Here is a 56907-nt window from a genome sequence, read left to right as displayed (position 1 = left end):
TTGTCATTGACCGAGTAGCCCACCAGCGTGAGCAGGGCTGCGATCGCCGTCAGATTGAAGTCGAGACCCGTCAGCGCGAAGAAGCCGATCGTCTTCGTCACGTCGAGGATGAGCGTGGCGATCGCTCCCACGGCAAAGGGCCAGTCGAACCGGACCCAGATATAGACGAGCATGGCGAGCGACGCGAGGATGACCGAGGTCAGACCGGCAGTCGCCAGTTCGCCGCTCACCTTTGGGCCGACCACTTCGGTGCGTTCGATCTTGGCCGAGGGATCGATCGTCTGGATCGTCTCGCGCACCTTTGAGACCGCATCGGTCTGGGCCTGTTCGCCGCCCGGCTGGCGCTCGAGACGCAGCATGACGTGGTTGCTGTCGCCGAACTCCTGCAAGGCGACTTCGCCCAGGTTCAGGCTCTCGATGCCGGAGCGCAGACCGGAGAGGTCGGCCGGGCCCGATGTAGAGAGTTCAAGCTGGATGCCGCCCTTGAAATCGACGCCGTAGTTGAGGCCCGGCGTGATGAACAGGATGATCGAGGATATCGACAGGAAGGCGGAGACCCCGATGCCGAACAACCGTGCCTTCATGAAATCGATCTTCGTGCCGTCCTTGATCAGCTTGAACGGCAGGAGCGGCTTGATGGCAATCGTCTTCAGCTTGTAGCGGCGGGCGATCGCGACCATGGCGACCCGCACGACCGAGACGGCCGTGAACATCGAGATCGCGATGCCAAGGCCCATGGTGACGGCAAAGCCCCGGACGGGACCGGAGCCGAACCAGAAGAGCAGGACTGTGGCGATCAGCGCCGTGACATTGCTGTCGATGATGGTGGAATAGGCCTTGGCAAAGCCATGGTCGATGGCCGCGAAGGCCCCTCGCCCCTTGCCGACCTCCTCGCGGATACGCTCGTTGATCAGGACGTTTGCATCGACGGCGAGGCCGATGCCGAGCACGATGCCGGCAATGCCCGGCAGAGTGAGCGTGGCCCCGAGCATCGTCAGACCCGCAAAGGTCAGGACGACGTTGAGCGTCAGCGCCAGCACCGCGAGCAGGCCCCAGGTGCCGTAGAGCGCCAGGATGAAGGCAACGACGAGGCCGAAGCCCGCGAGGCCTGACATGATGCCCATTTCGATCGCATCGCTGCCGAGGTCCGCTCCGACCGTGCGTTCTTCGATGACAGTGAGCTTGGCCGGCAAGGCGCCGGCCCGCAGCAAGGCCGCGAGTGTGTTGGCCTCGTCGACCGAGAAGTCTCCGGAAATCTGTCCCGCGCCGCCGGTGATCGGTTCGCGGATGACAGGCGCGCTCAGCACCTTGTCATCAAGCACAATCGCGAAGGGACGGCCGACATTGTCACGGGTGATGCTGGCAAAGCGGTCTGCGCCGACGCCATCGAAGCGGAAGGACACGACGGGCTGGCCGCCCTGGGGGTCGAACTGGACCCGCGCATCGGTGAGCCTGTCGCCGGCAAGGAGGACCGTCGACTGGACGGGATAGGCGCGTCCGTCGTCATCCTGAAGCGTCTCGACACCGGCTGCTCCATGTTCTCCCAGGAGATGGAAGCTCATCTTTGCAGTGGTTCCGAGAAGCGCGCGCAGTCGCGACGGATCCTGTTCGCCGGGAAGCTGGACGAGAACGCGATCGGCGCCAACGCGCTGGATGGTCGGCTCGGCAACACCGACCTGGTCGACGCGCTGGCGAATGACTTCAAGGCTCTGCTCAACCGCCTGGCTCATGCGTGCGGTGATGCCCTGCTCGCTCGGCGCCAGTCTCAGGGTCTCGGCACCGCTGGTGGAGACATCGAGCTCGGGCGCCCCGCTGCCTGTCAGCGTAACCGTCGGGTTGTTCAGAACCGCGAGCGCTTCGGTCGCAACGCTCATCTGCGTGGGAGCGGCGAGGGCCACCACCACGGCGCCGCCTTCGCGACGAATGCTGCGGGTCTGTATGCGGGCTTCCAGAAGGGTCGAACGAACCTCCTGGGTGAGGCTCTGGAGCCATTCGTCTGTCAGCGCCGGGCGGTCGACCTCAAGAACGAGGTGGGAGCCGCCGCGCAGATCGAGGCCGAGCGATACTCGCTCATGCGGCAGCCAGGAGGGAAGTCGGGAAAGGGTCGTATCGGGCAGCACATTCGGCAATGCGACGAGCAAACCCAGCAGGATGACGAGCACGTAGCCCACCACCTTGGAGAGGGAGTTTTTCATTATAGATCCAGTAGGTTGCGACCGCGGCATCCGAGCCGTGGCACAAACGGGTCGAGCCATCGGATCGATGGCGGCGAAACAGTCAGGATGTGTGCTGGATTGGGGGCGCGCGCGACCAGTAAGACTGCGAGGCATTATAGGATAGCGTCGCGGCGACGTGGTTATGGATGAGCTCTCCATGGCGACACATCCACAAGGTCGGGACTTTTGAGCCGAGACAGCTATCGCCGGAGGCCCAGGGCCGCAATTTCGGACGCGCGGACTGTTCAGACGCGGCCAGGGAGCGGCTGTCACCATGGCCGGCCGCAAGCGTCTGCCCGTTGTCGGACCGAGACATGGCACCGGCAGTTGAGAGGCCGGGATGGAAACGGCCGAAGGCGTCGCCGCCGAACAACAACAGCAGCGACGCGAACAGACTTGCGATAACGGACAAGAGGTGGGCCCTATATCGAATTGGCGGGCGAGACCTCAGGTTTTGGTATTCCATGAGCTTCCTTCTTAGGAAGCACTCTCATACTTCGGATCGCTTTTCCACCCACTGTCGATGGGAGGAGCAGGACAAGTATCACTAACGTCGCTTTGGAGAACCTTGGTCCGAGTCAGATGGTGAGAATCGTAAGGTGCACAGCAATCCTAGCGAAGCTCTTGAACAGATACGAACCGTCGACCTGTCATAACTTCGGATGAAAGCCAGCAGATAAACAATGCAGATCAAGCATCTGGCTTATCTGGAATGTCTGAAATGGGGCCAGAAGCGGACTCTCAGATTCTTTCGCGCCATCAACAGAAGCGGACATCTTACATCTGCCCCCTTGATAACGGGCAGCGTGAAGGCGTCTCCGCGCGCGAGCTCGTCGTGCGGCTGTAGGCCTAAAGGAAATTTCGGGACCAAGGCGATCATCGCCTTCACGCGACGCCGGCCATGATCGGCAGAGTTCGCAGGCGGGCGACATCGCGCGCCGGCGGCTCGCCGAAGAGGCGACGATATTCACGGCTGAACTGCGACGGGCTCTCATACCCCACTCGCAAAGCGGCACTCGCCACATCGATGTCTTCGACAAGCATCAGGCTGCGCGCATCCTGCAACCGCAACTGCTTCTGGAACTGGAGTGGTGTCATCGCCGTCACGGCGCGAAAATGTTCGTGAAGGCTGGACGGGCTCATCCCGACTTCCGCAGCGAGCGTCTCTATGCTGAAGCGCTGCCGGAAGTTCTTGCCAATCCAGGCGATTGCACGACCGACCTGGGCAACCCGCCCTTGGCTGGAGGTGACGCTCCGCATCCTGCCACCGTCCGGCCCAGCGAGCAGTCGGTAGAGGATTTCCTGCTCGGCGAGCGGCGCGAGGACCGGAAGTGCTGCCGGATCGTCCAGCAACCGCATCAGACGCAGCACCGCGTCGAGCAGGACAGGATCGGCGTCGGTTACCGTCTTGCCGATCGGCGCAAAGACGCCAACTGGCGGCGGTATGCGATGCGCCAGATCGGCCAGCATCACCGGATCGAATTCGATGAATAGGCAAAGATAGGGGGTGGCCGGCGTGGCCTGGACCACATGGCCGACCACCGGCAGATCATAGGTCACGACCCCATATCGACCGGGGCCATATGTGAATAACTGATCTCCGAGCGAAACCTCCTTTTTCCCCTGCGCAACAAAACAAAGCTGTGGCCGATAGACGTTGGGCATCGGAATCGTCACGGTGGAGGATCGCGCAAGCGTTAGCCGTGCGATCGGCGTTGTGTGAAACCCGTCCGCCGGGACGTGTCGGGCAATGAGTCCAGCGATTTCGTCAATTCTGTCCATACCCAATCATCCCATCTGCAGGGCGCGCACGCAATGTGCACCTCGCCAGTCTCGGAGGATTATGCAGGAATTCCGGTGCATCAGACTCACAGGACGGCACGGCTTACACCATCCTGCCCGAGCAGTGTTTCGGATCACAACAGATCTGGCGGCAAACAGAGACGGAAGCAAGAATAATGAACGACACAATGAAAACGCCGAAGGCAGCGTTGGGAACCTGGGCCTGGGGCGACAGCGGCGAGGCGGGCGCTGGCTATTTCGGCAGCTCCCTGAGCAGCGATGGGCTGGACGACATCGCTAAGGCCGCCCAGACGGCCGGGTTCACCCTGTGGGATACGGCCGTGGTCTACGGCATGGGGCGGTCTGAAACGGTGCTCGGGGAGGTATTGAAACGCTATTCCCGCAGCGACTACCAACTCTCGACCAAGTTTACCCCACAAGCAGCCGGAACCGGCGATGATCCGGTCGCGGAGATGCTCGAACAGAGCCTCGCCCGCCTTGGCACGGACTACATCGACCTTTACTGGATACACAATCCGGCGGATGTAGCGCGGTGGACACCTCGCCTTATTCCGCTGCTCGAGAGCGGGAAGGTCCGGCATGTCGGCGTCTCGAACCATAACCTGGAGGAAATCAAACGCGCCAACCAGATCCTCGAAGAAGCCGGGCATCGGGTCGAGGCCATTCAAAATCACTACAGCCTACTTTATCGCGCCCCCGAGAACGCCGGCCTTCTGGAGTACTGCCGCGACAGAAATATTCCGTTCTTCGCCTATATGGTTCTCGAACAAGGCGCGCTGAGCGGAAAGTACAGTGCCCAAAACCCATTGCCCAGCGGCACCAACCGGGCGGAGGCTTACAACGCCATGCTGCCCCAGTTGCAGTCCCTGTTGGACGGGCTTTGTAATATCGGTCAACGCTATGGGGCGACGGCTTCGGACATCGCAACAGCCTGGGCTCTTGCCAAAGGGGCAACCCCTATCGTCGGCGTTACCAAGCCCCACCATGTCGAGGGCCTGATCCGCACCGCCGCACTGGCGCTTTCAGATGATGAGGTCGCCGAGTTGGAAGTCCTCGCTCAGTCTGCAGGCGTCAACACCCGCGGCTGGTGGGAGAAGGAAATGTGAGACTACGGTAGCCCCTCTGTTGTATCGCGAGGGACAGCATGGACATGCCGGCACGCCAGCGGACCGCACCATCGGCCGCTGGCGGAGACGGCTATTTGTAGCCGGGTCGGGTTCATCCGGCTGGAGACTCGTTCCGCTTGAAATGTTCGCCGGAGACAGCTTTCCACGCCTGTTCGCTGTTTCGCTAATCGGGAACGTCCGCCGTTTGCAAGAAACGATCGATACGACACGAAGCGCCTCATCCCTTGAAACGAGAAGGCTTCTCTCAACGCGGTGGCTGAAGGACCGTGGCGAACAGCACCCGCTTGAATTGCTCGATCGGCTTGGGAGAGCGGTCGACTTTCATCCGCATCATCGCGCCTTCCCAGGAGGCGAGGAGAAATGTCGCAACATCATCGGCGTCAAGGTCACGGCGTATCTCGCCCTGCTCCTGCCCGACCCGCACGACAGCAGCGAAAGCATCCGTAAGCGACCGGCACACCTCGACGAGATGGCTGCGCAGTACTTCGCTATGCTCGGGCATCTCAAGGCTTAAATTTCCGACGAGGCAACCATACCGCCAACCGGCATCTTCCAACCATCTGGTTACCTCGTCAAAATAGGCACGTATCCGGTCGACCGCCGGCAGGCCCTCATCACGCAGCGTCGAGTCCATGATGACCTGCGTCCGATGATGGTAACGGTCGAGGACCACGCTCGCGAAGGCCTCCTTGGATCGGAAATGGTTGGTGAAACAGCCTTGCGGAACACCGGCATCGGCCGTGATTTCGCGCACGCCTGCACCAGAATATCCACGCTCATGCAGCGTCTGCACGCCGGACTCGATGATTCTTTCGCGAAGAGAAGGTCTTGCCATTGCCAATAAATACATTTGTACGTATTGAATTGCAATAACAAATGCGGAGGCGCCCGATCCGCGTCAGGACCCCATGAAGCGAGGACGAAAGATGACCAGAACCGAATACGAGAATGCTGCGATCGAAACTGCCGCGAAAGCACTTGCAGACGCGGGCCCTGTCTATATGGTCAACATGGTGCGCTACCGCGAGGTAGCTCACTATGACGCCGCGAGCGATCTTCCTCCCTGTTCGGGTCGCGAGGCTTATTTTCAGAGGTATGCGCCCGCCTTCAACATGGCCGCACAAGGAGAAGATTTCTCCGTCTTCTGGGTCGGAAACGTTCGTGGCGTTCTGGTCGGGCAGGACGGCGAAGCTTGGGATGACATCGTCATCGTTCGTTATGCGAGCTTTGATGTGCTGCGGAAGATCCTTCAAAACCCGGCCTATGAAGAACAGGCCGCGCCGCACCGGCGTGCCGCGCTCGCGGACTGGAAATTCCTCGTCACGACACAACCCGATCTACCTCGGTGAGCCCCGCTTACTGTCCTCCGAGAGCGCCACCATGGCGCTGAGCAGGCATCATGCTCCGATGCCGGCCGGAGGGGGCAAGAGTCGATATGAATGCGCTTTGCAGACTACTCGAGCAGACCGGCAGGTTTTCGGCAAACGACAGAACATGCGGAAGGACCAATATGACGGCGCAAAGCGGTCATTGTCCTTTGCAGGTCGCATCGAGAGAATTGTCTGGCCGGCGTCTTCGCCTTGAAAGGAATCGAACCGGTGACAGATTGGTCAAATATGTTAAGTGTCTGAAAAACATAGATCGTGGCATAACACTAATCTATTAGAGCCTCCTTGGGAGGAACTATAGTTTGGGGGCTGCCGATAACGACTTGCTCTTCGCTAATCTGGCCTCCAGGCACAAACTGCAAACGGCAAGTCAAGGCTCGTCTACCACCAGATTCCGGGCGAAGTAGGAGGAAAGCGTAGCAATCGTCGCGTAATCCTGAATCTTCTCGGCGATCCGCTTCTGATTCGTTGGCGCAAGACCAACCCCGTGGCTAGCTAAGCGATCTTTCAACATCGCGCCAAACGTGCGCAACACGGCCTCGTAGATTTGCGCTTCATCAGCTTTCAAACGAGGTTTTGCGACGGCGGCATAGGCCATTGTGCTTCGCAGAGGCGAGGTTGTCACGTCGGCAAGGAACCCGCTCTCGGACAACAAGGACTTCATGTCACCCGGCCTGAACGGCACTGCGTCCTCTTCAAATTCCAAGAGAGGATACAATTCATTGACGATGAGGTGCCCTTTAGTGCCAAGCACAGTGTGAGCGGTGGTCAGCGCCGCAGCAATCGCGGTTGGAGAAAGTTCATGCAAGACGTTGGTGATCAGCATAAGATCGACCTGACCGAGCTGGCCCAGGTCGGTAGGAGCCTCTTCTAAGAAGATAAAATCATCTGACTTGGGCATTGTCTCCTGCGCCACCAGACGCGTGGCAACGTTCGGTTCCCAAAAGATCCAACGAAACTTCCTTTTTCCCGGCTGCTGATAAATCTTTCCAAATTCATGGGCCACACGGCATAGCCCACTCCCGTAATCGAGAACGGTGATGAACTCGCCGAAACCCGGATCTAGCCCTTTCATCGTCTCGACCATATGCATTGTCTGATTGTCGGCGAACGGTCCTGGTTTCTCCGCCACAACCTGAAATCCGATATTCTGGAAGATATCCGTATAGATCCGCGCTTCAAGCGCGCTACGAATCGAGCTGGCTTGTTCCAGCAATTCGACGTCGGAGGAATCAAACAGCTGATAGGTTGCCCGAAATTTCTCGGTAGCCTTTTCCAATGAAAAGACACGACGGTGGATTGAGGCTTTCTTTCCCTCATTCTCATATGAAACACCGCGCCGCGATCTCATCGGCTTTACTCGTTCAATGAACAGGGACCGGTCGGCGAATTTCGAAAATATGACGTGCGGATGGTGCGATGTAATAATGAACTGCGAGCCCCTGGATAGCTTCATTCGCCTCATCAGCTTCGAAATGGACGCCGGATGGAGGTTGTTTTCGATCTCGTCGAACAAAAATACACTCGCATCCGAGTAATGCATGATCTGGAGAGTGTTGAAGATGGTCTTTTGGCCTTGGCTCCAGTTCTGGAAGGGGAACAGACCAAAGTCATTATCCATCGTCAGTTCAAGCGTCTGAGACTTGACACGAAGGCCAAGCTGGCAATCGAACATTTCTTCGAAAGCTACGATCAAATCGCTTTCCAGGAAAGTCGCGAGTGGCAACACATGGCTCAGATGAATTGTTTCGAACACCGCTTTGCGATGGTCATAATTTGCCAACCATTCCGCCTCGTTGAAGGGGTCGCCCTCCACGTAGGATCGGTACGCTTTGATCAGATCGACCCAGAACCGCAGAGGAATTAGCCGCTTTTCGTCGCGGCTTTGCGTGTAGTCTGACCGTCGGTCAAAGAATATCTGACCTGCGAAGCTGAGGTTGTTCCAAGGCTCTATGCGGACAATTGCGGGCTGAACTTCTGCCAAGGTTGTCTCGAGCGTGTATCCCGAATACATCGCCTTGCGGCCTTCTTCGCTGACCAAGCCGTCCAGTGCGCGAATAAGAAATGACTTTCCCGCGCCGTTCTCACCGCAGATGACGTTGATCGCGCCCGTTGGCGTCATAAATTCATCAGGCGTAGCAAACCCGAATGACGAGCTTTTTCCGGACGTGGCGACCGTCAGGGACTTGACGTAGCTTTTTGCCATTAGACATACCCTAAAATCATGCAACCCACTCAATGTCCTGAAATTTCTAGAATATTCAATAGTGGGACTAGGTAATCTCTGCAGCCACCCTCAAGTGGTGGCGAAACCTTTGTCCGTGCTGCCAGGTATTGGCGGCGCTTCACGGTAAGCCCCGATAGCCAAAACTTGTGCCCACACGAAAATGCCACGGGACGGCACCCAAATCATGAAAATATCCGGCGACATTAGCCCATCTCCCGTATAATGATCGCTCTAGTAGTAGAGGGGGTGCTTCGCAATGGATTTCATTACTGCTCATTTCTCCGAAATCGTGTCGGTTATCGTTGGGTTGATCGGCGGTGGCACGATTGGTTCTCTGGTGACCTTCAAATTCGTAGGGGGCCAGAAAGCGTCCAGCGGCGGAAGCAATGTGAACCAATCGGGCTCGAAGGCAGGCGGTGATATCGTCGGCGGCAACAAGTCCAGCAGGTAACCGGTAAGGCCTAACGTGCTACCAGCAGTCGTAACGCAGTCAAACGCTTCTGCCGGCGGTGATATCGTCGCTGGAAATAAGACTATCCACTACAACTACCCAGTCGTGGCGTCGAGAATTGAGGCCCTGATGCTCGGGCTCGCCAAAGAGATTGAGACGAAGCAAGAGGTGAAGGGCATCATCGACAGTTTGCAATTCTATTTCAAGCAGATAGCTCCTGATGGGATTGCAGGCTTAGAAGCCAAGCTTAACCACGCCGGTCGTAGCGGGGAAATCTATATCGCGTACGAGAAGAAGGAGTTATTCGTGAAACTCCTCGACAAATATTCGCTCTATGAATCTGCCCAAAAGATCTTCGCTTACCTATTAGCCAAAGTCGAACACGAATTCAATTTTGCCGTTCACCCTCAGGTCACCTATTGCGACGCTCTCCAAATTAACCATCTAATAAGCGCTAAGATCGTGGAGCCCATTGTCGCCGAATGCGGCATTGGTCCTTTGGATGTCAACCATAACGTAGCTATGGGCATGGTCTATTGGCTCGCCGAGCAGTGCTTTGTAAGGTGGCACTGATGGTTCAGCTTTCTTTCGAACCAGCGCTCGACCCGTACCACACGATGTTTCGCGCGCTTCGTCTCATGCCCATTATTGAGACTGTCGGCAGGCTCGAACGCGACCACGTCCGAATACTAGATTTTTTCTTGGTTTTCCCGTTCAAGCTTCCCGATCTTCGCTTGAAGCCTGAGCACCGTCGCTTTCGGGCCCTTGGCAAGCGATATGCCGCACAGAAGCCTTACGCCGAGCAACCTGAGAGCGGCCAGTTGATCAAACGGATGGCTCCGATTTCGGACGCCGCATATCAAAGCCTGGCTGCGAAAGGTTTTATCGACGGCAGTGAGTATGACGCTGGATGGGTCAAGCCTACGGAGCGCTGGATGCCGGACATCCTGGCTGAGAAAATAGTCGCGGCCAACACTATTCAGCAGGATTTGATGGATTTATTGGCCACGCTCGCTCGAGAATACGACTTAGGCGGCGAGAACGGCCTAAAGCACCGTTCCGGTCTTATGGAGCATCGCTATGATGCAGTATAATCCTACCCTTAAAATCAAACGTCTTGTCGTTATGCGGAACGATATCACCGTCTACGACGGTCGTTTCCATTCTGGGGTCAACATTCTTCGCGGCGATAATTCGTCGGGAAAATCGACAATCCTGAACATGCTGTTTTATGGCCTCGGTGGGGAGCTGACCGACTGGAGCGACATAGCGCTCTTGTGCACTCATGTACTGGTCGAGGCTACTTTCAATGGCATGGTAGCCACTTTGCGGAGAGAGATATCCGAGAGCGCCGGCCGGCCTATGGAAATCTACTCGGGCGACTACGCGCAATCTTTACGAGCTCCGATCACAGATTGGAGCCGTTATTCCTATCGTCGATCCGAGACAATGGAGAGCTTCTCTGAAGCGCTATTTCGCCTCCTCGATATCCCCGAGGTGACAAGCGATCAGACCGGCAATCTCACAATTCACCAAATTCTGCGGCTGCTCTATGCTGATCAATTAAGCCCTGTTGAACAGCTATTTAAGTTTGAACCGTTCGATCCTCCGACGCTCCGTGATACGGTAGGACGTCTTCTCTGCGGCGCATACAACAGCGAAGTCTATAATAATGACGTTCGCTTAAAGACCCTGGTGCGAAACTTCGATCAAACAAGCGCTCAGCTGAAGAGCCTGTTTGCCGTTCTCGGCCGCACGGATCAGGCGCATACACTTGATTGGATTCAAGCGGAAAAAACCGTCCTGAAGCAAAAACTCGAAAGCGTTCAAGGCCAGATCGAGGATGCGGAACGTCAGCTTTATCAGTCAACGGCACAGGACGAGCTGACGCTCACCGCGCAGCAGCAAGCTTACGATACTGTGCAGAGGCTGCAGCAGCAGATTGCGGCAGCGAGAGAGACGCGGGATGCGACCTCGTTTTCAATCGCTGATTCCGACCTTTTCATTTCGAGTCTTCAAAGGAAACTCGACGCCCTTTCAGACTCTGAAACTGTTGCCAAGAGTCTCGGCGATATTCAGTTCAGAACCTGCCCGTCATGCTACTCGGCTGTAGAAGCCGCGGGCGAACCAAATCATTGCCACCTATGCAAGGCCGATTTGAACGAAGGGCCTGCCCACACGCGAATTGTTGCGCTCTTGAACGAAACCGGCCGCCAGTTGAAGCAGTCGCAGCTTCTTCAACAACGACGGATTAGTGAGCTTGAAAAACAAACTGCGCAGCTCAACGCTTTAGAAGCCGAGTGGCTGCATGCTTCCCGCCGCCTTTCGGAGCTTCAACGGCTTCCGTCGACAGCTCTGAGGGGAGTGTTGCGTCAACTCGGTCGCGATGCAGGGTACGTAGAGCGGCAACTTGAGGATCTCGATCATAAACTGGCAATCGCGACGGAAATTCAGCAGCTGACGGACGCGAAAGAAAAGCTCAATACCGAAATTACGAGACTTAGGAACCGCAACGATCTTTTGAGGGCAGGGCAATCCAAACGCCTGCAGAAGGCCTACGCGGCTATCGATCAAGAAGTAGTCAGGCTTCTCCATCGAGATTTGCCGAGGCAGGACGCCTTCATTTCAGCGAAGCACGTTGAGTTCGACTTTGGCGCCAACAGCATCACAGTCGATGGACAGGGATACTTCTCTGCAAGCTCGCGTGTCGTGCTCAAGACCGCCTTTTTCGTCGGTTTTCTCTGGGCAGCCACCAAGGACAAAGAATTCCGGCATCCGCGTTTCTGCATCTTGGACACCATCGAGGACAAAGGGATGGAGCAGATCCGTAGCCATAATTTTCAACGGATCATTGTCGAAGATTCAGACGGGTGTAACGTTGACCATCAGATCATCTTCGCGACTGCTATGATCGCACCCGAATTGGACGACCCGAAGTACACAGTCGGCGACTACTCAACGCTGTCGGAAGCAACGTTAGCGATCAGGAAGCCATCATTGGGATAAAGCGACATCGGCTTTGAAACTCGTTCAGTGAACCTTAGCCCACGTGAAAACGCGGTTCGCGGTTATGTGGCTGGCGTGCCGGCGCATTGTTAGCTGCCATCGCAGCGATGAAATCGGACGGCGTCTTCAGATACTCTTCGAGTTTCTCTTCGCGCATCAACGACACGAACAACGCGCAGGATTTTGCCTGGCAATTGATCGATTTGCTCGGATTGAATTCAATGTCCGAAAAACCGTCGTAGCGCTTCTCGCCATCCACACGGTTTTTAAGCCACTTGCGATGTGGAAAAATGGCATTGAGATAGAGCCAGTCATAGAACACGGTTGTCGGTTTCAAAGGGAATTCGAAACTGTCGAACTCAAACCCCCGCAAGGCGCCGGAATTACGAAGACGAGGGTCTCGTTTGGCCTCCCTCGGCTCGACTGTGAAGAGATCGGTATAAGGTCCGCCGCGCTCAAACACCTTACTGCCTTGAAAGGCGTTTTCGAGCGGCATGTCTCTGTTCCCCAGCGTCACTCTAAGGTGAAATGCACTTAGATGTCGCCCGGCGATCTCATCTGACTTGCTGGAGACTTCAAGAATTGGAGCGTAACCCACCTTACTCGCGGCTTCGTGGAGCGATCTTATGTTCTTCTTTTTCTGAACTTCAGCGAATCCGCCCGCCCAAGGGATCTCAAGATCGACCCGCCTAACGTAACCTTCTGTTTCGGGCACAGGAATAAAGATTGGTCTCTCCGCCATGTCAGATATTCCTTATGTAGGCTAACGGTATGATATGTGGCACAAGCACCTCATATTTTTCCGCATTAGAAAGGCGAGTTTTTATCGCCGGATCTCTCCAATCTGTCCTAGTGTACAAAACTTCGAAGTCAATTAGGGCATCAGCGTTGGCGATTGGAACTGACTCAACACCCGCCTTGTTTGCTACGTCGTTGGTGAAGCGCACACCGTCAAATTGCATAACTGACGGATGGATCTGCAGAAATATAGTGTCGGTTATCCGGCCGTCTTGACGCGCTACAAACTCCATCGGGTGATTGTTGCGGAAGCACAGGTGGACATAGTTGCCCATACCCTTCAAGGCGTCCGCATCCCTGCTCCACTCGTTGCCGCCCGGTGCCGGTACCTTGACCTGCTTTTGATCCAGCTGTGCAAGAGGAAAAAGGCCGCCCATCTCTTTTATGACCGGAAGATTGCGCCGATCAGTAAAGTGGTAAAGTAGCGGCACTTTTGCCAGTGAATCTATTGCCATCCTACCCCCGCGCGACTGATCGAGCCCCATAGAATATGAATTTACAGTAGCCTTTGATACTATCAGATACTCTAGATGCATCCACCTCGAATATTGCATTCGAGCGATCGGATTCAAAGAAGGGGCGATAAAGTGCAGCCCGCCGACCTTCGGCCTTGCGCACTGACTTTGTTCGCGTGTATCAGCTCTCGCCTATAACGAACTTGGCGGTGGCTGAAGATCTGGTGCAGGCGGCTGGCCGCTGGGCATTTCTAGTTTAAGAAGCAGAAACGTCCGTCTATTGAACTCACAACCGCTAGTGTCGCTTAAACTGTCAGGTAGCCCCCACGTTCCCGATCTAATGATCAAATTTAAGTCGGAGGAGAACATCGTTAAGTTCGTCCTCCGCAGCCAAAAAACCTTGGAAACCGTTGTCCCAAATTGCCGACGTTCCATCCGGTGAAAGCGTCCAGTGGTCGCCCAGCCGCTTGCCACCGTAAGGCCCCTTCGCATGAACACGTAGCTCGTGAAACAGAAGGATCTCCTTACGATGATAATCGAAGGCTGTCGCTTCCAGGAAGTGACCGTTCCAGTAATCGACGAACAGCAAGGGTGTAGCCGGATTGAGCGAACGGGCTTCACGAAGCCAACTGTTCAGGTGAAGGTCGGTGAGGCCTGAGCCGATTACGTATATAACATCTGCTCTCATGAGATCGCTCGCGAGCGAAGCATAAAAGTGTGACATCGGGCGCTGCTGCAGTCGGGAAAGCTTGTCGAGCCCGGTCACTACCGAGGTCCGCATGACTTGTGTCCCATCCATGCGGGAAACGTCACTGCCGTCGAAACGCGCATGCTTGCGAGCCTCGGCGCGTGAATGAAACCAGTAGAGGTCCCCGATCTCGCTCTCCTCGGGCATTGGATGCGGGAAGCCGAGGTGGACGGAACCATGCAGGAAGAACACGCTAGCGTCATCGAGCCTGTCCCAGAATTTCCGTAGCTCGAACTGCTGTGGGCCGGGCGCGGGAACATTGGGGAACCCGGTGTAAAGATCCGGCGCCGCCTGCAGAATGAAGTCATCGTAATTGGTGGTGTAAATCCGCGTCACATGCGTCCGGCGGATTTTCTCGACAAACTTCGACAGGGGGTCTAACGCGAGAGGATTACCGTCGCAAGCGGCGGAAAACCGACTATAGATGACGTCGGTAATCTTGCCGCAAAGCGCCCGAAGAGCCCGTTCATCGAGGGGTTCCTTTAGCGCCGTAAAAGCGGGAAGAAGCGGACGAAACTCGTTCATCGCGCCGGCGGAGTGGGGGAACATATAGCTAAGTTCGTGTGCGCAGTGGTAGATTTGTTCAAAATTTACATCATCCGGACTCTGCAGATAGGTTTGCAGACGGCCCTTGACAAGCTGGTATGCTTTGTCTCCTCCGGATGCCTTCATCCACTCGTCCGCCATAACCTGCGCTTCTATTTCGGCAGTGATCGCCGCGGTAGATGGCGCCTCGTATTCGACCGACGCTCCTGCTCCGAATAGTAGAACGGCCCTCTTCGTCATCATGTCCTCCCTGTAATCAACGTTCCATGTTCTGCCGAGAATGCGTACCGCTTATCCAGCCGTCTAACCACTCCAGATGCCTGCCTCTCACGCAATGCGAAGGGCCGGCGCGAAACCGCCCAACACGCGATTCTGGTCAAATATTTGCAGGGGCAAATCCGCCTTCGGCATCCAAAGCCTTCCGACCTCCACTGCTGCAGAAACCGGTAGAGCTGGAAACACGTTGATCGTGGCGCCCTCACCGTGCATCGCCTTTATCCGATCGAACAGTTTGCGAAGCTCCTGCCTGAAACGGGCGAGATCAGCCTGGTTGCGCATAATGTCATTGTGCGGCGACGAAGCTGTTATGGACCAAACGGCCGTCTCCTGGCCAAGAACGGAAGTGATCCTCTCCTCCGCGATTGACGCGCCGATGCCGAGAATGAGCGCCACCTTCGGATAGATCGTCGTCGGCATCGTTGTGCGATACTCGATTGGCGGCGAGTCGTTCCGCCATTTCCAGGTTGACGGTTCGCGATGCCGCTGATGGACGTTGGCTGGCAGAATGTCGCAAAGCTGGCGCCCGAGCTCGATCAGCAGCGGCTGAGGCGCGAGCGCGAACACGCTTGCGTGGGTTATCTGCTGGCGCTCAATCCGGCCCCTGATCCTGTCGGCGAACTGGCGCTGGAGATTAGTCTGCTGGATCTGCCAAAAATCCGAATGCCCGTCATCAAGCGAAAGACCCAACATTTCGAGGTCAATGGTTTCGAACGATGCGGGAGAGCGGTCTGGCAGCATCGATGCAAAGATATCTTCCCTGGCAACGAGGGCTTCGTTCTTACCGATATTGGCACCGAAGCGGATGACGTGCGACGCGCGGTCCTCCTGGATCCCGCTTGCCAACCGCACCCTTCGCTCATGGTTCTCCTTCATCTGCAGAAGAAGCTCTTCCGAATGATCGTCTGGGGCCTCGTCATCAATCAGTCGATGACACTTGGCGCAAAGCAGCATCAGATTGGAGATATCTTTAGCCAGCAGACCCGAGCGGGTCTCATGGCCTCGAGCACCTCCGGGAGAGTCGGCGACAATATGCGCCACAAACCCAAACATCTTATCTTCTTTGCCCAAAAGTAGGTCGCCGATGAGTTCGCAATTGCAACCGCCATACTGGCAGCGTCCGGCGGCACGAGCCCAGAGGGCGCGCTGGATCTTTTCAGGGATCTTCGACTTCGCCATCTATTCAATCCTCTGCCTGGGTGAATGCCGCCGCTGCAAGCGACTTCGACTTATGCGCTGCGCAACGTCACGGGGCTCGGGGTGCTCACCTCCTCCCCGCCATTCCCGTTCCGTCAGCCAATCCTCAAAATAAAACAACCAAAGCGACGTCCACGGAACGAGGGTCAGGTCGAGCCGCATCCATGGCAGCCACTCATAGGTGCGCGGCAGATAAAGACAAAGACGCGTTGGCTTCTGGTCGTATACGTGCGGGAGATCATCGCCCCCCGACAACAGCGTCAGATCGGGACTGTCGATAAAGACCCTCGGCGATCTATTGGGCGCGAACTCCAGGCGCGCGTCATAGATCCGCGACAGCGGAGTTGGCGACGCCTTATAGCACCACCTGAAGCACCCTGCCCCAAGCTCACCACTTCCTTTTGAAACCGGATTCCTTTGCAGAAGAAGAAACTGCTGCGCGGCGGTTAACGGCTTGGGATCGGAATAGCGCATGAACTATCGCCCGAAAAACGTATTGGCGCGCACCGGCGTTGTGCTGGCTGCAGCAAGCCCGGTAACGAGCCCGACACGAGGCGCTACACCGAGAGTTCCGGCCCGCCGGGAAGCCGAGATATCATCCGTGATGGCATCGACCACCGCCTTGGCCGGACCAGCGCCGAATGCATCGCCGAGATATCGCTTGAGACCGTCGATGCCCTCCGCTTCCTTCAGTCGGCTGATGTCGCTCAACGCCCGAGCGTGCCAGGTGAAGAAGACTTCGGCGCGCTTAGGGTCACTATTCCATTTCTCTGCGAAATTCTCGCCCTGGGTCGTCTCGTTCCAGACGAACCAATGCGTCTTGCCATTTGCCGCGCGCGCTTCGATGAAATCCGGCATGTGGCGGATCACGTCGAACAGCAGGTCAAGCTCCGTATCATAGACGAACGTCTTGACGCAGTATTCATAGCTTTGAGACGCCAACGTCGTCACCAGGACTGAAATCGGCGACATAGCCGGATCGATTTCGTGAACGGAAATGAAGACATCACGATGACGCTTCAAAATCTGCACCACCCGCTGTAGCAGACCCTTGAACCTGACCTGATCGGGATAGGGTTCGATGTCTGCGCGGGCACTGTCCTGGGTGTGGAGGCTCTTGATCACGCGAAAGCGGGGCGCGAGCTTCACACGCTCAAGAAACAACGCCTTATAGCCCTTCGGGTTGGACGGCTTCCACATCTTGAGGGCACGGTCAGGAACCAGTTCGCCACCCAGATTGCAGGACCTATTCGGAATGGATGGCGTGATGTCCATATGAAACTCGTTCGCGTATACGAGCCGCCAGCACCGTGCCATCTCCACGAGAAGCGGCTTATAGTGGCCGTTTGCCTTCAACCGATCGCCGATTGCCTTCTTCAATGCTGCCGGCTCGACCCACTCGCCGAGATCAGGCGCGTGCGCAACAAGGTCAACGTCGTGCTCATTGCTTCCGATCGGCTTGACCGTCGTCCCGATCGCGGTTGATCCTTGCAGAAAGATCCCCATCAGCTTGAGCAGGGGATCGTCTGAGTCAGCCAACCATTCGCCAACGCCCTCATAGCGCTCCTTGGCAAGCCCGGCCTGGCTCGGGGAAATCTCGAGCGTCGCACACATCCGCTCAAGCGCGCCGATGAGCATTCCGTCCCGCATGACGAGCCGCTGATCGTGATACATGCACGCCTCCTATGGTGCGTGGGTTCGTAAGAACGAAGACTATCTTTTTGTACAGATATATCGAACGCTTGCGCTCGTCAATCTCTGTGCTATTAATTCGTACAGATTAACCGAACGGCGCGACGCGGAAGCGTACGCGCCTTCAGTGATTCAACGGAGCATCATGACAATGTCTTTGGCTGCCAAGCTCAAAGAACTCAGAGGAAAAAACCGCCAGTCGCTGCAAGACGTTGCAGACGCGATCGGAGCCTCGAAGACACATATTTATGATCTGGAGACGGGCCGCAGCACGAATCCATCGATCGAACTTCTAACAAAGCTCGCCACGCATTTTCGTGTTGCCATCGCCGATCTCGTTGGAGAAAATCCGCAAGGAGAAGATGAAGAGCCCGGCCTCGTTGCCATGTACAGGGATCTGAAGTCCCTTAGCCCCGAAGATCGGGAGACGATCCAGGTACTCATGGACAGGCTTAAACCGAAGGGGAAATGAATGGACGTCCTGCGGATGGACCTGGCAGATACCGGATCGCCAGAGGGGCTGGTCAGCCTGATCCTGAAGCATGAGCCTAACCTACCCCTCCCGGTTCCAATTGAGGAGCTCGCCCTCCAGCTCGAAATTGAAGAAATCGCGGAATTAAGAACCGAAGGTTTTGAAGGCGGGCTGATCACGGACACGAATCGTAGCCGTGGTGTCATCCTGGTGAAGAAGGGCGTCAGCGAAGCCCGTCGCCGATTCACGATCGGACACGAGCTCGGACACTTCCTCATCGCCAATCATGTCCCTGATAAGAGCGGTCAGTTCCTTTGCTCGAAAGCTGACCTCCGAACCTTATACGCAAAGGAGGGTGACCGCCGCGCAAGGATGGAGGTTGAGGCCAATCGGTTCTCGTCACTGATCTTGATGCCCCCGCCAAGATTGCGCGATGCGTTCAAGAAGCGTCCGTTGCCCAGCCTGGAACAAGTGTTCGAACTTGCTCGCCATTTCGGCGTCAGCAAGGAGGCGATGGCGAGAGCCTACGCCACTTATCATCCGGAAGCTCTCGCCTTTATTGTTGTAAAAGACGGAAAGGTGGTCCGCGTTTATCACGATCGAAAACGCTTTCCCTTCGTCGCCGCTCGTCGAGACGGGGCGGTTCCCCAAGGTTCACTTTTCTACAGGCGAGGCCTGCAGATCGGCATTCCAAGCGAGGTCGATAACCAACTTCCCGATATCTGGATCGATATACCTCGAGCTACGCCGGCGCCGAACATCAGCGAACAGGTTTGCCTCCAGCAAAACGGTTTTGCACTCATCATGCTCTGGCATGAAAAGGCCGATGAAGACGAGGAAGAGAACGAGGATTTGACGACGCGTGACCGCTGGCGTGCGCAACAGGAACGCTTCCGCAGGGAGTAGGCGCAATGGAAGGCCATAACTTCGAGCGGCTGAAAGCCCACATTGTTCCTTTGTCACAGTCCAGGGTATTCGAGACTGCACGCCTTGAGTGGGATCTGGTCGGAGTCGAGATCAGCGAGGAGCTTGATCAGTGCCCTTGTGGCCAAAACATTCTCGAACACTGCTATATTCGCAACCGCCACAATGGTGCCACGACCTACGTTGGTAATGTCTGCATCAACCGTTTTGTCGGGATCGACACCGGTAATCTCTTCGAAGGGCTGAAACGCATTCAGGCCGATCCCTCTGCCAATGCCAACGACGATCTTATCGAGCACGCCTATCGAATGGGCTATCTCTACGGCGAAAAGGAATACCGTTTTCTAAAGCAGACGAAACTGCAACGGAAGCTCTCAGAAGCACAGCTTCGCTGGAAGCAGAGAATCAACAGACGGATACTGAGTAAGACAATAGTGCAGCGGCGAGGAGCTCACCAACCGTCCTGAGCGTAGTACCGTTTGTCGAAGAGCCGCCAATGATTGCTTGCGATACCCATTAATCTGCGCATTTTGATGTGACGCAAGACCTAATTCAGTAATCTGCTTATGACACCGGACGAATTGAACATTGTGTGCCGAGCTTGACATACTCAGGTGAGCCAGACATGCCAAAGAACGATTGAGCCAGGCCCCACCGGTGGTGGTCCAGCATGAGGGTAAAGGAAGTTTCGCCCATGCGTGCTAAGAGCAATGTCCGCGCCCGATGTCCCGTACGCGGCTCCCAATTCTTCGACAAGATAACCCGGCGGGGTTTGGCCAGCTACAGCGTTGAGGTAGGGCGTTAGGTTTCCCGTGATCGTTGATTTGTCGCGCACGTATGCGATCATAAGAGCCTCGCGGCTGCCCCAAGCATATTCGCCCTCGACAAAACGTCTTACGCCGTTGTCGCAATACAATTTCGCGTCTTTTCCCACATCGATAAGTTTTGCTTCTGCGATCAAAGGAAAGCCGCGCGCGCGGTTTGTAAGCTGAATTGAGATGTCTGGCCGCTTCTCAAGGTGGGAGCCGTCGAAACTCAGGCTTTCAGTTCCTCGTGTAGCACAAATCATTAGCTGCGACAGAAGACGGTCTTCATCGAGCATTGAATTTAGGCGGGATACGAGCATCGCAGTTACCTCGGCTTCGCTTCCCCCTTGAACCGTGCCCCTGTGCACTAGGCTAATTGCGTCGAAGGCTTCGACTAGCTTCTCTGAGATGATCTCCAGGTGGTCAGTATCCAACGCTGGCAATGGAAGGGTTATATTGCGAGTCAGTTCGGCGATTTGATCGGGCCGCGGATGAATAGAGCTCCCCTTCATGCGCGACTTTTACCTTTCAGAACATCTGAGTGCTCCCAGATGATGCGTTGTGCGAGAAGGCGTGCTTGCGTCGCGCTCCAATAACGCATTTGCGCCAGTCTGCAGATCAGCAAGCCGTAGCTCCCGACGTGCACGATCATCTCAGTCGCTGCCAATCGATCAGCAGCAGCGAGTAGGCCTCCCAATTCGCCATCGGGCGTCCGCCTCTGAGTATCAGCCGAAACACGGATTTCGAGCGCTAGCCAAGGTGACGCTTTTGGGAGTCGAATCGGCAGAACAACGATCTGTGATTTGTAGCGCTCGCACCAAGGAGAGAGTTCTTCAGACAACCAGTCACAAAACTCGGACTGCTCCTCGTGAACGGGTTTGCTTTGCGCCAATCGCTTGTTCTCGCTGAACGGCAGACCATAACGCAGCGTGTCGGAGATAACCTGCAGGTCTTGCCGGCCAAGACCGTATAGTCTCGCCACCCAGTTATCGGCCTCTTCCCAGCTAGCGTTACCGTGCGAAAGATCTTTGAACAGATCCATCACCTCACTCTTCTGGTGAGGACTGAGCGACCGGAAATCTGGAATGGGAATTCTGTCGAGCGTCGATTTTTCTATTACCTCGCGTTCGAACCCAAATTTTCCGCTTGTGACGAGCGCGATCCAAGTCGCAAGCTTGCTTCCAAAAACGATTGCAAGATAGCGAACAAATTGATCGGAGCCTTCAAGACTTCCGGGGCTGTAACCATAGAAGCTCTCGTTGAAAACGACCGGCTTGTCAGAGACAGCAACCCCTATGCGGCCGGAGATCGACGGAGGAGACTGATGGACGATCGCGATCGGGCCTTGGAAAATATCTGACGATCTTGGATCATGAATTCGCTCATCGTTGAAGCGGGCGAGTCCGTCGGTCTCAATTAAGACTGATGACAGCGCTCCGCTCGCAAGTTCCGGCAAGCCGTTCAAATATCGCGCATCGACACCCGGCCTCCGATCGCCATTTTTCCGTATGCGGCTGCTCTTCCTTAATTTTTGATAACCGTTACCGCTGCCTAGCAGGTGTCCTCGTTCCGAGCCAATAGCTTCCCGCCAGAACGCCTCCAAAGTCGGGAACCCCTTTGCGCGGATGCGCTCGACAAGACCCAAATCCGCTCTCGTGCCTCGGTACAATATCTTCAAGATTTCAGGTGTCCGAGAAAACGAATGCGCCGCTATTATCTCTGCATTCAGTGCATCAACCCGCATCGAGCCGGCATCGTTCAACGTCTCTTCTAACTTTGGGCTAATCAAACGGAAGCCCGCCGTCGCGCCAGGCTTCCTGTTCGTTGCCAGCAGAAGGCAAAATGGTGCGGAAATTTCTGGCCAGACCTTCGTCTGACGTAGATCGACGCCATTAATCACCGAGGTGACGTCTAGTGCCTCGAACAGTGCCTGGCGCGCATCGGGCATGCCGTCGCCCTGCTGAAACAGCAGCCGCGCATGCAGTGCAAATGCAATTTGTCCGCCGGGCTTGGCCCACTCCATAGCACGCCAAACGAACGGCAGGTCGAGACCCTCGTTTGGCAGGGGTGGGGCTGCGATCGAGATCTCCCTCTCCCTGGCTATCGCACCAATTTTGCTCTGCACCAGATCCCAGTCAGCCAGGCCGGTCCCGCTTGCCCAGGGTGGATTGCCGATAACCACGTCGTATTGACCATTATGTTCATCAGAGACTGCGGGGCCAAGACTACCGAGCACCGCCCCTTCTTTTTCGTCCCGTGAGCCGACCATGTGGAGCACGCGACCACGAAGATTCTTGAAGCGAAGCTTATTGACAGGGCGTGGCTCAGGATCGAGCTCAATCGAAAGGAGATAAAGACCGAGAGCCGCAAAGCGCAATGCCGCTTCGTTGATATCAAAGCCCGAGATCTGGTCATATAGAATCTCCCTGAGTTTCGTCGTCCGCGGACGAACACCCTCATATCGCCATGTCTCGGCGACGAGTTCACGGAACGCGGTCAGTAGAAAGACGCCCGCACCCGCGGCCGGGTCGAGAATGCGCGCATTGTGCGCAAATCCGTTGCGACCGTGCGCCTTCAACGACGCACGGACGAGAAGATCGGCGATAGGCCGCGGTGTGTAGTAACCGCCCTCGCGCCTCTGCTGAAGGGGTGCGTGTCGACGTAGATGAAGCTCGTAGGCTTGGCTCAAAACTCCAACCGGAATGTGAGCAAAATCCAGATGATCCCATTTTTCCTGCCATCCGAGATAGAGCTGCCCATCTGGAGCGCGCCGCAGTATATCGCCGAGCACTTGATACGCCTGGTCAGGCAGTATTTCCCATATGCCTTCGCTCAAAGGCAGAAGATCGCCGTTGAAGGTCTTGTCCAGCCATTCAGAGGTCTGTTTTGCCACTACGCGGTTATCGAAGAGGGTCGCACCCGAATGAATTTCGATCATCGCGGGAGGAAGTAAGCCGCGATCGGCAAGAAACCGCGTAAAAAGGGCCCGTCCGACAAGCGAAATCCCGTCGTCGTCACCGATTCCGGACAGGCTGACCAACTTTGTGATAGACCCGGTTAACAAACTCAGGACGACATTGGAGATCCAGTTGTGGCGACTGACAGCGGCCTTAGGTCTTGCGTTCGCAAGTCGCGCAAATGTGGTTGCGCGATCTGCAATGGCACCCTCGTTTTTGACGCGGGCTTCTGATAATCGTTTCCTGTCAAGGGCAACTCTAAAAACATCCAATCGTCCCGGACTGACAACACCAACATACGGCGCATCGCCCCGCATAGCGAGAAGTCGCCGGATCTTTTGAAGATCAGCATCCCCGTCCAGGTCATCGACATTGACAAGAAACATGAGCGGCGCGCCTTGCCACTCATATACCGCGGCGACCTTTGCGAGAGGGCCGTCCTGCCGCCGCCGAGAGGCAACCAGTGTCGCATAGGGCAGAAGGTCAGGTCCATCCTCATCAAGGAGACGAAAACTGTCCGGATCCGCTCCAAAGTCTCGGACGATCTCCGTAATGTCAACCATCAAGAGACCTCGCGGCCGGATGGATCAGGATATCGGTCATCTCTCAAGGTCCAGATCCGCTTGCCGGTCACCGCCGAAGTGCCCTGGCCTTCCACCCCCACGAGGCTTTTTGTGGGCAACCTCGACACGCGACATGATTTTCTTATAGTCGCCGCCCAGTGCCGAGATGCCGACAATGAGAACAGCGATAAGAGCAAGATGGGAGGGGATTTCGCCAGAACGTGCATAGTTTGAAATCGAGTTCGGGTTCATCCCTATGAGTTCGGCAAACGCTCGAACGCTTAACCCAGCCTTCCCGAGCTCTTCAAGGAATTCCGTGTAAGGCATCAGCGCAAGCCACCCACAATTTAATGTGGTGTAGCACATAGATTTATGTGGCGCAACTGAGGGCTGATCCCGCAATCCATCCAAGCGGCATGATTGGCACACAACTGAGGCTCTCAGCTCAGCGACATCAATATCCTATTCAGCCGTAAAGCCAAAACGTTGATCCGTGATCGCCATCTGAGCAACCCGAGTAGAATCCTCAACAACGTATATCAGCGAGCAATACATCTCCTACTAAGGTTTACTATCAACTCGCGAGCAAACGCCGGAAATGGAAGCGAATAATCCGGTCTCAGATTGTCCCCCAAGCTCGAAACCTCCCCCTTCCCGTCATCTCCCTCAACCCCAGCTCCAAAACAATCCGCCGCGCCGCCTGCGGCGTCACCTCGAGCGTTTTCGCGACCATCCCGGCCGACACCAATGGTTTTGCCATGACCAGCTCGACCAGCTCCGGCAATTTCGAAGACGTCCGCCGCCCCTCCAGCTTCCGCTCCATCAGCGTGCGCACCAGCGCCAGTCGGTCATGCTCTTTCATGCCGATCTCGGCGGTTGCCAAAAGCCCATGGGCGATGGCCAGCAGCCGGGTTTCACGATCGCGATGCCGGCGCAGATCGACAGGAATAGTTTTCAGGCCGAGATTGATCGGAGCGAGATGGGCCCCTGACGTGATGCCCGCCTGTCGCAGGATCGACGCGCAAAAAAGCCGGCCGAGCCAGGGCGCGTGCTGCAGCACGGAAATCTCGTTCCAGGCGTCGAGGGCGACAATCGCCTGCAGCACCGCGGGCAGTTGTTCGGCCTGGCGCAGCACGCCACGCCATTCGTCGAGCCGTGCCTCCTCGTCCCAGTCGAGATCGTAGACGAGAGGGTCTCGTTCGCGAGTATCGGCCAAAGCCCGACCGGGCTTTCTTGCTTGTTCAATCGCCGCTTCGGATCGGACCAGCAGCGCATCGATGGCGGCATAATCAAGACCGGGTAGATTGTCCACATCATCATCACCCCCCTCCCCTTCCGGATCACTTGCGACCGCACTCCGGATGGCACCGATCGTCTGCTTCTCTTCCGTGTCAGCCGCCGTGATTTCTGCTGTCTTTCGCAGCGTCCTAATGCCGTCGGCCGACAACGCCCAATCCGGTAACTGGCCACAAATGCGCCGACGGGTTCGCAAAACGTCGCGGGCGATGGTCAGTTCGTGGGTCGGGGTGCGGGTATCGCGAAATGCGTCGTGGAGGACGAGGTGTTCGAGATGGACGAGCTCGCCGTCGATCCACAGGGAGGCGCAGGCGTCGGCATAGTGCATGCGCTCGAGGAAGCCCTCGCCGACCGGTGAGCGGGCGATGCGCTCGTCGAGACGGGTGAGCGCGATGCCGGCGTCGAACGCCGGCCGCAGCAGGGCTGTCATGCTGATTTTCGCGAGATCGTAAGTCATTGAAATCATGGTAAACGATTTGCTAAAGGAAATCTATCTTGGCGTTTGGGTTCGCCACTGCATAGATTGCACCAGCGCATCGCTAACCATCGATAAGTAACCCTTATCGAATGTGATGCGTACAGACGTCTTGTACGCACCCAATTGGGGTGCTATCGTTCAGTTCCACAGGCAAAATCGGAGCGTATGATGCCCCAAACCAGCTACAAGATCAGCGAGGCGCGCAAGAACTTCGCCGAGGTGCTCGAACGCGCCAACCAGGGCGAAGAAATCATCATCATGCGCGGCAACGAAATCTATGCCCGCATCGGCCCGGCCGACGGCGGCAAGCGCCCATTTGGCCTCTTACGGCATCGTGGCCTGCCTGACGACCTGTTCGACGAGATCGACGCCGAACAGGCAGCGATCGACGCCGGTGACTTAAACGACGATGTCGGCGTCTGGCAGGGAACGTCCAACGGTCCCAATAACCACTCATGAAAGTGCTGCTCGACAGTCACGCCGTTTATTGGTGGACGATCGGCAGTCCACGTCTTTCCCCGCGTTCGCGCTCACTGATCGAGGACAAGGGCAACACCGTCCTCGTCAGCGCGGTCTCCTTCTACGAACTGGACAACAAGATGCGGCTGAAGAAGCTCGACCTGAAACCGCAGGAATTGCGCGCCGCGGTAAGCGCGAGTGGATTACAAACCCTTGCCATCAACGACCTGCATGCCGAACTGGCAGCAAGCTTCGACTGGGAGCATCGCGATCCTTGGGATCGAATCCTGGCAGCCCAGGCGCGGCTTGAGCGTTGCGCTTTCATCTCGACGGATCTGGTCTTCGATGCGGTGCTGCACGAACGTGTCTGGTAGAGGGCGTTGAACATGAAAGTTCTTGTTGACGTGACGGAAGCGGCGGAACGGCTCGAGGAGTTGATTGAACTCGCTCTCCGCGGCGATGAAATGGTGATCTGCCGCAACGAGAGACCGGCCGCGATACTCACACCGATCGCGCAGAAGATCGACCCATTTGAGGATTTCCTTGCGTTGGCGGAGGAGGATCGTAAGAACGTTCCGCCCGGTACAACTCCGACCATTCCGATTTTTACGATGAGCACGGTCTGCCCAAATGAGCGCTGTTGACCGCCGTGTTCAGGATCTCGACACCATTGCTGCAGTCCTCCCCATGGACCGGCGCGACGAACTGTCCGAGCTTCTGACCGATCAGGATGTCGAGACGCTCCGGCATCTCGTCAACGAGGGAATGGGCGCCAACACACTGCGTGCGCTCACCTCCGATCTCGCCTACCTGCAGGCCTGGTCATTGGCGGCCACAGGCCGATCACTCCCATGGCCCGCGCCGGAGGCTCTCCTCCTGAAGTTTGTCGCTCATCACCTGTCGGATCCGGAAAAGCGTCTAACGGATCCGGAGCATGGCATGCCAGCTGAGGTCGAGGACAAGCTTCGCCTCCAAGGGTTTCTCCGATCATCCGGTCCCCATGCACCCGACACCGTGCGCCGGCGGCTGGCCACCTGGTCGACGCTGACCAAATGGCGCGGACTGCAGGGTGCCTTCGCCTCCCCTGCCCTCAAGTCGGCCGTCCGGCTGGCGGTACGTGCAACGCCGCGACCGAAGAAGAGAAAAAGCGCGAAGGCCGTGACAGGCGATGTCCTATCGAAGCTGATTGGCACGTGCCGGACCGACAGCCTGCGCGATGTCAGGGACAAGGCGATCCTGATGCTGGCCTTTGCATCCGGCGGTAGGCGCCGCAGCGAAGTGGCAGGGCTGCGCAAGGAGCAACTAAACGTGGAAGCGGCAATCCCTGTTGAAGGATCAGTTCCCCTCCCCTCGATGTCCATCCATCTCGGCCGCACTAAGACCAGCGGCGCGGACAACGGAGAGGTCGTCTATCTCACGGGCAGACCCGTAGACGCATTGAACGCCTGGCTCAAGGCCGGCACGATCGACAGCGGCAGCGTGTTTCGAGCCATTGATCGCTGGGGCAATGTCTCAAAGCGGGCGCTGGATCCGAAAGCCATCAACGACATCGTCAAGCAGCGCGCCTCCATGGCAGGGCTGGACCCGGCAGAGTTTTCTGCTCACGGCCTGCGCTCCGGTTATCTCACCGAAGCCGCAAACCGCGGCATCCCGCTGCCTGAAGCCATGGAGCAGTCCCGGCATCGATCCGTCCAGCAGGCCTCGGAATACTATAACAACGCGACCAGGCGCAGCGGCAGGGCTGCAAGGCTCATGGACTGAGAGCACAGGAGCCTATGGTACGCGGTCACCTAAAATGCCGATCATCCATGTTAGCTCGTTGAAAGGATCTTACCGCTACTCTTTAGTCGCAGCGCATATGCGGACATGACGTCTTACTGCAGTCCAATGGACATCATTTCTCATTCATTTGGATGTCCTATGAGCACAAAAGTGCACGCTTCTCACCCTGCTCGTTCGCGACGCATAGCGCTACTGACCGCGCTCAGCACTCTGTTTCTTGCCATGTCGGGCGCAGGTCTCCTCGGTTTCGCCATTCTCATCATGCGGGATTCTGCCAATAACATGGATGATGAAAGGGCCGTTCGCGCCGCACAGGCTGCTGTTCGGTCTCTCCAACAAAAACTTGCGGCTACTGTTACGGACAACGCGATTTGGGACGACGCCTATGCAGCGATTAATTCAGATCAGGCGAGTTCCTGGGCCTATGAAAACTGGGGAAAGACAACAAAGCACTACGCTCTTTATGATGCTGCGATTGTCATCGGACAGGACGGCGAGATCGTCTCGGCCTACAACAAAGGCGCGGCCTTTAACCCTTATCACCGCTTCGGGCCAGGATTTTCCACACTCATGAAGGCCGCGAATTCTGCGCAACGCGATCCCGTGCTACGCTTTGTTGCAGCCGGATCCGACATATCGCTGATTGGAGCGGTCTCCATCCAACCCTACTCGTCATCGACGGATGATCGCGCCTTCAGCGTGCTCAGCTTCTCGAAGATACTGTCAGAAGAGGTGATAGAGCAGATCGCGTCGGAATACCAACTGACCGGCCTGCGCCTGAACCGGAGCTCACGTCCTCCCCAGGACCTTCTCAGCATTGCTTTACCGGGCCCGGACGGGCGGCCCGTCGCCTTTCTCGCCTGGCCAAGCCAGAAACCCGGCTCAGCTGTGTATCAGCGCGTTGAGCCCTATATCATCTCTGCGACGCTCTTGATGTTGGCATTTCTCGTCCTGATCCTTATCAGCAGCCGCAAAGAGACTTCATCGCTTCGTGCTATGGCTGACAATGCCCATCATCAGGCAACGCATGACAGTTTGACGGGTCTCCTGAACAGAGGCGGTCTGCTCGAGATGCTTGCGTCGCCAACCTGTGCTGGTGAGGACGCAAACGCGACCGTAACCTTGCATCTGATCGACCTCGATGGCTTCAAGGCCGTCAATGACGCATGGGGTCACGCCATTGGAGACGAACTTCTGAAATTGGTTTCACAGCGGCTGCAGGCAGTGCATTCTGAAGCTGCTTTTGCAGCCCGCTTGGGTGGAGACGAGTTCGCCTTGCTGCAAATTGGTCCATCCACTCCAGAGACGATCAGCAGCGAAATCGTTACCGTCCTTGCAAAGCCCTTTGTCATCGGCGGACGAACGATCGAAATCGGCGGCAGTGCCGGCCATTGCTCCCGTAGACCATGGCTGGATCCGCTTGAGCTGGTGAGGCGTGCCGACATGGCCTTGTACAAAGCAAAACAGCTCGGCAAGGGCCGCGCCTTCGCTTACGCGCCGGACCTGGATGCCGAGCGGGAAGAACTGGCGTGCCTGGAAGGGCAGTTACGGCGTGCAATCGCGGATGATGCCATAAAGCCGGTATTCCAGCCGCTCGTCTCGGTCGCCTCGCAAAAGATCTGCGGCGTCGAGGCCTTGGCGCGATGGCACTCGCCTGCGGGCTTTGTTGCACCCGATGTTTTCATCCCACTGGCAGAGCGTTCCGGATTGATCGACGATCTGGGAATGAAGATCCTCACATCCTCTATTCGGGCCGCCAAGGGCTGGAAGGAGCTTTCCCTGTCGGTCAACATATCTCCAATCCAGTTGTGTAATCCGAATTTTGTTGACGACGTGACAAACCTTCTGGCGAAGGAGAACTTTGACCCGCACCGATTGACGCTGGAGATCACCGAAGGCGTTCTCATCTCCAATCCGGACCAGGCCCGCCGCGCAATCAACGCATTGAAGGAACGTGGCATCCGATTTGCGCTGGACGACTTCGGTTGCGGCTTTGCCAGCATTGGCGCGCTTCGGCAGTTCGGCTTCGACCGAATGAAACTCGATCGCTCGCTGGTATGGGGTCTGGACGATGAGGGGCGCGGCTCCGGTATTCTCAAAGCAACGATCGCCCTGGCGGCTGCACTGAATATTCCCGTGACCGCGGAAGGGATCGAGACCGAAACGCAAGCAAAGGCCCTCGGTGCTGCCGGTTGCGACCAACTTCAGGGTTATCTCGTTGGGAAACCGATGAGCGCCCAGGACCTCGGTCATCTCGTCTCCAGCAAGCGTCTCGTTGCCTAGCTCAAATCGTCCACCGAAGCACTCGCGCGAATCATTCGAAGCTTAAACAGCCCAAGCTCAATAACAACGAGCGCGGTCGTTGTCCGCCAGGCACAGACTGGAGGAAAACAACCACAAAGGCTGCTTCCTGTACCGATCTGTTTCGAATTCCCATTTTGGGTCCGACCGCTGTGAGATCGGTTAACCCAGCGTTAGCCATGTCTCGAAACGTTTCATAAAGAACTCGAACAACCCAAGCTTTTGCGTCTTTTTGGCTCTGGAAGACCCTCATTGCCAGGAGACGACATGACGTCGCTTAAGATCCTAGCCGGTTTGGCACTCCTTGCCGTCGGCCTCATCGTGATCCTCGGTGAGCAGCTTGCCGGCGTCAGCGCGGATGCCTTCATCAATGCGAGACTGACGACCGCCTCGGCCCCCATCGCCGGACAGGTCGATCTTGTGGACCGGCCACTTGGCGCACGCATCAGCTCTGGAGATCCGCTCGCGTCCATCAGCGATCCGCTGGTCGACAACGTCCGGCTGGCGGATCTGGTACGCGAGCGGGCCGATCTTGATGCAGAAGCGAGACGCAATGAACAGCAGCGGACGACGCTCGGCAAGCACATCGCCGATCTGGAACGACGTTCAGACGTTTATGCCGAAGAGCGTCAACGTGAGCTATTTTCCGCTTTGGAAGCTGCAAAAGCTGCAAGTGCCGCTGCCCAAGCCAGGTTGAAATATGCACGGCTGGCTTTGCAGAGGTCACTCGGTCTTCGCGAACGCGGCATCGAAACGGGGGTATCGCTCGAAAACGCGCAATCCCTTGTCGAGGTCACGGAGCGTGAAGTCCAAGAAACCGCCGCGCTGCAGAGAGCTGCGGCCATCCATGTCGAAGCAGCAGAGCGTGGCACCTATCTTGGCGACGGCTACAATGATGCGCCCTATTCGCAGCAGCGGATATCGGAACTGCGCTTCGAGCAGAACAGGCTGAGCGCGGAGGCGGTTGCCGTTGAGGCGCAAATACGAACATTGGATCTGCGCATCGCGGCTGAACGACAAAGGGTGAACCGCTCTGGCTCAGTGCCACTCCATTCCAATGTTGACGGCATCCTGTGGGATTACCTGACCGCATCGGGTGAGACCGTGCAGCGAGGCGCGGATCTTGTTCGGCTCGTCGACTGCAATTCGGCGATCGTCACATTGTCCGTTTCGGAATCCGTGTACAACCGCATCCAGCTTGGGGACGAGGTGGAGTTCCGTCTGAACGGTGAACCCAGAATCCTACAGGGCACCGTGACGCGACTGGCCGGAACCGGGGCATCGACGCTTTATAATAACCTGGCCGTCGCTCCCAGCCAGGAGCATCTTGAGCGGTTCGACGTGACGCTCGACGTTCCAGGACTACGCACCGATCCGGCTCTGCGCTGCCTTATCGGCCGCACCGGGCGTGTGTTCTTCGATGCACGCCCGATGGATTGGCTGCGGCGGCTCTGGAGCTAAAATGATGCTGTTTCTGTCCGAGCTCCAGTCCAGCTTCGCGCGCCTGTTCTTTGTCGTGGGCTGTGCCATCCTCCTTGCGATCATCCTCAAGCCCGATCGGACCGCGCATCGCGTCCTGCTGCTCCTGATCGCGATCGCGTTGGCACTGCGCTACATCCTCTGGCGCGGCACCGAGACTCTGGCACCGTTCGACCTGACCGCAGACTGGTTCTTCAGCTGGAGCTTTTTCGCGCTGGAGGCTTTGAGCGTGATCTCATCCTTCAGTGCCTTCACCATCCTGATGCGCACCACCCACCGCAGCAGCGAGGTGGAAGCGAATCAGGCCTGGTGGGAGCCCGGTGCGCCACCGAAGACCGCCATTCTCATCGCGACCTATAACGAGGACCGCGAGGTCCTCGAACGCACGATCGTGGGCGCCAAGGCCGCCGATCACCCGAATTGCGAGGTGCTTGTTCTGGATGACGGGCGCCGGGATTGGCTGCAAAGCTTTTGCCTGTCTCGCGACGTGCGATACCTCCGGCGTCCGGACAACAAAGGCTCCAAGGCTGGCAACATCAACCACGCGCTTGCTCTTCTGGCTGAGGAACCGGATTCTCCGGACTTCGTCGCCGTGCTGGACGCTGATTTCGTCCCCCACGGCAACTTCATTTCCCGCTCCCTCGCCCTCTTCCATGATCCGGCCGTCGGGCTGGTCCAGACGCCTCAACACTTCTTCAATCCAGACCCAATCCAGCACAATCTGGGCCTCAGCCGGTCCTATCCGGACGAGCAACGCTTCTTCTTCGATCACCTCCAGCCGGCCCGCGATGGATGGGGCATTGCCTTTTGCTGCGGCACCTCGTCGGTCACGCGCTTCAGCGCGCTCCTGGCTGTCGGCGGACTGCCCACAGAAAGCGTGACCGAGGACTTTATGCTGACGCTTGCGCTGCAGGAAAAGGGCTACCGAACCGTGTACCTCAATGAAGCGCTGACCGAAGGCCTCGCACCGGAGGGTCTGAAGGAATATGTGACGCAGCGGGCGCGCTGGTGCCTGGGGCTCATGCAGATCGCGCGAGGACGGCTCGGCCCTTTGCGACGAAATGGACTTAGACTGCGGGATCGCTGGAGCGTCATCGATTCCGTGCTCTTCTGGCTGACCACCTTTCCGTTCCGTATTGCGGCGATGGTCTTTCCGCTCCTGTACTGGTTCTTCAATGTGACCGTCGTTGATGCAAGCGTGCCGGAGGTGATCGATTATTTCGGCGTCTACATGGTCTGGGTTCTGTTTGTCCTGAACTTCATTTCGGGCGGCCTCATCATCCCCATCGTGAACGACGTCAGTCAGTTGCTGGGGGCAATTCCGATCACACGTGCCGCGGTCTCCGGTCTCATCCGGCCACACGGACACCCGTTCAGTGTGACCGCTAAAGGCGGTGATCGAACCAAGGTGGTCATTCAGTGGCGTCTGATGCGTCCGTTCCTGATCCTCTTCGCCCTCACAATCGTCGGTCTTCTGGCAGGAATCGTCTCGGATCGCTTTGCCTACAACGATGCGGGCGATGGAAAAGTCGTCATCCTGTTCTGGACAATCTACAATCTGGTCATCCTCTTCGTGACCCTTGTCGTGTGCGTCGAGATGCCGAGGGTAGAACGGCATTTCGCCGACAAGCCGGAGAGGACGATCATCCGCGCCGATGGCAAGTTTCGCCGGGTCTGGATGACGGACCTGACACAAACAAGCGCACGCATCCGCGGCATCACTCTGAGGCCGGGAAGCGAGGTGAGGCTCATCATTCGCGATGTCGGCGATGCGGAGGCTTTTGTGCTGGAAAGAACCGCGGATGGCGCAGTGCTCTCCTTCGAACTGCCACAGGACCAGTACGAGGCTCTGCTGAAGCGCCTCTATGCAGATGGAAGCGTGCCAAGCGTCGGCTACACCCGGCTCGCGGCCATCGTGAGGGACCTCTTCGCGCGCCGGTACTGACCGCTGCGCAAGTCAGTGATCGTCGGCGCGGCGATCCGCTTGCAAGCGGGAGAGTGCAGCGCTCATCATGGCAAGTTCGCGCGTTCGCCGGCTCTCGAAAGGATAGGTGTCATTGCCTTCAGCGACAGACATGGCATTGCGCGCCAGGCGACCGAAGGGCCTGATGAAGATCAAAGTGAACAAAGTGGTCAACAGGATGACGGCGATGGCATAGACGACAAGGGCCTCGATCAATTGTCGAGAGAAATCCTGCGATCCAAGGAGCGCCCCGGAGGCATCGATGCGTGCAACGACGCTCCATCCGAAGCGGGGCAGATCGTCCACCGTCCGTTCCGGCAAAGTGGCGGTGAAGTAGGTGCGGCCATCTGGCCATTGTTCGACATTTACGGACGAGTTTCCGGCGCGGGCAGCGCGATAGCTGGGCAGGTCAAGCGCTCCGAAACGACCATCGACGGTCGCCATGACGGTCTGGCCGGCGCTGTTGACGATGAAAAGGTCCACTTGCAGAGCGTCGGCCATCTGTTGGACAATTCGGCGGGCCCAGGCGAAATCCAGATGAACGCCAAGAACGCCTTCGGTAACGCCGCCTGCCCCGGCAATTGGTGTCGCCATGTCGAGAAGCCGCAAAGGTTCGCCCCGTGCCTGTTGCGGAAGTTTGGATGCCAGAAGCACCGCCTCATGGACGTCGCCGGCAAAATTCCCCTCCAGCCCCCGTTGAAACCACGGTCTCGATGACACGTCCACGTTCACCAGCAGACCATTGGACGCCGCCAGGACAGTGCCGTCGCTCTGCGCATATCCCGCCCAGGAGACCGAGCCGGCGTCGGTCATCGCGTTCAGCCGATGCTGGATCTCGATCGGTGTCAGGAGCGAAACGTGCTTCGCGGCGTTGCGAAGCCGCACCCACTCTCCCTGGAGCGCCTGGCCCAGCGCAACTTGGGCGCCTGTGACACGGGTCTGGACAGCACGCGCAAGGCCGGCTCGCTGAAACGCATCCACTCTCTGGGTGAGAACATAGTATCCGGCAACGCAAGACAGGACCGTTGTCGCAAGCACGAAGACGGAAAGCATTGCCGGCAGAGACGGGATCCTCGCCGCTTGCGATCGTGCATTGACCATAGGTAACCTCCGTGCGCCAACCTCCGGAAAATTAAGGCGGAACCCTGTCGCGTCCAGACGACCAAGTGGCAAATATGAGGATTGCTCAAATTTGACTTTTCCCCGTGACCCGGCGGAAAGGGGCCATGCGCTATCGAGACAGGAATGAAGCACGGCTGGACCTTCGGACATGCGCAATAGAAACGCGGAACACTTTACCAACGCGAACGCGATCATCGTTGCTGCGTCGGTCATCGCGATCATCTGGTCGACCGGCATGGCGGAGTCCGCGCTGATGTCTCTTCGACATGAGACGCGAACCGGCACGGTGGAGGCAGTTGCCGCCAGTACGAACGTCCGCTCTACGCTAGTGACCGCTTTGTCGGACGAACTGCGCCGGCCGGCACCTCATCTATCTGCACCAGTGAACTGATCTTCACCAGAATATCACGACGGCCGGTCATGCCGTCAGCTAAGGTTTGGTCAATAAACTGTACGCCCTCACTTCTCGTGCCCCCTGGCCCCACCCGTTCAGCCCCGGCCTTGGCGGCGCCGGAAGGGCCGCTGCTGACGTTCTTCGATCATCACCTTTGGGATCTAGAACAGTGCCGGGGGGTCACGGCATGCCAGGGGATGCCAACGACAAGCTTGGCATCAGCGGGCTTTTCCAACCGTCTCGCTCAATGCACCTGATTCCGCGCGCGGCTGGCATGTTGGTCGATCCTGACCGAATTGTGCCGACTGTAGCGGTTTGGCCTTCCCTGCTACTTGCCTACCTTGGGTGGACCGGGTCCAACTAGGAACTTTGTGACATTGCTGCGGTTATGGGTCACCTTCAACAGGAGCTTCCCGATGAAAAAGGCCCTCTTTCTCGCGTCCATCTTCCTCGCCACTGCCGGATCTGCTGCGTTAGCACAATCCACCGCTGAAAAAACCGGCGTCAACTCCGTCATGGGCGTCGCCCCGAAAACCGAAGATTTTGTCCTAGAGGCTGCAAGTAGCGACATGTTCGAGATCGAGTCCAGCAAGCTTGCTCTTGAGCGATCCGATGAGAAGACAAAGGCGTTCGCGCAGCAGATGCTGGCCGATCACCAAAAGACGTCCAACGAGTTGAAGGCCATGGTGACGTCCGGCAAGGTCAAGGCGACAATACCGACGTCTATGTCATCCGCTCACCAGGGAATGCTCGACGACCTCAAGAAGCTCAACGGCAACGAATTCACCAAGCAGTACCACTCGGATCAAGAAGACGTGCATGAAGATGCGGTTGATCTATTCAAGCGCTACGGTGACGAAGGCGAGAACGCCGACCTGAAAGCGTGGGCAGCCAAGACCCGGCCAGCGCTCGAACACCATCTGCAGATGGCGGCGGACATGAACAAATAACAACGCTCCATGCCCCGCAGGGTCCCCTTGCGGGGCATCTCTTTACTTAGCGTCATGGCACCAACTGACATGCTTGCCACTTCTCGCCTCGACAGATGCGCGGCTGGAGACCGGCTAAACGTTGCCGGTATGTAGACAAATCAGTACGCGACCTCGCCTCCATCACATATTATGGAAAAGGTCCATAAGCAGTTCCGCATCGGCGGCGAGGTCATCGGCTTCAGCAACAAAACGTCTTCCCATTTTTGATGAGCGATTCAATCTTTGCACTGGGAAGATTCTTAATGACCTGAAGCCTAGTGTAGCCTCTCATTCGCTTCCTGCGAGAGAGAGGTAATGGATAATTTCGCATTTCTGCTCCCCGTCATGATGATCATCTTCGCGTGCGTGTTTGCGGAGCTTTTCCGCCGGGGCACTCACGAGGCTGGATACTGGGCCGCAGGATATTTTTCGGCTGCGATCGCATTTTGTGTTCCGCTGGGGACGGGTCTTGCGCGAGCGGAGTTGCTGTCCGTCATAGCCGACGGACTTTTTCTTGCAGCTTTCTACTTTTATGGCAGCGCGCTCCTTGTCAGGTTCCGTCGACCACAGTTCGCGGCATGGCGGATGGTGATTTGCCTGATCAGCTACAGTGTTTCACTCTACGGTGTCATTGAACGTCAAAGCGTGCCTATCGATTTCGTCGCCAATGATTTCGGCTGCCTTACCCTGCTTCTCTTTGTCCTGGTGCAGGTGTGGAAAAAGTCGGCACATCTGTGCGACCGGTTGCTTCTGACCATCGTCACGTTGATCGCTATGGAAACCTTCTTGCGCAACGTGGTGCTTGTCTTGCTTTTACCCGCCTACGGCGACCTCAATACCTTCCTCGGCACACCCTACGCCTTTTTCATGCAGTCTGGTGCCGCCATACTGGCATTACTTCTCGGACTGTCCTCGCTTGCCGCCGTCGCGGCTGAGCTTATTGACGGGTACAGGGACTCAGCTGAGCAGGATCCGCTGACAGGCCTTCTGAACCGGCGCGGCTTCAAGCGAGCTGCCGACCGCCTGTCAGCAGCCGCTTCGCCGAGGACCGCGTTATTGGTTTGCGACCTCGATCATTTCAAGCAGGTGAACGACACCTATGGGCACCACGCTGGCGACGCTGTGCTAACGCTTGTTGCAGACGAGATCCGACGCAATTTGCCGCCTGAGGGTATTGCGGCGCGAGTTGGCGGAGAGGAATTCGTAATCTGTTTGCCAGGAGCCAACTTAGATGCTGCTGCACTTTTTGCAAACAAGCTGCGGCTCGCAGTTTCGCGGGCGGATCTCTCCCACCTCGGGATTACCACCAGCGTCACGGCTTCTTTCGGGATCGCAGACGGCGGGCCGGAGGAGAGCGAGGCGCATAAGCAGTTCGCAGAGGCCGACTTAGCGCTCTACGCAGCAAAAAAGGCCGGTCGCAATCGCATCATGCTGGCCGGTGACCCTCCCACCGAGTTTGGTGCAATCAGGTTAGCGTCCACCAAGGCCGCTGTGAGCTGACCTTGCCGTCCTTGCATGGCAAATCGCAGACGATCCTAAGGCTCGGGAACCGTATGCCGTGTTCCGACGTCTTCCGCGCCGCCAGCCACAGCAGCCACAGCCGTAAAGGACGGCATACCTGCTCCCAGTCACCGTCGGCGCCTCAACGCTGACTTTCTGGGCGCGTTGGCTGACCTTGGCCCCCGTCCCATCTCAGGGCATCCCCCTGAAACGTGTGCAAAGCCAGTGACTGCATGATCGAGAAGAGCTCGGCTTCGACGTCGCTCGAAATGATCATTTTCTCATCATGGCAAGCAATCGCAATCACTCTCTATCAACGCCTGCTGATCTGCTCTCCTGGGGCAAAACCGCATGGCCCATGGCAGCAACAGGGTCTTGAGATCGTGATCTGAGCAATTTTGATGGAAGAAGGCTGAAGCCATTTTCGCATCTCCTGTTAGATCAGGCGGAAGCAATGAAGGCTCACAGTCACCAGCGCCCAATGCTGTCTGCTGATGATGGTGACAGCTTACGCACAAATTGTGAGTGGTGCACGTGTTTTCTGCAGCAGGGAGGTTCGCCGGCCGGGTGCCGACGGTTGAGAATTCTCTTCAATCCTTATTCCGCACCGCGCCTTCAGCGTCAGCGAACTGCACCCCGATATGCACCAGGTCTCGCCATTTGACGACACAAGAGTGGCGATTACCATCATCAAATACCAGATCGAACCGGTCCGGTATGTCCATTGTGCTTTCCAGACGCAGCTTTGCCCCTTGGTCTGAGAGATCGCGCACGGTGCAGTTGCGCGTTGCGCCGCCGTTCTTGTAAGCAACCCGGGCGCCTTTGAGCGCGCGTATTCGTTTAACAGTTCGTTTTTCAGACATTTGAATTCATTGAGAAGGCATTGCAGTGGTTGCGGCCGACCGGGACGATTTTCCCGATCGGCCTAATGTGGTCATCGTCAACTTCACGAGATAAGAACTTAGAATTCAGCCCAGCCGTCTGCGGCAGCTCGACCGCCACCCGCCATGGCGCCAGCGACTTTGGCAAGCATGCGCCTTGCGGGAGACGCGACAGGTCTGTGTTCTGCTCTGACCGTCGAGGGGCCGACATGCGTTAATGTCTCTTCCGATCCGATGCGAAACTCCGCAACGATCTCGCGCAGACGATTGACCTCTCCCGCGAGGGACGCACTGGCGGCTGTGGACTGCTCGACCATGGCAGCGTTTTGCTGCGTCACCTGGTCCATCTGGTTCACGGCCGTGTTGACCTCGGCAAGACCAACCGATTGCTCCTTGGCGGATGTGGCGATCGCATCCAGCTGGCTGTTGATCGTGACGACTTGATCCTCGATGATTTTCAGAGCGTGGCCGGTTTCCTGAACCAGTTTGACGCCCGTGCTAACTTCATCCACCGAATTGCGAATGAGATCCTTGATCTCCTTGGCTGCCTGTGCAGACCTTTGCGCCAGCTCACGAACTTCCTGTGCAACGACGGCAAAGCCCTTGCCCGCTTCGCCCGCGCGCGCTGCCTCAACACCGGCGTTCAGCGCCAGCAGGTTCGTCTGGAAGGCGATTTCATCGATCACGCCGATGATGCTGGAAATCTGATTCGACGACTGCTCGATCCGCTGCATGGCGGTCACAGCGCTTGAGACCACCTCGCCGGAACGCCGCGCCGACTTGTTGGCTTCAATCGCTACGTTGCGTGCTTCTTCGGTGCGCTTGGAAGAATTCGCAACATTTGTCGTGATCTGGTCGAGGGCTGCGGCCGTTTCTTCAAGCGAAGCCGCCTGCTGTTCGGTGCGCTTCGACAGATCTTCCGCGCCCTGGCTGATTTCGCGTGAGCCGCTATCAATCGAACCCGTTGCGTTAGCAACTGAGCGCAAGCTCTCGGCCAGTTGACCAACGGCAGCATTAAAATCCGTCCGCAAGACCTCAAAGTCACTGGCGAACGGTTCGTTCAGCCGGAACGTGAGATTGCCACTTGAAAGGTGCTTCAGCCCCTCTCCAAGACCCGACGTCGCTTGAACCATCTGCTGGGCGCGCTGGCGTTCCAGCTCAGCAACCCGAAGCTGCTCCGCCTCGCGATCCAACCGTGTTGCAGCAGCCTCGTGTTCGAGTTCACGTGCCCGCAGACCGTTCTCCTTGAACACCTGGACTGCCTTTGCCATCGTCCCGACTTCGTCACGGCGATCCATGCCCTCCACATGGGGCGTCAAGTCGCCATTGGCGAGAACGTTCATAATGGTGGATAGCCGCTGGATCGGACGCACGAGCCACGAGCGGATCGCAACGAAGCCTGCGGCCAGGGTAATCACCAGACCCAGCAGAACACCTCCCAGCGTCAGGCGCACTGTTGCATCTGTGAGATCGGTGAGATCTGACGACTTTTTTGTACTCTGATCGAAGATTCGCGTGACGGTCTGCACGAAGGCTGGTGTGGCCTGAGCAAAGCTGGGCTGACACTCATTCAGAAACTGCTGCTGCGAAACCTTTATTTCCTCGTCTGTCACGGAGCGCTCGGCACTAGCGATTGTGGCTGCGCATGCGTCGTTCAGGGTTCTGAGCCCGTCCGCGTGAAGCTTGGGGATATCCGCGTCATCGGGAAGTGCCGCCTTCGCCTTGTCCATGAACTCGGTGAATGCAGCCTTGCTGACCTGCAGTTCCTTCAGTGCAGCCGCGTTCGCGGACGCGTCTCTTGCTATAAGAAGGTCGCCGATCGAGGCACGAGACGCTTGGAGCGCTCGGTTCGCGCGCGACAGATACGTGGTGGCGATGGCCTCACCCGTCAGCAACCGGCTGTATTGGTCGTCAACATAGGCAATCCTGTTGACCGCGTAGCCTGTTGCACCAAGTGCGACAATGCCGAAGGCGGCCATGATGGTGATGAACTTTCCGGTGATGGGGACGTGCTTCAAGGACTTGCTCCCTGGTGATGAAGCTTAAGTGAGGGAAGTGATGAGTCGTCAGGACCTGTGCAAACGATGAACAGAGAGACTGCAGGAGAGATGCCGTCCTTCTCTATGACCGTTCGCGGTGGACGTTACAGTGTGGGCTGCTCTGCACCGTCTCTTCGGCGAACAGACCAGTTTGAGCGTGACCAGAAATATCCAGGACTATGCTGGGGGAAGATAGATTTTTTTCGTGTATTTCAATCAACTCTTCCAGTTGATCGTGTAGCCGATTGATGAGGTCACTCATATTCGAGCAGTATTCTTGTAGCGCCGAATGTGCTTGAAGAATCGCGGCTACGCATCTTTTTTCAGATGGGACCGGTTTCGCGACGGAAGGGGTGGGAAACTTGATGACTGTCATGCGTAGCGCTTTCTACTGTGCCGCTTCTTTGTCTCTAGGAAAATGTATTCGCCGTCACTTTTCAGAGTGCTCGACACGGCAGTTGTGAAACGACGCCATGTCTATTGTTGTCAGAACTCTTCCCAGCTCTCGCTCTTGAGCGCTGCGTTACCGTGGAAGGCGGACGGACTGCGTTTGCTCGTAGGCCCTAAAGGCGATGCCACCGGACGAACAAGGACTGGACCGCTTGACGTCTTAACCTGCTGACCAGGAACGGTGGTGCCAATCTTGAACTGACCAATGAGTTCGAACAGCCGCTCGGCTTCCCTCGCGAGGCTATGGGCGGCTGCCGATGTCTCTTCGACCATCGCGGCATTCTGCTGCGTGCCCTGGTCCATCGTGTTCACGGCAATGTTGATTTCCTTCAGCCCGGTCGCCTGCTCCCGGGACGCTTCAACAATGGCGCCAACATTCTGGTCGACCAGAAGAACCTGGTCGACAATCTCCCGCAAAGCCCTTCCGGTATCGCCAACCAATGTGACGCCGCTCCTCACATGCTCATTGGACGCACTGATGAGTGCCTTGATTTCCTTTGCGGCCTTGGCAGACCGCTGGGCCAATTCACGGACCTCTTGGGCAACGACAGCAAAGCCCTTGCCGGCCTCTCCGGCGCGTGCCGCTTCCACGCCTGCGTTGAGCGCCAGCAGATTGGTCTGGAAAGCAATCTCGTCGATCACGCCGATGATGTTGCCGATCTCGCCGGCGGATTGTTCGATCTTGCCCATGGCGTCGACGGCTTGTCCCACGACATTACCGGAATGTTCTGCACTTTCCTTCGTGCGACGAACCAGCGAACCGGCCTCTTGGGCGCGGTGGCTGGAATCTGCTACCGTCGTCGTGATCTCCTCCAGGGCAGCGGCCGTTTCTTCGACGGAGGCCGCTTGCTGCTCGGTACGTTTTGCCAGGTCATTGGACGCGGTTTGGATCTGCTGAGATGCGGAGGCAATCGCACCAGCGTTTTCTAGGATCGTCTGGAGCGTGTCGCGCAGCTTTCTCGCAGTTGCGTTATAATCGACACGCAGTCGCTCCAGGACCGGCAGGAAAGGCTGCGAGATGTCCTGGGTCAGATCGCCTTCCGACATCGCCAAAAGCGCACTTGCCAGACGATCCACATTGGCAACGCGTTCCGACACGTCGGTTGCAAATTTGACGACCTTGAAGACTTTGCCGTTCATGTCGAAGATCGGGTTATAGGAGGCCTGGATGTGGACCCTTTTGCCGCTCTTTCCCAACCGCAAGAATTCGTCTGCCACGAACTCGCCGGCTGCAAGCTTTCTCCAGAACTGCCTGTATTCCTCGCTCTGAACGTAATTTGGCTCGCAGAACATCGAGTGATGACGCCCTTTGATTTCGTCCAGACCGTACCCGAGCGTCTGAAGGAAGTTCTCGTTGGCCACCAGGATCTCGCCGTCTGGCGTGAACTCGATGACAGCTTGGGCGCGCGCAATCGCATCCAACTTTCCGGCATCTTCCGCGGCCTTTAGCTTCTGCGCGGTGATGTCGGTTGCGAACTTGACGATCTTATAGGGCTTCCCACCGCGAAACACCGGATTGTAGGAGGCCTCGATCCACACCTCCTCCCCGCTTTTTTTGATCCGCTTGTATTGTTTGCGATCATACTCACCGCGCGCCAGCTTGGACCAGAATTCGCGGTACTCCGCGGAATTTGCTTCCGCCGGATCGACGAATATCCGGTGATGCTGCCCGACAATTTCCTGCAGCTGATAACCCAGCGCCTTCTGGAAATTTTCGTTGGCGGTCAGAATGGTCCCATCCAGCTTGAATTCAATAATCGCCTGCGACCTGCTGACAGCACTCAGCACGGCCTTGGCGTCCAAGCCACCTAACCCCAACATCCCCATCTCCATGTTTCAGAAACCAGCAGCGGCTCGTTCCCCCGACCGTTGCTGAGCAAGACTCCTCTTGTTGAGCAGATTCTCGGGCAGAACACTTTAGAATGTGTAAAAGTAATCATGAATATATCCCGGACGTGCGGTTTTTCGCGATTTCTTGCGGAATGACAATTTTTGCGGGATTTTGAGTGGACGCTGGCAAGGTTCCTGCAATCCCCAGGAGATAAGGATCCCCGATGGACCGCTATAACGAGCTGAAGCTCACCTTCCCCGAAACAGATCCACGCGCTGAGATCCACACAGCGCGTAGCTGGCGAGGCGTGTCCGTCCAGTACTCGCGCCTTCAGCTACCGGTCGAGTACGAATTTCAGTGGGACGGGCAGAGCCACTATCTTGCCTATCACGATCTGGTCCTGTCCGACGGCGAGATGGAGATTATGGGTGAACGCCCCATTCCCGGTGGCGATCTGCGCGACAAGATGACGTATGTGCCCTTGGGGCAGACCATCAAAGGCTGGGCCAAGCCCGCCGAACGCCTCAACGCGTTTACGGTCGTCTGTTTCGATCCGGCGACCATGGAGGAAGAACTTCAGGTCGAGTTTAACAGCGTCGAGCCGCGTTCTCATGTTTACTTCCAGGACCGGGAGCTCGGTGCTACGATGCGCAAGCTCGGGAGGCTGATGGCGGATCTTCAACGGCCGGCCGCTAAGGTATACGCCGAAGCGGTCGGCCTGACCGCCGCGCTTGAGATGGTACGGCTTCAAGCCGAGCAGACCGCTCAGATTGCGACAGCCGGGCAATTGAGCCAAATTCAGTGCAGACTTGTGTTGGACTACATCGAAGAACATCTGGCTTCGGATATTGGCCTCGACGACCTGGCGTCGCTCGCCGGGCTCACCCGATTTCATTTCTCAAGAGCCTTCAAGGCGACCTTCAACGAGCCGCCCTACCAGTTTGTGATCCGCCGTCGTGTCGAGCGAGCAAAGCAACTGTTGCTCGGCACCCGAATGTCCATCGCCGAGGTCGCGGCGACATCCGGATTTGGCTCTGCCAGCCAGTTTGGGCGCACGTTCCGCGAGTTCGTCAACCAGACGCCGTTAGCGTTCCGGCGGGGCACCTGACATGGAAAGAACCTGGCTGCCCTGATCAGAAATTTGAGCAAGGACGCGATCGTCCTTGCAACGCATAACACCACCTTGAACTTTTACAGCTCCCGTGTCGCCCTCATCCGTTAGACGTTGAGCCAAGATTCACGTCAGGAAGAGTTGAACCGTTTTGGTTTCTTAACAGTCTCACGCCTTCCGACGCGTTTGCCAGCCAGATTAACCAGTCTGCGGAACGTCGCGCATTCCATATGTGACGGCGCGGGGCAGTCAGCGACGTGACGGAGCGTGTCGCGCAGCGAGATCAGTTGATGGATCTGCCGGTCGAGCGCCTCGGCTCGTCGATGAAGCACGTCGCGTGGTAGGTTAGGATGGCCACCCACTCCGAACATGGCGGCTATCTCTTCCAAGGAAAACCCTGCCAGCTTTCCCATAGCGATCAGGTTGAGCTGCAACAGCACGTCCGGCGCGAATTGCCGGCGCATGCCATGCCTCGATACTGAGGTAATCAGCCCCGCCTCCTCATAGTACCGCAGCGCCGAAGGCTTGACCCCGCTTTGCGCCGCGACCTCTCCGATATCCAGCAATTTCATGCTTGACCTCAAGTTGACTTGAAGTGGCAACATGCGCCCAGATCAAGATTCGAACAAGAGGAAAAGGCATTGGAATACGTAGAACCAGTCTCATCCAGATTATTGCGACGCCGCATCACGGCGACGCTGGCGTTGGCGATGTTGCTCGCTTCGCTCGGCACCAGCATCGCCAACATCGCGCTGCCGGCGCTGGCTGAAGCGTTCGCTGCTCCGTTTTCACAAGTGCAGGCAATCGTTGTCGCCTATCTCGCCACATTGACGGTCTCGGTGTTGATTGCCGGCCGGCTCGGCGACCGTTTCGGCATGAAGCCCATGCTCATCTCGGGTCTGCTCATTTTCGCCATCGCGTCGCTATTGTGCGCTGTTGCCCCAACGCTGTGGCTGCTCACCGCCGCCCGCGCGGTTCAAGGCGTGGGCGCCGCCTTCCTGATGACGCTCTCCATGGCGCTTATGCGCCAGACCGCGCACGAGGCCCACATCGGCCGGGCAATGGGCGTACTCGGCACGGTATCGGCGCTGGGAACGGCCCTCGGCCCATCGCTGGGCGGGCTGCTGCTCCCGCTGGGCGGCTGGCGCGCCATCTTCTGGGTGCAGGTGCCGCTGGCAACCCTGGCATTGATCCTCGCGGTGTCGGTTCTGACCGGCGGCGCACGAAAGGCAAAGGCCACTTCGGCACGCCTGCAGTCAGTGATGAACCGCGCTCTGGTGCCCAATCTCCTCGTCAACGTGCTGGTTGCTGCCGTGATGATGACGACGCTGGTTGTCGGCCCTTTCTACCTCGGTCTCGGCCTTGCGCTGACGCCCACGCAGGTCGGCCTGGTCATGGCGCTTGGCCCGGTTATCTCCATCCTCAGCGGAGTCCCGTCCGGCCGACTGGTGGATACTTGGGGCAGCGGCCGGATGCTTGGCGTCGGCCTGCTTTTGCTGACCGCAGGTGCGTTGCTGCTAGCCTTCTTGCCGAACATGATCGGGATCGCTGGCTACATGATATCCATTTTTGTACTCACTCCTGGCTACCAGCTCTTCCAGGCCGCCAACAACACCGCGGCCCTGAAGGATGTGCCAAAGGACCGCCACGGAACGGTCTCCGGGTTGCTCGGCCTGTCTCGCAACATCGGCCTGATCGGTGGCGCATCCGCCACCGGCATCGTCTTTACCCTTGGCGTCGGGACGGAGGATATCGCTCATGCAACAGCAACAGCCATCGCGAATGGAATGCGCATGACCTTCCTGCAGTCATTTGCGATGATGGTCATTGCCATTGCCGTCACTATTCGCCGGCCAAAGGTCTATGCAGAAAAACGCCGCTGAGGAAGCAATGGACTTGGGAAGGTGATCATCGAAGGCGCAATGTCTGGGGGGCGCCCCTCCCCGTCATGGCTCGATCAGCCCCCAACCAGACATCTCGGGGCGACCGGCGTTCGTAAAGATTCCGACCGCCCATTAGGGTATACCTGCTGAGACAATGCCCGTGAGACGCAAACTAGTGTATCATTTGGGTTGATTTTGCAGATATGAGACGCTACCCAAAGAAGGTCTAGAACCTAATGAGACGTTTCATGGCAATTTACGGGTATGCGCGGGTCAGCACCATCGATCAGGATCTAGCGATTCAAGAGGCGGCTTTGAAGGCGGCCGGGTGCACGGTCATCCGGGCCGAAAAGAAATCCGGATCGAGCAAGCATGATCGGAAGGAGCTTAACACGCTTCTTGAATTTATGCGCGACGGCGACAGCCTGGTTGTGACGCGGGTCGATCGGCTGGCGCGCTCAGTCGGGGATCTGCAGGACATCGTACGGCTGCTCAAGCAAAAGGGGGTGACGCTGAAGGCGACGGAACAGCCGATCGACACCAGCTCGGCGGCCGGCAAAGCTTTCCTTGATATGCTCGGGGTGTTTGCTGAGTTCGAGACGAACCTTCGTAGAGAACGACAGATGGAAGGCATCGCTGCAGCAAAGAGCAGAGGAGTCTACAAAGGCAGGAAGCCCCATGTTGATATTGCTGAGATCCGCCGGCTTAAATCCGACGGGATGGGACCAACAGAGATTGCAAAGACGCTGAACATCGGCCGGGCGAGCGTATATCGTGCCCTCAGAGAAACTGCAGCCTCGTAGGACAAGCTCGGAGACGGGTTCAACGTTCCGTCATCTGCGCTCTCGCCAAGGCAGCCAAACTGCTTCCAGCGTTCAGGCGAACGGCGCGGCGGCGAGAATATCCTGCCCCTGGACGATGACATTACACCATCGCTTTGCCCGGGTGATCGCATTGTAGAGCAGGCGACGCTTGTGTTCAGCGTCGCCGCCTACCTGATAGGGCCAGATGATCACGACGCCCTCGAACTCCCTGTTCTTGGCTTGCTGCACCGTCATCGCCGTCAGTTGATGTGACGCGCCGCCACCATGCTGCCGTCGTAGCGAGACCTGCCGTGCAATCACGGCCTCGATCTCTGCACGGGTGAAATCTGTCCTTCCGCAGGCGTGGATCTGGTTTTCGATCCACGACAAGGCTGCACGCACGGGTACATTTCGCGGCATAGCCCGCAGCGCTGCGCAGGCCACCGCCGCCGGAACCTCGGCCGCAAGATCGAGACCTGCGATAATCGCCTGCGCCTCGTCGCGGTCGTTGCCCTCCCAATGAACGGTGTAAGGCCCGTTGTTACGTTTGCCACACGGGCCCTCAGCCAGCCGAGCGACAACTGACGTTGCGAAGCCGCCTTGGAGCGCCGGCGTGATTACCGCAACATCGCCGCCCTGCCGCCAGGCGATAGCATTGGCGAGAAACGTCGCGGCTAGCGGCACGCTGACGCCAGGCGGCAGCAACTTGAACCCAACACCGTTCACCGGCGCATTTCCAGCGCGAACGGCGGTCGCTGCAGCTAGCAGACCCGCGGCATTCGTGCGACGTACCTGCACCAATCTTTCCGGTTCTGCGTCCTCTTGCAGCCATGCGACCAGTGGGTTCGGGCGGAGTGCCTGATCCAAGCACTGAAACTCGTCCGCGGCAATCAGCGCATGGACGGCCCCCGCGACCGCCTTGAGCATGCGCAGACGCTCCGGCTTGAGATCCTGACCTTCATCGACTAGCACAATAGGGAAACTCGCCGCGACCCAACCGCAAACTTGAGACTGCTCCAGCAGCAATCCGGCTGCGTCGCAGACTCGATCAAAATCGCCTTCGGTTGCAGGGGCGATGGCGAGCGCGCCTGCCAGTCCCCGCCACCGGCGATAGATGTGCCACGCAAAGGCGTCGATCGTACAACACTCCACGCGTCCGCGAAGGTTGGCGACCGAACGAAGCCGCTCGGATAGGCGCCGCCGCGACCCGTGCATGAAGGTGAGCGCGAGAACACGTTGCCCGTCCTCTAAGGGGTGGGTCTCAAGTCGTTCAGCCAGCATGGCCATCAGCCGATGTGTCTTTCCGCAGCCGGCTCCCCCTTCGACAGCTTGAACGGTCACGGCGCGAAGACCTTGATGGTCGGATAGTGTGGATCCGCCACGAACAGCGGATTATCGTTACCCTGAGCGACCTCAGTGATCGCGTTGAGAAGCAATCGCGCTCGAGCGCAACATGCTTCGTTTGCGCCGATCGCCCCCGCGACCGCTTCGTAGCTCGAACTGTCCTTCTTGAGTCCGCCTGTCGCTCGCACATCGTCCTTGAGGCGCGCGACGAGATCACCGACATTTGCGGGAGGGTTATCAATAGAAATAGTCGAGAGACAGGCAGCCGCGTCGGCATCGATGATCCAGCCGATCACGTCCTCGAGCATCTGACCGTCGGCCCATCGCAAAATGACCCCCGAATTCGGAGCGCCCGCTACGGCGAGAGCATTTGCATAACCCATGCCTTCTTGGTCGCCATCAACCAGCGCGACCACGCGAGGGTGAAGCGGAGACATCGCCGCCACCGTTCGCACCACAGATCCGTCGTGGGTCGGTATCACGCCGACGAAGGCGTCGAACCGGCATTCATCGGCCGCAGCCCAGCTCTGATGAAGGTCAACGGCTCGGACGAGCAGACCCAGCCATTCATAATCGGTTCTCCCCTCGGGGATCAGAACGAAGTCGTGCATGATCGCCGCAATTGTCTCGACGCGATTCACCTGGAACAGCTTGCGGACACTATTAGGCGTGTCAGCTGACAAGGCCGATTGCAGAAGCGGCACTGAAGTTAAAACGCCACCTTCGTTGCGCAACACCGCGACGCCGCTTGGGTCTGCCAGCGCAGCAACCATCGGTGAGTGGGTCGATACCAAGGTCTGACGTGATAGAGACTGGATCCGATGTACCAGCCTACGCTGCAACGCCGGTGGGACATGCAATTCGGGCTCTTCCAACGCCATCCAAAAGTTCTCGTCAACCTCGACCCGCAGCCGCCCGAACTGCAACAGCAACAACAGATGCTGCAGTGACAGGAGTCCGCTGCCATGCCGCTTCGCGGGGAGCGGTAGGTCGGCCCCGTTATGGGCGTAGTGCGAGACAACGGATTCGAGCAGCCCGTCAGAATCAGTGGGGGTCACCCGCAAATGCAAGGTCGGGTTCGTCCGAAAGAAGCCACTGAGCTCTTGATTGAGCCGTTCGACGATTGGAGAGAGCCTTTCGTCCTCTTCTAGCGTCGCTTGTGGGTTACGCAAACGGTCGCGCTCGGCGAGGACCGACTCAGAAGGCTGGCCGCCGCCCGCCGCTACTACGCGGCGGAATAGCTCTGAGCCAAACGTCACGGTCCGGTCCCACGTCCGCGCCGCCGGCACGAAAAAGAAGCCAAGTTCGCGGATCAATCGGGCGGGAAGCGGGGTCGCCGTTTCGTCGTCAAACACGTCGCCGACACTGTCGTCATCGTGAAAATACCGCAGCGTTTCTACCTCAAGTGAAGGCCTATGAAACCGCGCCGAAAAGGCAATCTGGCAGGCGAGCTTCCAAGCTGGACTATTGCGTGCGGGATGCACTGCGCCGGTAGCCGCGTCCCACCATTTAACGATGCCCCTATCGTCCCGGAACCAGTCTGGATGCTGGGCCGGATCATCTTCGTGGAACCCGATCACCGTTGCGATCAATCGAATCCGATCTGCTGGCTGCGGATTGCTGCCGTGAAAGTCATGCTCGGTTAAAGTGCGGATCATCCGGTCGCGGCCGAACAAGAGAGCCAGCGCCTCGATAACCGTAGTCTTGCCGCAGTTATTCGCGCCGACAAGCACTGTGTGCGGCGAGAAGCGGATTGAGCCGTTCCGCACGCCCCGGAAATTCTCGATCTTTAAGCTAGCTATCTCCATGGCACCCCCCATCCAGTGCAAAGGTATCGGACGCGCATCAAGCTGTCAGCAACACATCGGACCAAAAGACGACTTAAATCAACGCACTGAGAGGGGAGAAAGGCGCTCTGCCCTCTCTCCCCCACAAGCACTAAACCGGTCTCCCCATGCTTCGGCCTGCGGCCTGCAGCACCGGCCGCATTTCCCTGAAATCCGTCTCGGCCCTCCGGGTGGGTGATCCCCCTCCGGTTTAGCGCTTGTCCCCCTCTCTCCTGCTGTTCCGCACGAGCTCGGGAGCAGGAGCGGGGCTCCTGCCCTCCCTTCGATTTTCGGGAGGCCAAGGAGTGATCGCTTGCGCTTGTGGAGAGGGAAAGATGACAGAAGAGCTTGAGCTGCAAACCAACGAGCCATTGTCCGTGAAGGTCGAACGTCACCGAGCCGTCTACCTGGCAGCCGTCAACGGCGAGGGCGGCGCTGACATGGATCAAGAAGCGAATGCACGTATGGAAATCATCAGGCACGCGCCGTCAGATCAGGATGAGAGAGATCAGAAGCTACTTTACATAGCGGGGTACCTAATTGCCTCCAAGGGGAGCCTAAACCCTGAGGAAATGGAGCTTCTTCTTTCAGGCTCCATCTCACTATCGGGGCATTGATGATCAACAGGCATCTGGCCCTGAAATCAGTAGTTGGTGGCAACCCATTCGCCGGATGAAGACTTGGCAAATCCAATAACGCGATCGAGAGGAGCTGCGTTTGCATTCCTCTTGATGGCCGCAACGCATGATACGCCTGGACCGCTGGCGTTCTCGTCACACTCTCCCAAAGCAAGGGTTACATCGGCTTCACCGCGGCCGGTCCTCAGAGGATTGCGGGCATAAGCCTTGCGGTATGCGGCTAGAGCTTCCTCTTCTGTCGGTATTTCAAGCACAGGGGCCGGAGGTTCGGGAATTAGGGAGGGATTGGCTGCGATAAGGGCCGCGATCTCCGCATCAGTAGGGGCCCGAACAACCGGCTCTGGCTCCGGCATGATGAGATAAGTACCTCCAGCACCGGCGAGAATGCCAATACCTGCGGCTGCTACGATGAGAATGTTGCTGTTCATGTCATCCACTCAGTCATTCAGGTTGAACCAAGCGCGCTGATTGACGCCCTTATCGTTCGGAATGTCGAAATAATAAGGATCCGCGCGGCGAGGGCGGGGCTGAGTAATCTGCACCATGCAGCCATTGTCTCGGTTGAAAACATCATTGTCGTTGTTCTGGTTGATCTGCCGGATCGTGACACCCTTGCGCTCGTTTTCTTGGCTGTCACCAAATTGGGTACGGAAGGCGGCACGGTTGCTGCACTGGTTGACGGTCTTCGTGCACTGATCATTGTCGTCACGGCCCAAGAACGGCCGATCCCCATCGGTGCGGGAGGAAACGGCGGTCATGCCGGCAGGGCATTCCTCGTAAGGTTCATAGCCCGGTTTTCCGGCTTTTGCTTCATGGCAGATCGGCCAGGAGAAGCCGGGCTTCGCCATAGCTGATACGAGCCTTTTCATCGGGGGAACGCAGTAGGGGACGCCATGCCAAGACGGGCTTTGTGAGGCTGCGCACAAGAGGATCTGGCAACCCCATGTGGCATCCTCGGCCTTGGCAGATGCTGGAGAGATGGCAAGAGCCGCGAGACCGGCCACGGCAAAAAACACTGGTTTCATATCAGGTGTCCCTCTTGATCAATGCTGCTGAAATTGCCGGCTCGGAAAAAGGTCTTTCGAGCGGAGTCCTGTGCTGGATGCGTTCGCCTGCGGCGTAGATGACGGCCGAGATCAGCGCGAAGCACGCAAACCAGGAAATGCCGATGCGATAGAGCAGTGGCTGATTGGGAATGTCCCGAGAAACCGCGGCGAAGGCTAGGAGCCCGACCAGATAGCTGTCGAAGGACAAGTGACGCTTGTCGTGGAAAGCCAGCGACAGGATGAGAAGGAAGGCCGCTAGTAGCGCGTGGATCCACCAGAGTCTCTGCGCCGGGATTATGAGGGCGATGGCAAGCAGCAAGCCAGCCAAGGGATCCGTTGCGAGAGAGGTCGCAATATGTGCGAGGTCTGGCAACTATCGGTCTGTCCTCTTCGGCTTGTTTCGCGCATCAGCAAAAGGAGGAGAGATCTCGCTTTTCCTCTCGGCCAATAGATTGAAGTCGGCGATCGGATGCCGATCTAGCGTCTTGTCGACGGCTTTCCGGCGCCATTCGTTCATGTCCAACGCGTAGGTTCCCCACATCCCATACCGGGCGGCCATCGCGTTGGTCTGATAAGCGTAATATTGGGCGTTGATGTAAGGGGAATCGAGACGAGCCCAACCGACGCGCAGCATTTTGGCGGCGAGATCCACACCGTTAGTCGTGCATTGTGCGACGGGTATCCCATCGTTCGCGTAGGCCAGACCGACGCAAGTCGTGGGTCTGTTTCCGACAGTCCTTTTCAGCCAGGCCTTGGCGAAGGGACCGCATGGAACGGGGGTAGGGGCCTGTTGCTTGTCCCGGTTGGTCCACTTTGCGTTCAAAGCCCATTGAGGAAGCTCACAGGTGTCGATGCCGGCCAACCTCACTTTATAGCCATTGCCAAGCGTGCCGAACCATAGCGTGCGGCCGTCAACAACGGTTACCGGGCCTTTGAACGTCGGCAACCGAACAGCAGCAGCAACTGGAGGCGCAGCCTGACCGCGTAGGGCGTGCCAGTTCTGATAGATCGGATCGGCGGCAAACGCCGGCTGGGCCAAAGAACTTGCGGCGATAAAAAGGAAAAGGCGGCTTCTCATGGCTGGGCGCTCCTCGATCGCTGGTTCGCCTCACGACTAAGCAGGATGGAAGGATGCTGAACGTCGGAGAATTGCCAAAGGCCGGCCTTCTTTTGCTGAGCAAGCTGCTCGGCTATGGCGTAGGGGGCATGATAAGGGAGACCATCGGTCTTCAAGGCAGCGAATGCATAGCCGCTTGTCACCATGATCTGCGCGAGGTCGAGCCTTTGACTGCCAACCGTGGCGTAACAAACGACATATGAGATGCCGTTAAGCTTCGCCACGGGGGCACAGATCGGTTTGGTGTCCTTGATGTAGGCAGCCAACATCGCAAGCGATGCCTCGCCGCAATCCTTCTTGTTGCCCTGACCATCCGTGTAGGCAGTGCCGCGCAAGCAGGACTGGATGCCATAGAGACGAAACCGTTCTAGGTTCGAGATCCAGGTGTCCCCCGTTTCCAGGGTGATGCCGGGAGCAAGATCGAAGTACCCTTCAGGTGCGGCATTGGCTGCAAAGGGCAGTAGAGTCGCGACGAGTGCAGCAGCAAGCTTCATTGCGCCTTCACCCGAGGATCTGCCCACATGCCGTAGGAACCCTTCTGGCCGATTTCCTGAGCCTCCGTGAGATCAGGACGTTCGAATGAACCATCAGCTTTCTTAGTCAGGCGAACCGCTCCTAACGACAGAAGCTGCTCCTCAAGATTATCAACCGTGTCCATTGCTCCAGGATAGTTATAGTAGCCGTAGCAAGTGACATCCTGAACGGGGGCAGTCTGCTCGCTGATGAAGGCCCTGCAGAACAGAACCTTGGGGCTCTGCAGCATCGTTTGCAGCTGCTGCGTACCAAACTCCTCGCAAGTCCCGGAATAGTCCTCTGCGCGATTGACCAGATCGCCGCTGCAGGGCTGAACGCCATACAGATGCAACGTTGTCGCTTCATCGACGCGAAACTCAGTCGCCGAGATAGCCTTGAAGCCATTGGCAGTGGCGTACCCTTTGCGATCAGCGACTTTGCCGGTCCCGTCGTAATACTCGACGACAAGAACCGTCTTGCCCGGCGCCGCCAGTGACCTGATGTAGTCCTTGTTCACCGCAGGAGCGGCAAGCGCTTGTGTTGCCAATGCGCAACTTAGAAGCGCGGGAATGATGGCCTGTTTCATATTCTAGCCCTAACCATCTGTAGTGCGATTGTTGACCCTGCAAAATAGTGTTTAACACCGATCAGAAAACTTGTAAGAGTGCATCAAATCGGTATCATGCGTGCATTAACTCTAGTCGGTTTTCATGGCGATCACAACACCGTTTGACGGGCGGGTGCGATGGATAAAAACACTGTCTATGCAGGGTATCTAGGCCCGCGAACCCTGACTAGCGGAGCATTATCCGTGCTGCTCGCGGCCAATACTGCAGCGTCACAAGACTTAGCCACAACAGGGCGTATTTCCAGCGATTACAACGATTCTGTGACAATCAATGAGGAATCTCTTGTCACGAACTTCGAAGATCGCTGGAGCGGTGTCGAGACATCGGAGAAGGAATTTGTCCTTGGTGCAAACGGTGTTGTCACGAAGGGCGGAGCTGAAGTATTGGGCGCAACGGCGTCGAAAGACGCGGGCGCCAAAGGGCATCACATTGATGCGTCTGTCAGCGCATATTTTGATGTCTCGGAGCGCGCCACCGGCCGCATTGAGCCTGTCCAAACTCCCACTCTAGATACTAGATCTAGTGATACCCCCGAAAATCTAGGGGCAGGAACTCCCGTTGAAGAGTGCGGGCCGTCGCCCCTGTCACCTGACGAGATTAAAGCGTTGGTTGCATCCACTGCGCGCCGATACAGCGTCGATGAGGGCTTCGCGGTTGCGATTGCCTGGGCCGAAAGCCGCTTCGATGAGATCCGCAATTCACCGAAAGGCGCACGCGGACCTATGCAGCTTATCCCCGAAACGGCGGCTCGCTTCGGTGTTCAGGACATTTGCGATCCCGCTCATAACATCGAGGGCGGGATGAAGTACCTCCGCTTCCTGCTCGATGAGTTTCAGAACCCGCTTCTGGTCGCGGCCGCTTACAACAGCGGGGAGGGGCGCATCTACGAATATGGCGGCGTTCCGCCATTCCAAGAGACCGTCGGCTATGTCGCAAAGGTTGTGAATTTCCAGCTTGGCCTACCGATGCCAACCGGCAAACGGAAGGCAAACGGGATCGTCCGAGACATGGCGGAAAAGAACACCAGCGATGCCGGAGTCATCGCTGTGGAGAAGACCGGCAAGTTCGTCGGCGGCGTGATGCATTTTTAAGGAGAGAACTATGAAGAACGTCGTTTCCCGGCATTCCGGGGCATTGAAGGCAGTAGCCGTCATTGGCTTGGTGGCAGCCCTGCAGGTTGCAGGCGCTGATCAAGCGCTTGCACAGGCTGGCGGTGGTGGCGGCGGTGCATTCGCCCCCCTTCAGACAGCCGTACAGATGATCGTTGACTTCATCACCGGCCCCTTCGGACGTCTGATGGCAATCATCGCCGTGATTGGCCTCGGCTTCCTTGCCTTTGCCGGCAGGCTTTCGTGGTTCACGGCCGGAGCCGTCGTCATTGGCATCGGTCTCGTGTTCGGCGCCCCTGCCATCGTTGACCAGATGATTTCGTCGGTAGGCGGCGGCTGATGAGCGATTTTCAGGACGAGAAGCCAGCTTTGACGCCGTTGGTGATCGGCTTGACACGTTCTCCGACGCTATGGGGCGTGCCCTACATGGCGGTCGTCCTGATCATCGGCGTGACAATCATTGGGTGGCTGGTGACGAACCATCTGGCGGCACTGCTGATCGCGCCAGCCGCCTACCTTGTCCTTTTCTCGCTTTGTGCCTGGGACAGCAAGATTCTCGACGTCCTGCAGGTCACGTCCCGCAAGACGCCAAGGACCCCCAACAAGCGCTTTTGGGGCACCAACTCATACGGACCATAGTAGATGCTGAAAGTCGTCAAGGAAGAGCTTGGGTTTGGGAAGGTCGCCGGCAACGAGCGACCTATGTCCGTTCACATCCCCTATATGCGGCATGTTTCTGACACGGTCATCGGGCTCGAGAATGGAACCCTGATCAGCGTCATCAAGCTTGATGGACTGTTCTTCCAGACGGAGGACCAGGCCGAATTGAACATGCGTTCTGTTGTGCAGAACACCATGATCCGAGCACTAGGTTCGAGCCGCTATTCTCTTTGGTCGACTGTAATCCGTCGTGAGGTCGAGACCGAAATCGGCGGTTCGTTCGATTCCTCCTTCTGCGAGATCCTGAACGATCGCTATATGGACCAACTTCGCAAGAAGCGGATGTTCACGAACGAAATCTACCTGACGATCGTGCGTTCGGGCATGAAAGGGGCGCTTGGCCTCGGCGACTCGCTGAAGCGGATCTTTGAACGCTCGAACAAGGAGGCCAGGGCCCAAGCGACCCGTGAAGACGTGACCGACCTCGAAGAGCTGGTTGGGAACATCGTGAAAGAGTTGCACAAGTACGGCGCAAAGCCGCTTGGCATCACGTATCGCAAGAAATCAGACGATACCGCGAAAAAGGACATCGATGGAGAAGACGCTAAGGGCGATCCGTATTCGGAGCCCTGCGAGTTATTCAACACGATCCTGACCTGCGGGGTGCCGCGAAAGATGCGGCTTCCGCGCATGGGAATTCGCAACTACGTCGGCACTTCACGGCTTCACTTTTCAAAGCGGACGATGCAGGCACAAGCGGCGGTGGAAGAAGATAGCCGCTATGCCGCTCTACTCTCAATCAAAGAATATCCTCCATTCACTGGTCCCGGCATGTTGGATGGGTTGCTGCAGGTGAACCACGAGTTCATCCTGACGCAGTCCTTCACCCTTGCAGACAAACCGATCGCACAAGAGCGGATCAGCCGCCTTCAACGCCAAATCAAGGCCTCCGACGAAGCGGGTAGTTCAGTCGAATCCGACATCGACTATGCTTTGAACAGCCTCCTCAATCAGGAGGCTGTATTCGGCTTCCATCATTTTTCGCTTCTGTGCATTTCGCGGGACCTCGAGGGATTAAGCCGTTGCGTGTCGGAACTTGGCGCTTGCCTCACCGACATGAACATCAACTGGCTCCGGGAAGACCTCAATCTTGAGGCGGCGTTCTGGGCGCAGCTGCCTGGAAACCGCTCCTACATCTCCCGCATCGCCATGCTGTCGAGCGCCAACTTCTCCGGCCTTTCCTCGATGCATAATTTCGCGACTGGACAAGCGGATCGCACCCATTGGGGCCTGCCAATCACCATTCTGGAAACGACCTCACAAACCCCCTACTGGTTCAACTTCCACCGCCGGGATATCGGGCACTTCACGGTGACTGGTCCGACAGGATCCGGCAAGACCGTAGGTTTGACCTTCCTGCTGGCTCAGGCGATGCGGGTTTCACCCACGCCTCGCGCCGTGTTCTTCGACAAGGACCGGGGGGCTGAGATCTTCGTCAGGGCGATCGGCGGAGCCTACGAAGTTTTGTCTCCGGGAACGCCCACGGGCTTTAACCCGCTGCAACTGGAAAACACCGGCGAGAACCGGGAATTTCTGGTCCGTCTGCTCAAGGCCATGCTGCGCGGCGATC

At 57.5% G+C, this 56907-nt stretch carries 54 protein-coding genes (2 of these 54 running past the window's edge); 27 read left to right on the top strand and 27 right to left on the bottom strand.

All coding sequences use genetic code 11. From position 1 onward, the window contains the following. A protein-coding gene (gene secD, locus G6N78_RS18775; RefSeq protein WP_165222368.1) for a protein translocase subunit SecD crosses the window boundary here: on the bottom strand, positions 1-2195 show its 5' portion. 322 nt of this gene lie to the left of the window's left edge; the window shows 2195 of its 2517 coding nt (coding positions 1-2195); its start codon is at positions 2193-2195; its stop codon lies off the left edge, out of view. Positions 2196-3101: 906 nt separating this feature from the next. Further along, positions 3102-3998 (bottom strand): AraC family transcriptional regulator, encoded by an 897-nt coding sequence (locus G6N78_RS18770; protein ID WP_165222366.1) that lies wholly within the window; start codon positions 3996-3998, stop codon positions 3102-3104. Between the two features lie 176 nt (positions 3999-4174). Here G6N78_RS18770 and G6N78_RS18765 point away from each other — a divergent pair, with 176 nt between their 5' ends. Next, a complete protein-coding gene (locus G6N78_RS18765; protein ID WP_165222364.1) occupies positions 4175-5125 on the top strand; it encodes an aldo/keto reductase in 951 nt (316 codons plus the stop codon). A 265-nt stretch (positions 5126-5390) separates the two neighbouring features. Here the strand turns inward: G6N78_RS18765 and G6N78_RS18760 are convergent, their stop codons facing one another. After that, positions 5391-5996: a TetR/AcrR family transcriptional regulator gene (locus G6N78_RS18760; protein WP_234905992.1), complete on the bottom strand. Its 606-nt coding sequence runs from the start codon at positions 5994-5996 to the stop codon at positions 5391-5393. A 76-nt stretch (positions 5997-6072) separates the two neighbouring features. Here G6N78_RS18760 and G6N78_RS18755 point away from each other — a divergent pair, with 76 nt between their 5' ends. Next, complete coding sequence (locus tag G6N78_RS18755; protein WP_165222362.1) at positions 6073-6495, top strand: hypothetical protein; 423 nt, start codon at positions 6073-6075, stop codon at positions 6493-6495. A gap of 409 nt (positions 6496-6904) precedes the next feature. Here the strand turns inward: G6N78_RS18755 and G6N78_RS18750 are convergent, their stop codons facing one another. After that, on the bottom strand, positions 6905-8740 hold the full coding sequence (locus tag G6N78_RS18750) for an AAA family ATPase (RefSeq protein WP_165222360.1): 1836 nt from the start codon (positions 8738-8740) through the stop codon (positions 6905-6907). A gap of 277 nt (positions 8741-9017) precedes the next feature. On the opposite strand from G6N78_RS18750, the gene G6N78_RS18745 reads away from it, so the two are divergent. From G6N78_RS18745 to G6N78_RS18730, 4 genes are read left to right on the top strand one after another with little or no spacing between them, the layout of a single operon-like run. After that, on the top strand, positions 9018-9212 hold the full coding sequence (locus G6N78_RS18745; protein WP_165222358.1) for a hypothetical protein: 195 nt from the start codon (positions 9018-9020) through the stop codon (positions 9210-9212). 15 nt (positions 9213-9227) lie between these two features. Then, the gene (locus G6N78_RS18740; RefSeq protein ID WP_165222357.1) at positions 9228-9785 is read left to right on the top strand and encodes an ABC-three component system protein; all 558 of its coding nucleotides are present in this window, start codon (positions 9228-9230) and stop codon (positions 9783-9785) included. Then, entirely contained in the window at positions 9785-10306 is a 522-nt protein-coding gene (locus G6N78_RS18735) for an ABC-three component system middle component 5 (protein WP_165222355.1), read from the top strand. The genes G6N78_RS18740 and G6N78_RS18735 overlap by 1 nt, the downstream gene beginning before the upstream one ends. Continuing rightward, positions 10293-12218, top strand: a complete 1926-nt coding sequence (locus G6N78_RS18730; protein WP_165222354.1) for an AAA family ATPase — start codon at positions 10293-10295, stop codon at positions 12216-12218. The genes G6N78_RS18735 and G6N78_RS18730 overlap by 14 nt, the downstream gene beginning before the upstream one ends. 34 nt (positions 12219-12252) lie before the next feature. Here G6N78_RS18730 and G6N78_RS18725 read toward each other — a convergent pair whose 3' ends face one another. The 6 genes from G6N78_RS18725 to G6N78_RS18700 all read right to left on the bottom strand — a co-directional run bounded on the left by G6N78_RS18725 (position 12253) and on the right by G6N78_RS18700 (position 17912). Continuing rightward, positions 12253-12960, bottom strand: a complete 708-nt coding sequence (locus G6N78_RS18725; RefSeq protein ID WP_165222353.1) for a DarT1-associated NADAR antitoxin family protein — start codon at positions 12958-12960, stop codon at positions 12253-12255. Position 12961: 1 nt separating this feature from the next. After that, a complete protein-coding gene (locus G6N78_RS18720; RefSeq protein WP_165222352.1) occupies positions 12962-13471 on the bottom strand; it encodes a DarT ssDNA thymidine ADP-ribosyltransferase family protein in 510 nt (169 codons plus the stop codon). A gap of 337 nt (positions 13472-13808) precedes the next feature. Further along, positions 13809-15005 (bottom strand): SIR2 family protein, encoded by a 1197-nt coding sequence (locus G6N78_RS18715; protein WP_165222350.1) that lies wholly within the window; start codon positions 15003-15005, stop codon positions 13809-13811. An 87-nt stretch (positions 15006-15092) separates the two neighbouring features. After that, positions 15093-16220 (bottom strand): HNH endonuclease, encoded by a 1128-nt coding sequence (locus G6N78_RS18710; RefSeq protein WP_165222349.1) that lies wholly within the window; start codon positions 16218-16220, stop codon positions 15093-15095. Then, positions 16221-16712 carry a type II CBASS E2 protein gene (locus G6N78_RS18705; protein WP_165222348.1) on the bottom strand — a complete coding sequence of 164 codons (492 nt, stop codon included), beginning with the start codon at positions 16710-16712 and terminating at the stop codon, positions 16221-16223. Between the two features lie 3 nt (positions 16713-16715). After that, entirely contained in the window at positions 16716-17912 is a 1197-nt protein-coding gene (locus G6N78_RS18700; RefSeq protein ID WP_165222346.1) for a nucleotidyltransferase domain-containing protein, read from the bottom strand. Here G6N78_RS18700 and G6N78_RS18695 point away from each other — a divergent pair. From G6N78_RS18695 to G6N78_RS18685, 3 genes are read left to right on the top strand one after another with little or no spacing between them, the layout of a single operon-like run. Beyond that, on the top strand, positions 17911-18402 hold the full coding sequence (locus G6N78_RS18695) for a helix-turn-helix transcriptional regulator (protein ID WP_234905991.1): 492 nt from the start codon (positions 17911-17913) through the stop codon (positions 18400-18402). The genes G6N78_RS18700 and G6N78_RS18695 overlap by 2 nt on opposite strands. Continuing rightward, on the top strand, positions 18403-19308 hold the full coding sequence (locus G6N78_RS18690) for an ImmA/IrrE family metallo-endopeptidase (protein WP_165222344.1): 906 nt from the start codon (positions 18403-18405) through the stop codon (positions 19306-19308). 5 nt (positions 19309-19313) lie between these two features. Further along, positions 19314-19793 (top strand): hypothetical protein, encoded by a 480-nt coding sequence (locus G6N78_RS18685; protein ID WP_165222341.1) that lies wholly within the window; start codon positions 19314-19316, stop codon positions 19791-19793. A 143-nt stretch (positions 19794-19936) separates the two neighbouring features. Here G6N78_RS18685 and G6N78_RS18680 read toward each other — a convergent pair whose 3' ends face one another. From G6N78_RS18680 to G6N78_RS18665, 4 genes are all read right to left on the bottom strand, one after another. Continuing rightward, entirely contained in the window at positions 19937-20644 is a 708-nt protein-coding gene (locus tag G6N78_RS18680) for a hypothetical protein (RefSeq protein ID WP_234905990.1), read from the bottom strand. Next, complete coding sequence (locus G6N78_RS18675; RefSeq protein ID WP_165222338.1) at positions 20641-23652, bottom strand: HsdM family class I SAM-dependent methyltransferase; 3012 nt, start codon at positions 23650-23652, stop codon at positions 20641-20643. The genes G6N78_RS18680 and G6N78_RS18675 overlap by 4 nt, the downstream gene beginning before the upstream one ends. 36 nt (positions 23653-23688) lie before the next feature. Continuing rightward, on the bottom strand, positions 23689-23979 hold the full coding sequence (locus G6N78_RS18670) for an XRE family transcriptional regulator (RefSeq protein WP_165222335.1): 291 nt from the start codon (positions 23977-23979) through the stop codon (positions 23689-23691). 292 nt (positions 23980-24271) lie between these two features. Next, positions 24272-25414, bottom strand: coding sequence for an RHE_PE00001 family protein (locus G6N78_RS18665; RefSeq protein WP_165222332.1), 1143 nt, complete (start codon positions 25412-25414; stop codon positions 24272-24274). A gap of 180 nt (positions 25415-25594) precedes the next feature. Here G6N78_RS18665 and G6N78_RS18660 point away from each other — a divergent pair, with 180 nt between their 5' ends. The 7 genes from G6N78_RS18660 (at position 25595) to G6N78_RS18630 (ending at position 33392) form a co-directional block, all read left to right on the top strand. Beyond that, positions 25595-25885 carry a type II toxin-antitoxin system Phd/YefM family antitoxin gene (locus G6N78_RS18660; RefSeq protein WP_165222329.1) on the top strand — a complete coding sequence of 97 codons (291 nt, stop codon included), beginning with the start codon at positions 25595-25597 and terminating at the stop codon, positions 25883-25885. Then, complete coding sequence (locus G6N78_RS18655) at positions 25882-26259, top strand: type II toxin-antitoxin system VapC family toxin (protein WP_165222326.1); 378 nt, start codon at positions 25882-25884, stop codon at positions 26257-26259. Before G6N78_RS18660 ends, G6N78_RS18655 begins: the two co-directional genes overlap by 4 nt. Positions 26260-26271: 12 nt before the next feature. Further along, positions 26272-26529, top strand: a complete 258-nt coding sequence (locus G6N78_RS18650) for a type II toxin-antitoxin system Phd/YefM family antitoxin (protein ID WP_165222323.1) — start codon at positions 26272-26274, stop codon at positions 26527-26529. Beyond that, positions 26516-27646, top strand: a complete 1131-nt coding sequence (locus tag G6N78_RS18645; RefSeq protein WP_165222320.1) for a site-specific integrase — start codon at positions 26516-26518, stop codon at positions 27644-27646. The genes G6N78_RS18650 and G6N78_RS18645 overlap by 14 nt, the downstream gene beginning before the upstream one ends. A gap of 159 nt (positions 27647-27805) precedes the next feature. Then, positions 27806-29950: a putative bifunctional diguanylate cyclase/phosphodiesterase gene (locus tag G6N78_RS18640; RefSeq protein ID WP_165222317.1), complete on the top strand. Its 2145-nt coding sequence runs from the start codon at positions 27806-27808 to the stop codon at positions 29948-29950. Positions 29951-30262: 312 nt separating this feature from the next. Further along, entirely contained in the window at positions 30263-31429 is a 1167-nt protein-coding gene (locus G6N78_RS18635; RefSeq protein ID WP_234905989.1) for an HlyD family secretion protein, read from the top strand. A gap of 1 nt (position 31430) precedes the next feature. After that, complete coding sequence (locus tag G6N78_RS18630) at positions 31431-33392, top strand: glycosyltransferase family 2 protein (protein WP_165222314.1); 1962 nt, start codon at positions 31431-31433, stop codon at positions 33390-33392. Positions 33393-33404: 12 nt separating this feature from the next. Here the strand turns inward: G6N78_RS18630 and G6N78_RS18625 are convergent, their stop codons facing one another. Next, positions 33405-34754 (bottom strand): cache domain-containing protein, encoded by a 1350-nt coding sequence (locus G6N78_RS18625; RefSeq protein ID WP_165222311.1) that lies wholly within the window; start codon positions 34752-34754, stop codon positions 33405-33407. Positions 34755-35342: 588 nt separating this feature from the next. Between G6N78_RS18625 and G6N78_RS18620 the strand changes: the two genes are divergently transcribed. The 3 genes from G6N78_RS18620 to G6N78_RS18610 all read left to right on the top strand — a co-directional run bounded on the left by G6N78_RS18620 (position 35343) and on the right by G6N78_RS18610 (position 37789). Further along, positions 35343-35876, top strand: a complete 534-nt coding sequence (locus G6N78_RS18620) for a DUF4142 domain-containing protein (RefSeq protein WP_165222308.1) — start codon at positions 35343-35345, stop codon at positions 35874-35876. 336 nt (positions 35877-36212) lie between these two features. Continuing rightward, on the top strand, positions 36213-37397 hold the full coding sequence (locus G6N78_RS18615; RefSeq protein WP_165222305.1) for a GGDEF domain-containing protein: 1185 nt from the start codon (positions 36213-36215) through the stop codon (positions 37395-37397). 233 nt (positions 37398-37630) lie between these two features. Continuing rightward, positions 37631-37789: a hypothetical protein gene (locus tag G6N78_RS18610; RefSeq protein WP_165222302.1), complete on the top strand. Its 159-nt coding sequence runs from the start codon at positions 37631-37633 to the stop codon at positions 37787-37789. A 198-nt stretch (positions 37790-37987) separates the two neighbouring features. Here G6N78_RS18610 and G6N78_RS18605 read toward each other — a convergent pair whose 3' ends face one another. The 3 genes from G6N78_RS18605 to G6N78_RS18595 all read right to left on the bottom strand — a co-directional run bounded on the left by G6N78_RS18605 (position 37988) and on the right by G6N78_RS18595 (position 42588). Continuing rightward, entirely contained in the window at positions 37988-38260 is a 273-nt protein-coding gene (locus G6N78_RS18605; protein WP_165222299.1) for a PilZ domain-containing protein, read from the bottom strand. A 98-nt stretch (positions 38261-38358) separates the two neighbouring features. Further along, positions 38359-40296, bottom strand: a complete 1938-nt coding sequence (locus G6N78_RS18600; RefSeq protein ID WP_165222296.1) for a methyl-accepting chemotaxis protein — start codon at positions 40294-40296, stop codon at positions 38359-38361. 507 nt (positions 40297-40803) lie between these two features. After that, positions 40804-42588 (bottom strand): methyl-accepting chemotaxis protein, encoded by a 1785-nt coding sequence (locus G6N78_RS18595; RefSeq protein ID WP_165222294.1) that lies wholly within the window; start codon positions 42586-42588, stop codon positions 40804-40806. A 233-nt stretch (positions 42589-42821) separates the two neighbouring features. Here G6N78_RS18595 and G6N78_RS18590 point away from each other — a divergent pair, with 233 nt between their 5' ends. After that, positions 42822-43706 carry a helix-turn-helix domain-containing protein gene (locus tag G6N78_RS18590; protein WP_165222292.1) on the top strand — a complete coding sequence of 295 codons (885 nt, stop codon included), beginning with the start codon at positions 42822-42824 and terminating at the stop codon, positions 43704-43706. A 134-nt stretch (positions 43707-43840) separates the two neighbouring features. Here G6N78_RS18590 and G6N78_RS18585 read toward each other — a convergent pair whose 3' ends face one another. Further along, positions 43841-44281 (bottom strand): helix-turn-helix domain-containing protein, encoded by a 441-nt coding sequence (locus G6N78_RS18585; RefSeq protein WP_165222290.1) that lies wholly within the window; start codon positions 44279-44281, stop codon positions 43841-43843. 69 nt (positions 44282-44350) lie between these two features. On the opposite strand from G6N78_RS18585, the gene G6N78_RS18580 reads away from it, so the two are divergent. Both G6N78_RS18580 and G6N78_RS18575 read left to right on the top strand, forming a co-directional pair. Beyond that, the gene (locus G6N78_RS18580) at positions 44351-45592 is read left to right on the top strand and encodes an MFS transporter (protein WP_370691532.1); all 1242 of its coding nucleotides are present in this window, start codon (positions 44351-44353) and stop codon (positions 45590-45592) included. A gap of 248 nt (positions 45593-45840) precedes the next feature. After that, positions 45841-46395 carry a recombinase family protein gene (locus G6N78_RS18575; protein WP_165222288.1) on the top strand — a complete coding sequence of 185 codons (555 nt, stop codon included), beginning with the start codon at positions 45841-45843 and terminating at the stop codon, positions 46393-46395. Positions 46396-46467: 72 nt separating this feature from the next. Here G6N78_RS18575 and G6N78_RS18570 read toward each other — a convergent pair whose 3' ends face one another. After that, positions 46468-47682, bottom strand: a complete 1215-nt coding sequence (locus G6N78_RS18570) for an ATP-dependent helicase (RefSeq protein WP_234906006.1) — start codon at positions 47680-47682, stop codon at positions 46468-46470. Positions 47683-47732: 50 nt separating this feature from the next. Then, the gene (locus tag G6N78_RS18565) at positions 47733-49547 is read right to left on the bottom strand and encodes an ATP-dependent nuclease (RefSeq protein ID WP_165222284.1); all 1815 of its coding nucleotides are present in this window, start codon (positions 49545-49547) and stop codon (positions 47733-47735) included. Positions 49548-49900: 353 nt separating this feature from the next. Between G6N78_RS18565 and G6N78_RS18560 the strand changes: the two genes are divergently transcribed. After that, the gene (locus G6N78_RS18560) at positions 49901-50182 is read left to right on the top strand and encodes a hypothetical protein (RefSeq protein ID WP_165222282.1); all 282 of its coding nucleotides are present in this window, start codon (positions 49901-49903) and stop codon (positions 50180-50182) included. Between the two features lie 26 nt (positions 50183-50208). Here G6N78_RS18560 and G6N78_RS18555 read toward each other — a convergent pair whose 3' ends face one another. From G6N78_RS18555 to G6N78_RS18530, 6 genes are read right to left on the bottom strand one after another with little or no spacing between them, the layout of a single operon-like run. Beyond that, the gene (locus G6N78_RS18555) at positions 50209-50631 is read right to left on the bottom strand and encodes a hypothetical protein (protein ID WP_165222280.1); all 423 of its coding nucleotides are present in this window, start codon (positions 50629-50631) and stop codon (positions 50209-50211) included. A 9-nt stretch (positions 50632-50640) separates the two neighbouring features. After that, positions 50641-51228 (bottom strand): hypothetical protein, encoded by a 588-nt coding sequence (locus G6N78_RS18550; RefSeq protein WP_165222278.1) that lies wholly within the window; start codon positions 51226-51228, stop codon positions 50641-50643. Between the two features lies 1 nt (position 51229). Beyond that, entirely contained in the window at positions 51230-51568 is a 339-nt protein-coding gene (locus tag G6N78_RS18545) for a hypothetical protein (RefSeq protein WP_234906005.1), read from the bottom strand. A gap of 54 nt (positions 51569-51622) precedes the next feature. After that, a complete protein-coding gene (locus G6N78_RS18540; RefSeq protein ID WP_165222273.1) occupies positions 51623-52327 on the bottom strand; it encodes a thermonuclease family protein in 705 nt (234 codons plus the stop codon). After that, entirely contained in the window at positions 52324-52860 is a 537-nt protein-coding gene (locus G6N78_RS18535; protein WP_165222270.1) for a thermonuclease family protein, read from the bottom strand. The genes G6N78_RS18540 and G6N78_RS18535 overlap by 4 nt, the downstream gene beginning before the upstream one ends. Then, the gene (locus tag G6N78_RS18530) at positions 52857-53465 is read right to left on the bottom strand and encodes a hypothetical protein (protein WP_107341978.1); all 609 of its coding nucleotides are present in this window, start codon (positions 53463-53465) and stop codon (positions 52857-52859) included. Before G6N78_RS18530 ends, G6N78_RS18535 begins: the two co-directional genes overlap by 4 nt. A 225-nt stretch (positions 53466-53690) precedes the next feature. Between G6N78_RS18530 and G6N78_RS18525 the strand changes: the two genes are divergently transcribed. The 4 genes in view from G6N78_RS18525 to G6N78_RS18510 are tightly spaced (at most 10 nt apart) and all read left to right on the top strand, a layout consistent with a single transcriptional unit that may run on beyond the window. Further along, positions 53691-54599, top strand: coding sequence for a lytic transglycosylase domain-containing protein (locus G6N78_RS18525; RefSeq protein WP_234906004.1), 909 nt, complete (start codon positions 53691-53693; stop codon positions 54597-54599). A 10-nt stretch (positions 54600-54609) separates the two neighbouring features. Beyond that, positions 54610-54957 (top strand): TrbC/VirB2 family type IV secretion system protein, encoded by a 348-nt coding sequence (locus G6N78_RS18520; protein WP_037093745.1) that lies wholly within the window; start codon positions 54610-54612, stop codon positions 54955-54957. Beyond that, positions 54957-55256, top strand: coding sequence for a VirB3 family type IV secretion system protein (locus G6N78_RS18515; protein ID WP_081950740.1), 300 nt, complete (start codon positions 54957-54959; stop codon positions 55254-55256). Before G6N78_RS18520 ends, G6N78_RS18515 begins: the two co-directional genes overlap by 1 nt. A 3-nt stretch (positions 55257-55259) precedes the next feature. Beyond that, positions 55260-56907, top strand: partial view of a VirB4 family type IV secretion/conjugal transfer ATPase gene (locus G6N78_RS18510; RefSeq protein WP_165222264.1) — the 5' portion only. The gene runs 812 nt beyond the window's last position; only the first 1648 of its 2460 coding nucleotides appear in the window; it begins with the start codon at positions 55260-55262; the stop codon falls past the right edge of the window.

The sequence above is a fragment of the Allorhizobium pseudoryzae genome (assembly GCF_011046245.1).
Lineage (GTDB): Bacteria > Pseudomonadota > Alphaproteobacteria > Rhizobiales > Rhizobiaceae > Neorhizobium > Neorhizobium pseudoryzae.
The sequence above is the reverse complement of the archived record's forward strand: the minus strand, read 5'-3'. Positions and strand labels throughout refer to the sequence as shown.

Bases quoted from the DNA above. Each gene is read 5' to 3' on its own strand.
- G6N78_RS18750 (WP_165222360.1), bottom strand. From the start codon at position 8,740: ATGGCAAAAAGCTACGTCAAGTCCCTGACGGTCGCCACGTCCGGAAAA.
- G6N78_RS18630 (WP_165222314.1), top strand. From the start codon at position 31,431: ATGATGCTGTTTCTGTCCGAGCTCCAGTCCAGCTTCGCGCGCCTGTTC.
- G6N78_RS18540 (WP_165222273.1), bottom strand. From the start codon at position 52,327: ATGAGAAGCCGCCTTTTCCTTTTTATCGCCGCAAGTTCTTTGGCCCAG.
- G6N78_RS18570 (WP_234906006.1), bottom strand. From the start codon at position 47,682: ATGGCCATGCTGGCTGAACGACTTGAGACCCACCCCTTAGAGGACGGG.
- G6N78_RS18720 (WP_165222352.1), bottom strand. From the start codon at position 13,471: ATGGCAATAGATTCACTGGCAAAAGTGCCGCTACTTTACCACTTTACT.
- G6N78_RS18730 (WP_165222354.1), top strand. From the start codon at position 10,293: ATGATGCAGTATAATCCTACCCTTAAAATCAAACGTCTTGTCGTTATG.
- G6N78_RS18585 (WP_165222290.1), bottom strand. From the start codon at position 44,281: ATGAAATTGCTGGATATCGGAGAGGTCGCGGCGCAAAGCGGGGTCAAG.
- G6N78_RS18655 (WP_165222326.1), top strand. From the start codon at position 25,882: ATGAAAGTGCTGCTCGACAGTCACGCCGTTTATTGGTGGACGATCGGC.
- G6N78_RS18520 (WP_037093745.1), top strand. From the start codon at position 54,610: ATGAAGAACGTCGTTTCCCGGCATTCCGGGGCATTGAAGGCAGTAGCC.
- G6N78_RS18620 (WP_165222308.1), top strand. From the start codon at position 35,343: ATGAAAAAGGCCCTCTTTCTCGCGTCCATCTTCCTCGCCACTGCCGGA.
- G6N78_RS18595 (WP_165222294.1), bottom strand. From the start codon at position 42,588: ATGTTGGGGTTAGGTGGCTTGGACGCCAAGGCCGTGCTGAGTGCTGTC.
- G6N78_RS18605 (WP_165222299.1), bottom strand. From the start codon at position 38,260: ATGTCTGAAAAACGAACTGTTAAACGAATACGCGCGCTCAAAGGCGCC.
- G6N78_RS18575 (WP_165222288.1), top strand. From the start codon at position 45,841: ATGGCAATTTACGGGTATGCGCGGGTCAGCACCATCGATCAGGATCTA.
- G6N78_RS18645 (WP_165222320.1), top strand. From the start codon at position 26,516: ATGAGCGCTGTTGACCGCCGTGTTCAGGATCTCGACACCATTGCTGCA.
- G6N78_RS18565 (WP_165222284.1), bottom strand. From the start codon at position 49,547: ATGGAGATAGCTAGCTTAAAGATCGAGAATTTCCGGGGCGTGCGGAAC.
- G6N78_RS18745 (WP_165222358.1), top strand. From the start codon at position 9,018: ATGGATTTCATTACTGCTCATTTCTCCGAAATCGTGTCGGTTATCGTT.
- G6N78_RS18770 (WP_165222366.1), bottom strand. From the start codon at position 3,998: ATGGACAGAATTGACGAAATCGCTGGACTCATTGCCCGACACGTCCCG.
- G6N78_RS18550 (WP_165222278.1), bottom strand. From the start codon at position 51,228: ATGAAACCAGTGTTTTTTGCCGTGGCCGGTCTCGCGGCTCTTGCCATC.
- G6N78_RS18530 (WP_107341978.1), bottom strand. From the start codon at position 53,465: ATGAAACAGGCCATCATTCCCGCGCTTCTAAGTTGCGCATTGGCAACA.
- G6N78_RS18735 (WP_165222355.1), top strand. From the start codon at position 9,785: ATGGTTCAGCTTTCTTTCGAACCAGCGCTCGACCCGTACCACACGATG.
- G6N78_RS18555 (WP_165222280.1), bottom strand. From the start codon at position 50,631: ATGAACAGCAACATTCTCATCGTAGCAGCCGCAGGTATTGGCATTCTC.
- G6N78_RS18670 (WP_165222335.1), bottom strand. From the start codon at position 23,979: ATGCCTTACACGGAATTCCTTGAAGAGCTCGGGAAGGCTGGGTTAAGC.
- G6N78_RS18560 (WP_165222282.1), top strand. From the start codon at position 49,901: ATGACAGAAGAGCTTGAGCTGCAAACCAACGAGCCATTGTCCGTGAAG.
- G6N78_RS18660 (WP_165222329.1), top strand. From the start codon at position 25,595: ATGCCCCAAACCAGCTACAAGATCAGCGAGGCGCGCAAGAACTTCGCC.
- G6N78_RS18535 (WP_165222270.1), bottom strand. From the start codon at position 52,860: ATGAAGCTTGCTGCTGCACTCGTCGCGACTCTACTGCCCTTTGCAGCC.
- G6N78_RS18695 (WP_234905991.1), top strand. From the start codon at position 17,911: ATGCACGCCTCCTATGGTGCGTGGGTTCGTAAGAACGAAGACTATCTT.
- G6N78_RS18675 (WP_165222338.1), bottom strand. From the start codon at position 23,652: ATGGTTGACATTACGGAGATCGTCCGAGACTTTGGAGCGGATCCGGAC.
- G6N78_RS18690 (WP_165222344.1), top strand. From the start codon at position 18,403: ATGGACGTCCTGCGGATGGACCTGGCAGATACCGGATCGCCAGAGGGG.
- G6N78_RS18715 (WP_165222350.1), bottom strand. From the start codon at position 15,005: ATGACGAAGAGGGCCGTTCTACTATTCGGAGCAGGAGCGTCGGTCGAA.
- G6N78_RS18590 (WP_165222292.1), top strand. From the start codon at position 42,822: ATGGACCGCTATAACGAGCTGAAGCTCACCTTCCCCGAAACAGATCCA.
- G6N78_RS18700 (WP_165222346.1), bottom strand. From the start codon at position 17,912: ATGTATCACGATCAGCGGCTCGTCATGCGGGACGGAATGCTCATCGGC.
- G6N78_RS18610 (WP_165222302.1), top strand. From the start codon at position 37,631: ATGATCGAGAAGAGCTCGGCTTCGACGTCGCTCGAAATGATCATTTTC.
- G6N78_RS18515 (WP_081950740.1), top strand. From the start codon at position 54,957: ATGAGCGATTTTCAGGACGAGAAGCCAGCTTTGACGCCGTTGGTGATC.
- G6N78_RS18680 (WP_234905990.1), bottom strand. From the start codon at position 20,644: ATGAAGGGGAGCTCTATTCATCCGCGGCCCGATCAAATCGCCGAACTG.
- G6N78_RS18705 (WP_165222348.1), bottom strand. From the start codon at position 16,712: ATGCGCTATTCCGATCCCAAGCCGTTAACCGCCGCGCAGCAGTTTCTT.
- G6N78_RS18685 (WP_165222341.1), top strand. From the start codon at position 19,314: ATGGAAGGCCATAACTTCGAGCGGCTGAAAGCCCACATTGTTCCTTTG.
- G6N78_RS18665 (WP_165222332.1), bottom strand. From the start codon at position 25,414: ATGATTTCAATGACTTACGATCTCGCGAAAATCAGCATGACAGCCCTG.
- G6N78_RS18640 (WP_165222317.1), top strand. From the start codon at position 27,806: ATGAGCACAAAAGTGCACGCTTCTCACCCTGCTCGTTCGCGACGCATA.
- G6N78_RS18625 (WP_165222311.1), bottom strand. From the start codon at position 34,754: ATGATCGCGATGACCGACGCAGCAACGATGATCGCGTTCGCGTTGGTA.
- G6N78_RS18725 (WP_165222353.1), bottom strand. From the start codon at position 12,960: ATGGCGGAGAGACCAATCTTTATTCCTGTGCCCGAAACAGAAGGTTAC.
- G6N78_RS18760 (WP_234905992.1), bottom strand. From the start codon at position 5,996: ATGTATTTATTGGCAATGGCAAGACCTTCTCTTCGCGAAAGAATCATC.
- G6N78_RS18710 (WP_165222349.1), bottom strand. From the start codon at position 16,220: ATGGCGAAGTCGAAGATCCCTGAAAAGATCCAGCGCGCCCTCTGGGCT.
- G6N78_RS18765 (WP_165222364.1), top strand. From the start codon at position 4,175: ATGAACGACACAATGAAAACGCCGAAGGCAGCGTTGGGAACCTGGGCC.
- G6N78_RS18615 (WP_165222305.1), top strand. From the start codon at position 36,213: ATGGATAATTTCGCATTTCTGCTCCCCGTCATGATGATCATCTTCGCG.
- G6N78_RS18650 (WP_165222323.1), top strand. From the start codon at position 26,272: ATGAAAGTTCTTGTTGACGTGACGGAAGCGGCGGAACGGCTCGAGGAG.
- G6N78_RS18755 (WP_165222362.1), top strand. From the start codon at position 6,073: ATGACCAGAACCGAATACGAGAATGCTGCGATCGAAACTGCCGCGAAA.